Raw genomic sequence first — 56001 nt, 5'->3', positions numbered from 1 at the left:
CGTCTTCGATACGGCGGGCGATCTCGGCGGCGCGGGTGCGTGAACCGTCTGGGCCGATGGTCATACGTGGACGGGGTTTGGCGTCGGCTCGGCGAGACCGATCAGGCGGGCGAGGGTGCTTTTGTGAACGTCGGCATCGCCGAATACCACGGTGTCGGCGAACGCGCGCTTGAGGTATAGGTGGAGCGGATGATCCCAGGTGAAACCGATGCCACCGTGCATCTGAATCGTTTCTTCGACTACTCGCAAGGCCGTTGCACCGCAATAGGTCTGGGCGAGCGCTGCCGCGATCGTGTGGTCGGCGACCGCGTCTGCCAGGGTCGAGGCCGCATAGATCGCCGCCGCCCGAGCATGGTTGATGTCGATCCACAGGTGGGCGGCGCGGTGCCGCAGCGTCTGATAGGAGCCGATCGGGCGGCCGAACTGGTGACGAACCGTGAGGTATTCGGTGGCCTGGGCCATCGCCCATTCGCAGACTCCGACCTGCTCGGACGCGAGGAGCGCCGCTCCCGTCTCCAGCGCAGTCGTCACCGCGTCGCCGGCCTCCACGCCTGTCGCGATGACCGTGCCGCTGACCTCATCGAGGCCCAGATCCCGCGTGGGCCGGGTCATGTCGACATTGGATCGCCGGGTGGCCCTGACTTTCGGTGTGTCAGCGGTGACCAGCGCCAGGACAAGTTCGTCGCCGCGTCGCGCCGGCACCACAAGGGCAAGTGCATCTGCGGTACCGATGACCTGTTTGACGTTGCCGGACAACACAACCGTATCCAAGCCGGTGTTCGTTGCCCGTACGGTCGGCTCGGCACCGTCGCCGAACGACTGGGTGGCGGGGACGGCGAGGGCGGCGATCGCACCGTCGGCGAGTCGGGCAACCACGTCTGCGGCAGCAGACGACCCGTTGCGTGCGCAGCGCACCAGCGCGGTGGTCGCGACCACCGCACTCGACAAGTACGGCACCGGTGCCAGCGCGCGACCGAGTTCGATCACTACCGCGGCACTTTCACGCGTTGACGCACCGGCGCCACCGAGGACTTCGGGAATGAGTAGCCCGGTGAGGCCCAGATCATGCGAGAGGGCCGACCACAGCGCGTCGTCGAAATCTGCGCCGCCGGCGACGAATTCGAGCCGGAAAGCGGGTGTACAACGGGCGTCCAACAGCGAACGTACAGTGGCCCGGACTTCCTGGGCGGTCGAGTCTTCCACCATGGGAACCGGCGGGGGAGTGGTGATCGTCATTTCGGGATGTCCTGCCACGGGAGGTTCGGATCGAGCTTGAGTTCACGAGGGAGATCGAGGATTCGGTCGGCAATCTGACCGAGGAGGATCTCGGTGGTTCCCCCCTCGATGGTGTTGGCCCTTGCTCGTAGGTAATGGAAGGTCTCCGGCCGGATCGCCGCGTCGTACTCCACCGACCAATCGTCGTAGTCCAGTGCAGCGGACGGATCGAGTTGTGCGAGCAATCTGGTGATGATCTGGTTGTTGGTGGCGGCGGTGACCTTGGCTCCCGAGCCCTCCACCCCGGGCTCGCCGGAAACCATCAGTTGGCGGGTCCGCTCATTCGACAGTCGTGCAACCTCTGCGCGGATCCATGCATCGACCACCACGCCGAACCTGTCGCCGGTTCGCAACTCCGGCCGGTCTCTCCACATCTCGGTGAGTCGACCCATGTGGCCGCCTTCTCGGCATGGCTCGCTGCCCCCGATGATGGCCCGTTCGTTCACCAGTGTTGTGCGTGCGGTGGACCATCCTGCTCCCGGCTCGCTGATCCGGTAGGTATCGGAGATCCTGACGTCGTCCAGGAAGACCTCGTTGAAGTCCGCCTGGCCGGTGGCCTGGCGAAGTGGCCGAGCGTGCACCCCGGGAGTTGTCATGTCCAGCAGAAAATAGGTCATACCGGCGTGTTTGGGCGCGGACGGATCAGTTCGGGCGAGCAGCATCGCCCACTTCGAGATGTGCGCGTAGGTGGTCCATACCTTCTGGCCGTTGATGATCCAGTCGTCGCCGTCCGCAATGGCGCGCGTGGCCAGCCCTGCCAGGTCCGAGCCGGCCCCTGGTTCGGAGAACAGCTGACACCACATTTCTTCCCCCGTCCACAACGGACGAAGGAGCCGCGACTTCAGTTCGGGTGCGGCATGTGCCAGCACGGTCGGTGCCGCCATCCCGAGTCCGATCGGGTTGCGCATGATGTCGGCATGCTCGGCGCCGGCGGCCTCCATGGCCTGCTCTACGTCGGCCTGCAGGCCGCGCTCCCAGCCCAATCCGCCTGAACCCACCGGTGCGTGGACCCAGGCCAGCCCCGCGTCGAAGCGGCGCCCGAGGAACTCGATCGCTGACATCGCGGTGGGATCGTTCTTCGCGAGGAAATCGCGAAGTGTCTGTGCAATACCGTCGCGGTGCGCCGCCGGAGTCTGTTGTGTTGCTGTCATCGCGCCAACTCTCTGGAGTCAATTAGCTACCGAAATATACTGTATCTGCTGTTACATTCTCTGGGAAGAGGCAGAATCGGCCCAATTCCGCCAACGTTATTGCCCGATGAGGAGTGTCATGACAACAAAGACGGAAACCACGGCATCGCTCGACGTGGCGATCGACCCGGGGATGGGCAGTGTTGGCCAGATCGCGGCCGATGTGGAGCGAAGCGGCTTCGGCGGGATGTTCCTCGGGGAAACGTGCCACGACCCCCTGCTGTTGCTGGCGGCCGCATCTCAGACGACATCGACCTTACGTCTGGGTACCAGCATCTATGTGGCGTTCGCCCGAAGTCCCATGGTGACGGCGATCGCCGCGAACGACGTCCAGGCCCTGTCGGCAGGCCGATTGACGCTGGGTCTGGGAAGTCAGATCAAACCGCACATCACCCGGCGATTCTCGATGCCCTGGTCTCAGCCGGCCGCGCGGATGCGTGAATACGTGCTGGCCCTGCGGGCGATCTGGGCGAGCTGGGAGAACTCTGCCCCGCTGCGATTCGAGGGTGAGTTCTACACACACAGCTTGATGACCCCGATGTTTGATCCAGGGCCCAATCCATACGGGAATCCGCCGGTGATCGTCGCCGGGGTCGGTGAGCACATGACCCGGGTGGCCGGGGAGGTGGCCGATGGCCTGCTGGTGCATTCCTTTGTAACCAAACGCTATCTCCAGGAGGTTCTGTTGCCCAATGTAGAAGGTGCACTCGCGGCGGCCGGCCGCTCCCGGGCACAGTTCGAGGTGATCGTCTCTCCCATGTTCGCCACCGGTTCTACCGACGAGGAGGTTGCCGAGGCGCGGGAGTTCGTCCGCGGTCAGATCGCCTTCTACGGTTCGACGCCGGCATATCAGGGTGTCCTCGATCTGCACGGCTGGGCCGGTTTGCACGAGGATCTGTACCGCTCGTCCAAGCAGGGAGACTGGGCGCAGATGCCGTTGATGGTGTCCGACGAGGTGGTCGACGAATTCGCCGTGTCGGCTCCGGTTGAGCGTGCGGCAGCCGAGGTCGACCGGCGTTGGGGTCTGGTGGCCGACCGGATCTCGGTGACGGCAGCCACCGACGCTGCGCTGTCGGCTTGGCGGGATGCACCGAAGTTCTACGGTGGTCGGTCCAAATCAGATAAATGATTATGCGGTAATCTGTCTGCAACGTGCGCGGTGTGCGGCACCTCTTGCTGCCTGAAACGAGACCGTATCAGAGTCGAATTCTCTGATGGAGAGCGTGAGCGCATTCGGCAGAGAGGTTTTCGTATTGATGTTCAAGACCGATTTCACCGAGGCGTTCGGCATCGAACACCCCATCGTCTGTGGTGGTATGACGGGACTGGGCACCGCCGAGCTCATCTCGGCGGTCGCGGAGGCAGGGGCCCTGGGATTTCTCACCGCCCTGACCCAGCCGTCGCCCGAAGCGCTTGCGAAAGAGATCACTCGCACGCAGGCGATGACGGACAAGCCTTTTGGCGTCAATCTGACGATTCTGCCGACCATCGAACCGGTTCCGTACGACGAATACCGAGCAGCGATCATCGAGTCAGGTATCAAGATCGTCGAGACCGCCGGCAGTAGCCCGGCGCCACATCTGCCGGACTTCAAGGCAGCTGGTGTCAAAGTGATCCACAAGGCGGTCGCCGTTCGGCATGCGGTCAAAGCGCAATCCCTTGGGGTCGACGCGATCAGCGTCGATGGATTCGAATGCGCTGGACATCCGGGAGAGGACGACATCGGCGGTCTGGTGCTCATCCCGGCCGCCGCAGCGCAGTTGACCATCCCGATCATCGCCAGTGGTGGAATCGCCACCGGTGCAGGGCTCGTCGCGGCGCTGGCGCTCGGAGCCCATGCGGTCAACATGGGTACCCGGTTCATGGCCACTGCCGAGGCACCGATCCATGACAATGTGAAGAATCGGATCGTCGCGAACTCCGAACGCGACACCATCGTGGTGTTCCGGCAATTCCACAACTCAGCCCGTGTGGCGCGCAACGCGGTGTCCGAAGAGATCGCGGAGATCGCCACGAGGCCTGGCGCGACATTCAAGGACGTCGCCCACCTCGCCTCGGGTGTTCGCGGTCGCGAGCGCGTGCTCGGCGCCGGCGACACCGGAGACGGCATGTGGTGGGCCAGTCAGGCACAGGGCCTGATCACCGAGATCGGCACGTGCGCCAACGTCGTCGACACGATCATGACGTCGGCTCGCGACATTGTCGCTGACCGGCTACCAGGGATGCTGGCCTAGCACCGCCAGGACGCCGGGCCCGTCGAATGGTCCCCGGATCGACGAGAACGGCGATCCGCACACTGTGCGGATCGCCGTTCTCGATGCAGTGTCGTCAGACGCGCGGGAAGTTGAGCATCCGGCGAGCATTGGTCTCGGTGATCATCTCGACCTCGTTGTCAGGAACGTTGGCGAGTACCTCGGCCGCACGCTTGCGGCTGTTCGGCCAGTTGGAGTCCGAGTGCGGGTAGTCGATCTCCAGCATGATGCGGTCGATCCCCGCCTTGTGACGGTTCTCGACACCGAACTCATCGTCGATGAAGCAGCCCCAGAAGTGCTTGAAGTAGAGATCTGAGGGGCGGGCATCGAAGTCGATCGGCTGGTAGTAGCGGTGACGCTCCCAGACGAAATCGGCCCGTTCGAGGATGTACGGAATCCACCCGATGCCACCCTCGGCCAGCGAGAACTGCAGCTTCGGATGCCGTTGCAGCACACCGGAGAAGATCAGATCGACCAGTGACCACATCAAGTTCGTGGAGAACACGGTGATCGCCACCGCGAAGGGTGCGTCGGGCAGCACGACCTGACCGGGTATCGCTCTTGTTCCCGAGAACGAGAAGCCGGGAACATACGACCCGGAGCCGAAGTGCAGGGACAGCACTTGGCCGGTCTCCTCGCAGGCGTCCCACACCGGTTCCCAGTAGGTCTTGTCGTGGAACGACGGCAATCCCAGCGGAACCGGAGCATCCGGGAAGCTGATGGTACGGGAACCCATCGCGGCGGTCCGGCGGATCTCCGCGGCCGACAGTTCCGGATCCCACATCGGGATCAGCGACATCGGGATGAATCGGCTCGGGGCGGTGGCGCACCACTCGTCGATGTAGAAGTCGTTCCAGGCCTTGACGTTCAGCAGCGCAAGGTCTTTGTCCTTGGCACGTTGGAAGACGCCTCCGCCGAAGCCTGGAAGGGACGGGAAGCACAACGCCGCTTCCACACCGTCGACGTCCATGTCCTTCACCCGGGCCTTGGGGTCATAGCAACCGGGAATCATGTCTTCGTAACGGACCGGATCGATGCCCCACTCCTCCGGCGGCTTGCCGGCCACGGCGTTGAGACCGACCGTCGGAAAGATGTCACCGTCGTAGTGCCACACGTGCTTGTTGTTCTGCTCGATGATCCGCGGCCCCCGCTCTTTGAGCTTTTCTGGAAGGCGATCCTGCCACACCATGGGGTGCTCGATGAGGTGGTCGTCGACCGAGACGATCTGGTGATAGTCCTGCAGTGGCATTGTTGCGTCTCCTTTGACGAGGGTCGTTGGCTGCTCGTCCTGAGCGGAAGTATCTAACTGATTGGCCTATTTTGGCCGCCATTCCAGTGAACCAGATCACCTCACCAGATGCGAGGCATTGGCGCACCTTTTTTGGCAATCTTGATTGCCTTCGGGTCGTGCCGCCGGTCAGAGGTCCAGCTCAGTGCCGGGTCGGCGACGGCGATGGTCCTCGATAAGGGCATTTATTAACCTGATTATCGGCGGCCGAGTAGAGTGCTGTCCAGATGCCGTTCGAGACGATGGAGGTTGCGATGGCGGAGAACGTTGGTTACGCCCCAGAGCGTGACGACAAGGACGATCACGATCTGCTCACATACAGTGAGGCGGCCGTCCGGTTGCACGAGGAGATCGAGTCCCTCAAGCAGCAGGCGCGCGACCTCATTGCCGCCGGAGAGTCAGAAGCGCTGACGAAAGCCCAAGAGCGACTCGCTGCGCTGGAAGGTGCTCGCGACCGCAACAGCCGCCAGCCCATCAACGACGAGAACTTCGAGAAGTTCTTCGGATACAAGGGTGTTGCGAGACGGAACGTCTGAGTGCGGCCGCCCGCAGCGCCAGTCAAGGTCTACACCGCTCCCCTCACTCACCGTCCTGAGCGCGACGGCACCGTCTCCGGCAGCGCACACGTTCCCTTCTACCTCGCGATGGAGTACTCCGCAGCTGCGTGGCGTTCGCTGCTCGTCGAGACGTGCGGCGATCTGCTCACCGCCGGCGACCTCGGTGTTGTGGACGTGTCCGCGCAGTTCTCTCGCGAGATGTTCGTCGGCGAGGCGTGGGCCGAGGTGAGCCTGGTCCGACTCGGTTCCAGCAGTCTGGGGTTTCGGGTCGTCATCTTCCAGGACGGCGCGGCCTGTGCGGTGATCACCAACGTGCTCGTGCGACTTGCCCCCGGCCGCACCAGTTCATTACCTCTGACGCCCGCCCAACGTGCCACGCTGAACCGAGTTCTGATAGAGCAGTGAGGTAGGGCCACGCGTTGCGCGCGACGTGGCGGGAAAACGTCAACTACGAGACCAGGAGATCCGTTGGATATTGAAGCCATTGGAAACAAGCGAGTTGATCTACCCGGCGCCGGACTCACGATGGCTGCCGATCGCTGGTCCGACGCCACCGGTCCAGCCAAGGGAGTCGTCGTGCTGTTGCACGGCGGCGGACAGACCCGGCATTCGTGGCGTGCGACGGGCGAGCGGTTGGGCGGGCTCGGTTGGATCGCCTTCGCCGTCGACCTTCGTGGCCACGGCGACAGCGAGTGGTCCGAGCAGGGCGAATATGGTCTCACCGCTCACCTCGGTGATGTGCTGACCCTGGTCGGCGAGATCCGTCGCCGCGAACCCGGACTGCCGATTGCGCTTGTCGGTGCATCCCTCGGTGGGGTGGTGTCGCTGATCGCCACCGGAGAGAACCCGGGTTTTGCGCAGGCACTGGTGCTTGTCGATGTTGTGGTGAAAGTCGAGGAGACCGGGAGCGCCCGGGTGCGCGATTTCATGATGAGTGCGCCTGACGGATTCGGGAGTCTCGAAGACGCGTCGGCCGCCATCGCGTCGTACAACCCGCATCGGCGGCGGAGCGGCAGCCTCGAGGGATTGAAGAAGAACCTGCGTCTTCGCGGCGGCCGGTGGTACTGGCACTGGGATCCACGCAGCATGGAGATCGCCTACACGCAGACCAATCCCGAGCTCCCCAATAGCGCGGTGTCGTATGAGCGGTCCAAGAGTGCCGCGCGCGACATCACCTGCCCGGTGCTGCTCGTCCGGGGCAAGATGTCCGACGTCGTTTCGGACGAAGGTGTGGCCGAGATGCGCGAACTCGTTCCGCAGACGCGTGTGGTGGACATCCGAGACGCCGGCCACATGGTGGCGGGGGACGACAACGATGTATTCACCGACGGACTGGTCGAGTTCCTCGACAGCTCGATCTCCGTGTCTCGCTGACAATCGCGGGACGGGCACACCAAGTCGGTCGAAGGAGCGTCAGACCAGGGGGCGCCGGGCGAGCTCTTCGGCCTCGCCGAGACGGCGTCGCTGTACCTTGCCGACTCCCGGACCGCGGGGAAGTGCGTCCGTCTGGATCATCCACGCCGGTCGCATGAACCTCGGCAGGTCGTCGAGAAGCTGGGACACCGCGGAGGGATCGGGATCGCCGACGACGTAGACGGCAAGCTCTGCGGTGTCCTCGGTGGTCCACGCCGAAGCTTCCTGGACGCCCTCGAGATTCGCGAACATGCTGTCGAGATACGACAGGGGTACGTACTCGCCTCTCATCCGGACCGATTCGCCCATCCGCTCGATGAACACCAGTTCATCGCCTTCGGCCCGGCCAGGGTCACCGGTGCGGAACCATCCGTCGTCGGCGGGGGCCTGGTCCACCACCGCCCGGCAGCGCGGTCATGCCCTCCGGAATGCTCAGCCGTTCTCCGTGACGCCGCAACCTGGTGTGGGTCAATCCACCGAACTCGGTGGAACCATAGCCCGTGACCCCGAGTGGGATACGGAAACGAGTCAGGAGTTCCTCGTTGGCGAAGAATAAGGCCCGCACCGTGTGTGCCCGTGAGGGCCGGATTCTTGAGCAGGATCTGAACCGGGGTCCGTGCAAGATCAGGACGGTCGCATGGTGTTCGGCGACCGTCGCCCAGAACCGGGATGCCGAGAAGCGCGGTGAGGTGGCAAAGTCCGACAGCCCACACAGGGCGCCCATCAGTCCGTATCCGAGTGGGTTGATGTGGAACAGCGGCAACGGCGCGTACACGACGTCGGCGGGCGACAGGCAGAAGGTGTCCGCCACATACTGGCCGATCTCGAGCAGATAGCGGTGCGATTGTGCGCACAGTTTGGGCTTTCCCGACGTACCAGAGGTGTACATCAGCGTGGCGATGTCGAGAGGGTCGCGGTCGGTTCCCCAGTCGCCTCTCCGGTCACCGGTGCGCAGCACCCCGTCAACGGATACGGCGCCGGACAGCACGGCCGAATAGTCGATCTGGTGACCGTCGCCTGCCGCGATTGACCCGGACTCAGAGGCGACTGCAGCGGCACCCACCTCGCCGATGAGGCCGGTTATCAGATCGGCCGGATACTCGGGGTTCATCAGAATCGTCTGCAGTCCGGAGATCTGGGCCGCGAACCAGAACACCGTGTACTGGAGGGGATTGGTGCCGACGAGTAAGAGGGTGGATCCAGGGCTCAGGCCGACATCGGTCAGTGCTGCCGAGACCCGTTGTGCCGCATCGATCGCCACGATTGGGACCAGGTCAGGGGACCGGTACCGAGATCCGATGCCACTTCCGAAGGACTGGCCGTGTCGTTGTCGTGATAGGTCGCGATGGCGTCGATCTAGTCCACCGAGATACCGGCGTCGGCGATGGCGCCCAGGGCGGCCTCGGTGGCCAATTCCAGTACGGTTCGGCCTGATCGACGGGAGAATGCGGTACGACCCACACCGGCGATGACCGAGGTGCCACTCATTGCGGCCACATCGCGGCAGGTCTCGCCGGGATGTCGCGCACTACAGGCGTTCGAAGATGGTCGCGTTGGCGGTGCCACCACCCTCACACATCGACTGCAGCCCGTATCGGCCGCCGGTGCGTTGCAGGTATGCCAGCAGAGTCGTGGCCAGCCGGGTGCCGGACGCGCCGAGCGGGTGCCCGAGTGCGATCGCGCCTCCGGCCGGATTCAGCTTGGCATCGGATGCTCCGGTCTCGATCTGCCATGCCAGCGGTACGGGTGCAAATGCCTCGTTGATCTCGAAGGCGTCGATGTCGTCGATGGTGAGCCCGGATCGTTTGAGAGCCAACGTAGTTGCCGGAATGGGTCCGGTGAGCATCTTGACCGGATCGTCCCCGGTGACCACCGCGGTGTGCACCCGTGCGAGGGGGGTGAGCCCGAGTGACGCCGCCTTCTGCGAGGTCATGACCAGCACGGCCGACGCGCCGTCGGAGATCTGCGACGCGTTACCGGCGCTGATCACGCCACCGTCGAGGAACGGGGTCTTAAGCGTTCCGAGTTTCTCGACGGTTGATCCCGGCCGGATGCCCTCGTCACGGCTGATCACGTCCTCGCCCACGGTGATCGGGACGATCTCCGCGTCGAAGTCTCCGTTCTTTTGCGCTGCCGCCGCACGTTCGTGAGAACGAGCGGAGTACTCGTCAACCTGTTGACGGGACAGTTTCCACTCGCGGGCGATCCGCTCGGCGCCGGCGCCTTGGTTGAACGAACCGAAGAATCCGGGACCGGTGAGTTCCTCGGCGTACCGATCTACGGCCGGCCCACCGGACTTGCCGGCACCTTCGACCGCGGTGGTGGCGCCCATCGGAATCGCAGACATCATCTCCACTCCACCGGCCACGATGACATCGGCCTGACCGGAGATGACCGTTGCGGCCGCGGTCGAGATCGCTTGCTGCGACGACCCACATTGGCGATCGATCGTGAAGCCGGGAACGTGTTCGGGCCAGCCTGCCGCCAGAACGGCCATTCGTCCGACATTGCCGGACTGTTGCCCCACGCTGAGCACATTGCCCCAGTGCACGTCGTCCACCAGATCGGCCGATATCCCGGCCCGCTCGATGAGCGCGTTCAGTATCTGTGCCGACAACGCCACGGCGTGGACACTCGCCAGGCCACCATTGCGCTTGCCGATGGGAGTTCGCGCGGTCTCGACGATGACGGCATCACGCATGCTCGTTCCAATCTTCCGATGAGTATCTTGCTTTCGAGACTATACCGCTAATTAAATTAGCGGTATAACTTTGGGGAAGGCAACGGATGGTTCTTCCGTGTCGGTCAACCCCTCGTGTTCGGTGGTAGTGTTCCCGAGTCACCGAACACGCTCAGCGACAACGATTATTGGAGCCGACGAATGGCAGAGCGGGACCCAGGTGACGCCTCGGACTCGCCCGTGAGCACGGCTCGCGGAGCGGAGAACCTGGCGCTCTTGATCACACTGCTCGAGCTCGAGCCGCTCGACGTCGATCGTTTCCGCGCGGTCAACGACATGGCTCTGACCCCGAACCGACTGTTCGGAGGTCTGATCGCCGCACAGGCGCTGCAGGCCGCGCAGCGGACCGTCCCTGCGGGATTTGCCGTGCACTCGCTGCACACCGCCTTCCTGCGGACGGGCCCCGCCGATGTCCCGCTCACGCTGGTGGTGCATCGGTCCCGCGATGGCCGCTCCTTTGCCTCGCGGACGGTCACGGTCATCCAATCCGACCAGGTGATCTGCACGCTGACAGCGTCATTCCACGTCGAAGAACCGAGCGCGGTTCACGAGGCGCTGATGCCCATCGTCCCCGGGCCCGATGCTGACGGCTGGTCCGAGCCGCTCGACGCGGACTGGGGTCCTCAGCTGGCATTCGAGCACCGGGGACGGGTGGAGAAGGTCGACGGTGCCGTTGTCCGGCGGTACTGGACCCGTCCGGTCGGGGCGGTCCCCGATGATCCCGCGTTGCGCGCGTGCCTGTTCACCGTGTTGACGGACTTCTGGGCAATGCTGCCTGCCGTGGAATCGATCGGGCTCGACCCGACCGGCCCGACCCAGCACATCTCACTCGACCACTCGATCTGGTTTCACCGGTCCGTCCCGCTCGAAGAATGGCTCCTGGTCGAGCAGAGGTCGGTCGCCACGGTCAATTCGCGTGGGCTGGTCTTCGGTTCAGTGTTCACCGCCGACGGTGCGACGATCGCCAGTGTCGCGCAAGAAGCGCTGATTCGTGGACCCCGCGAAGCGTGACTCGGCTGGCTGCTCGCAACTGATCCAAGGCAGAACACCTGCAAATAGCGAAGATTCGCGTTGACCGGAGGGCTCCGCGAGGCGGAACTACTCCCGAATCGAGTAGGTGGCCCGCAACGCTTTCTTGTCGATCTTTCCGTTGCTCAAGGTGGGTAGGTCGGGAACAAAATACATCTTGCGCGGGCACTTGTAGCCGGCCAGCCGGGTCTTGACGAAAGTTCGGATCTCGGTCTCGTCGACGTGTGAGTCCGCAGCCGGCACGATCACCGCGGTCACTGCTTCTCCCCAACGCGGATCAGGCGTTCCGATCACGGCGCACTCCTCGATCCCCGGATGCGTGGCGAGTGCGTTCTCGACCTCCAGTGAATAGATGTTCTCCCCGCCGGAGATCACGACATCCTTCTTGCGGTCGACCAGGAACAGCAGCCCGTCGTCGACCACGCCGATGTCGCCGGTATGGCACCAACCGTCGCGCAGGACTTCGGCCGTTCGGACACTGTCGTTCCAGTAGCCGCGGAACATGGCCTCGCAACGGACCGTGATCTCGCCGGGATGCCCAGGGTCCGCATCGTCGCCGCTGTCGGTCACGATGCGCACCCGGGTACCCGGGAACGGATAGCCCACCGAGCGCAGCCGACGCGCGTCCGCGTCCGTATCGGCGGTCCGGTGCAGCTCCGGTGGAAGCCCTGAGGTGATGACCTCGGTCTGTCCGTACAGGTTCATGAAGTTGACGTTCGGCATGGTCTCGAGGGCGGCGGCAAGCGCGGTGCTGGTGATCGGTGCAGCCGAATAGACCACCGTGCGAACAGTCTTCAACGTCGCGGCATCGTGTCGCGCAGCGGCGACGACCTCGGCCAGCATGGTCGGCGCCAGGTGCAGGACGGTGATCTGTTCGTCGGCAGCGGTGGCCAGCACATGTGCCGGATCGAAAGCTTCATGAAGGACGGCACCGCCACCGCGTGCGTGGATGCCCAGCGCCATCGCCATGGCTCCGACGTGGAACATCGGCATACACAACAGGATCTTGTCCGCCGATCCCGATCGCATCTCACCGTTCATGGTGAGGGCGAGGCGGTGCATCTCGTGCTGCCCGAGTATGCAGCCCTTCGGCTTTCCCGTGGTGCCACTTGTGTAGATGAGGCACGCGATGTCGTCGGGACGCGCCTCGTAGGGTGGATCTTCGGCGAGTTCGGCCAAGAGTGCGTCGAGGTTCAGCACCCCAGGGGTCGCCGGACGATCCGGCGCACCCATCCGGACGAACAGCTCCACCTCAGGGAGTTCCTCTCGGACGTCGGCGATCATGTCCTCGTATTCGGCACCGTAGAACAGGACCCGAGGCGCGGCGTCCGCCATGATGTTCACGATCTCGGGAGCGGCGAGCCGGAAATTGATGGTGGCCACCACGATTCCGCTCAACTGCCCTGCGGCCTGCACTCGCGCGAAATCAAGGGTGTTGCGATCGAGAACCGCGATGCGATCCTGTCGCCGGATTCCGCGGGCACTGAGCGCAGTGGCGATGGTCGCCGCATCGATACGAAGCCGGCCATGAGTGAGCACCGAGCCTGCCGATACGTACGCAGGCTGGTCGGGGAAGCGAATCGCGTTGTCGGAGATGGTCTGTCCGAGTGTCGAATCGGGTGACATGGTGATCTTTCGTCAGTCCGCGACTTCAGACGCAGAAGCGATGCCGGTGTGAGACATCTGTGGAATGCCCGGACCGGCGCGGTTGGGGGAGGTTGACGGAACTGTCAAAAACCCATAGCTTAAGTTAGCGTCGGCGCCGTCTGCAGTCAATGACGCGTGGAGTCAATTGGCTCCGGCGAGTCGAACAGACGCCGGCACCGAGTGTGAGGACACAACCATGGGATCGCGTACCGAGTGGGATCTGGCCGGAACCGCGGTGGTCGCCATCGAGTGTCAGAACGGCACACTAGGGGACGACGTGGCCATACCCGCGTTGCGTGACGCCGCGGGAGATCTTGTCGATCGCATCGACGAGGTGCTGCAGGCCGCGCGGGCCCACGGCGTCCGAGTGGTGCATGCAATCTACGAAGGAGCGCTCGGCGCAGCCAATCTCGGCACAGAGCCCCTCTGGCGACATATCGGACCGGCGTCGGCGAACTGGACTCCGGGCAGCCTTCCGACCCAGGTGCTGCCCCGCCTGCTCGACCCGGCCGACGTCGTATCGCCGCGCCACCACGGCCTGTCGCCGGTCCAGGGCACCGAGCTGCTCCCTCTGCTCAAGAACTTCGGTATTCACACGGTGGTGCTCGTGGGTGTATCGGTGAACGTTGCGGTCCTGGTCACTGCGGCCGCCGCGGCTGGTGAGGGTTTCCATGTCGTGGTGGCGCGTGATGCGGTACGTGGCGTCCCGCCCGAGTATGGCGAGATGGTCCTGGAGAACTCGATCCGCCAGGTCGCCCGGCTGGCCCGGTCCACTGATCTGGCGTCCCAGTGGCAGGCTGCTGCAGCCAACGCACAGGTCGCGGCACGCTGAGAATGCCGTCGACCCTCACCCCCACAATCGGAACCGAGGACATCCATGACTCTTGACAAGTCCGTAGATCTGAGCGGCCGGACCGCCTTCATCACCGGCGGCAGTCGAGGTATCGGCGCGGCCATCGCGCGCGCTTTCTCCGACGCCGGCGCGGCAGTGGTGTTGTTCGCGAAATCAGGTTCGGCGCATGCCACCTTGCCGGGAACGGTGTACAGCGTCGCCGAGGAGATCGAGCGGGCCGGGGGCCGCGCATTGGCCATCCCGGGGGACCTCCGCATCGACGCGGATGTCGAATCGGCTATCGCCCGGACAGCGGAGGTCCTCGGGGGCCTCGACATCGTTGTCAACAACGCGGCCGCCTTCGACACGACCCCCACATCCAAGGTGTCGATGAAGCGCTACGACCTCCTGCAGGCCATCAATGCCCGAGGGAGCTTCGCGGTGTCCCGGGCGGCAATCCCGTACCTCACACAATCGCCGGCGGGGCACATTCTCTCTATTTCTCCGCCGCTCGACCTCGAACCGAAATGGCTTGGCGCGCACCTGGCTTACACGACATCGAAGTACGCCGTCAGCCTTGCGACGCTCGGGCTCGCGGCAGAACTCGCCAATTCGGGTGTCGCGGCCAACTCGCTGTGGCCGGCAACGGCTGTCGCCACCGAGGCCATCCGCTCGATCCTCGGCGAGGAAGTCGCCGAACAGAAGGCCCGTTCGGTCGACATCATGGCCGATGCGGCGCTGGCCGTCGTGCGCCGGGACCCGCGGACGTGTTCGGGCAATCTCTTCACCGACGAGCAGGTACTCGCGGCCGAGGGCAAAACGGATCTGTCCGAGTACAGCGTCGGTGAGGGCGAATTCTCCCGCAGCTTCTTTGTCGCCGACTCGGCTGAGGTGAGCGCGTGAACACGGTCGCGGTGGCCCGCACGGAATCACGGCGGGCCGAGTATGCCCATTCGGTGATGCACTGCAATCTCAACAGTGCCGACGTGATCCGTTCGCAGCAGTTTTATGCGGATCTGTTCGCGGTACGCGACCGGATGCGTTCGATCAGTGAAGACACCGACGGCCGGTTCATGGGACTGTCCGAACACACCGCGAGCGAGACGGTCTTCCTGTACGACGGACGCGGACCGAGATCCGCGCCGGCCCTCGAACTGGTGCAGTGGCATGATCCCCAGCTCATCCGACGCTCCGATCTGGGTGCCGACGCACCGGGTTTTCGGGTGATCGGATACCGTGTCAACTCGTTGGCATCCGTTCCTGGTGCCGGAGGAGGCGAATCCGTTGTCGTCCGGGGACGGGCGCGGAAGGCGATTCGAGTCACCGACCCCGATGGAGTGATCGTCGAGATCGTGGAAGTCGCAGCGGCGGAATCAGATCCGAAGACACCGATGCTGAGCCACACCCGAATGGTGGTGAGCGATCTGGAACGCTCGGTGGCCTGGTATTCGACCATCGGATTTGTTGTTCGGCCCGACGACACCGACGTGACGCGATCGGTACCCGGTGCATCGCTGTACCTGCCGGAGGATCCGACCTTCTCCTTCGAACTCGAGTGCCCGGTCGAGCAGGTGGAGATCGAGCCGAAGGTCGCCAACACGCAGGGCCTCTACCGCGTCGCAGCTGCGGTCGAGGATGTGAAGGCCGCCTATACGGCGCTCGCGAAAGCTGATCCGGCCACTCCGGAGCCCGGCTTTGTCCCGATGCCCGACGTGCCGACCGGAGGCTTCACGGTTCTGTTCCTGTCCGACCCCGACGGGCTCGTCGTCGAATTGGTCGACCGGCCGCGGAACACTGTTCGACGCCCGCTGCAGCCGCTGTGATGAACCACCGGGCGAAGCCATGATCGAGATGTCGGTCGCCGACCGCGTTGCCCTCGACGCCTTGCTCTCGCGGTACACGGGTCTCGGCGACAGCGGCCGCGTCGAAGAGTTCGCGGCGCTGTTCACCGAGGACGGTGTACTCACTGTTGCCGGTCGTCGGTTCGTCGGCCCGGACGAGATTGTCGCCTTCGCCGAGCAGTCCGGTGCGGCGATGGCCGCCATCACGAGTTTGCTTCCCGGCGCCCATCACGTGTCGTCGCGGATGACCGAGCTCGTTTCCGACGATTCTGCGACGTCGCAGAGTCTGTTCATGTTTGTCGGAACATCCGGTCCCGATCACTGGGGTACGTATCGAGATCACCTGATTCGTACCGGTGATGGGTGGCGATTCGTTTCTCGGAGTGTACGTTTCACCGGTTTTTCGCCGAGTTCCGGCGTGCGCGGCTATGTGGAATCATTGGCGCGGTCCTGAATGTATCGGCCCGGACGGCTGCTGATCTGCGTTGAGTAGGTGGTGCGGTGCGGTGCTCGCTCCGCCAGGGGCGTGCTGGGGAGCACACCCCTGGCGGAGCGTTGCACGTTATCGCGGACCGGGAGTCGCGTCGTCGAGCACCTCGGGATCGTCGTTGTCGTCCTCGGGTTGCGGATTCGTCGCGTCCGTCACCGTCTTCTTGTCACCGAGGCCCGCTTCTTCGAGACTTGTCTCGTCCGTGACTTGCTGACTGTTGTCCAACCCTGACATAGCCGCTCCTCTCGTGTTATGAATAGCTAACTATTTAGACTGTATCCTTTCGGGTGCGAGACTGGTGCACTTCGCGGCCACCCGATTCGGGAAGCGGAGTCGCCGATCGACTCGACGATTGCGTCAACTGACGGATAGCCGCGAGTGCGACCTGTTGACGTGGGAAAATGCGCAGAATATTTAACATGGCGGCGTGGCAGCCTGTGAATTGTCGACGATACTTGACGATTGCGTTGACAATCGCTTCACTGAACTCCTACCGTGTAGGTTCAGCGGGTTGACCGGCGTGACCGCGGTCACGTACGTCGCACGATCACCTTGCGATGGAAAGGGACAACATATGACCGAACAAGTGCCGCTGGCCGAGGGGTTGTTCACCTGGCCTGCCGACAAGCCGGCGCTACTCGCCGGAAAATCCTCGGACGGAAAGCTTGTGTTCCCCTATCGGAGTCACAAGATCGTGGGGAAAGTCCGCGAAGAGCTCGAGCAGGTCGAGCTACCTCGGCGCGGAACACTGTGGACCTTCACCACTCAGAGGTTCCGGCCGCCGCAGCCGCCGTACAACGGCAACGACGACGCCAAGACCTTCCAGCCGTTTGCTGTCGGGTACGTGGAACTCGAGGGCGCGCTGCGGGTGGAAGCCCGCCTCACCGAGGCGGACCCCGAGAAGCTCACCATCGGCCAGGAGATGGAACTCGAGATCGTGCCCTTCGGTGTCGATGCCGAAGGCCGCGAAACAATGATCTACGCGTTTGCGCCGGTCGAGAAAGGTCAGGACGATGTCGTCGAGTGACGTAGCGATCATCGGTGTCGGGTTGCACCCCTTCGGTCGGTATCCCGGAAAGTCCGCGCTCGAGATGGGTGAAGACGCTGTCTTCGACGCACTCACCGACGCGGGCATCGAGTGGTCCGACGTGCAGGAGCTGTATGCGGGCAGCATGGAGGTCAAGAATCCAGAGGCCATCGTGGGCCTTCTCGGTTTGACGGGTGTGCCGGGGCGGGCGGTCTTCACCGGTTGCGCCACCGGCGCGACGTCGCTGGCGATGGCCGCCAATTCGATCAAGCTCGGTGAGCACGACATCACCATCGCGGTCGGTCTGGACAAGCACGAACGTGGTGCCTTCGCTGCCCATCCCTCGGTCTCGGGACTGCCGGGCTGGTATGGCGAAGCCGGGCTGTTCCTCACGACCCACTTCTTCGGCATGAAGATCAACCGCTACATGCACGACTTCGGGATCACGCCCGAGACCCTTGCCAAAGTGTCCGCGAAAGCGATGCGCAACGGCGCGGCGAACCCGTCGGCCTGGCGGCGTAAGGCTCTGTCGGAGGAAGAGATCCTCAACTCTCAGATCCTCAACTACCCGTTGACCCAATACATGTACTGCGGGCCGGATGAGGGCGCAGCGGCCGTTGTCCTGTGCCGGGCCGACAAGGCGCACTTGTACACCGACACGCCCGTGTACCTACGGGCGAGCACACTGCGCAGCCGACGTGAAGGGGCGTTCGAACTCCTCAGTCCCTCATTGCCGTTGGAGTCCGTGCCGAGCCCTACCGTCGACGCGTCGAAGGAGGCGTACGAGATCGCCGGGATCGCGCCGTCGGACGTCGACGTGATCCAGCTGCAGGACACCGACGCCGGTTCGGAGATCATCCATATGGCGGAGAACGGATTCTGCGCTGACGGTGATCAGGAGAAGCTCATCGCCGCCGGGGAAACCGAGATCGCCGGGCGGCTGCCGATCAACACCGACGGCGGTTTGCTGGCCAACGGTGAACCGGTCGGCGCGTCCGGGTTGCGACAGATCTTCGAACTGGTCAATCAGTTGCGTGGGCGCGCCGGTGATCGTCAGGTCAACGACGCCAAAGTCGGTTACGCCCAGCTCTACGGCGCTCCCGGGACCGCAGCGGTCACGATCCTCTCAACCTGATCGCTCGCTCCGATCCGATCGGGAGTGAGGCGTAGGGTCCCCGTCCACGATTCGCTCGCCAACGGCGTCACCGGCCGTTGGCGAGCAAGTCGTGTATCTGCTCGGCGAGCGTGGAGATCATGTCCTCGTCGTCCACCGGCAACCGCCACACGCGGCTGTAGAAGTACGACTGGTCGAGCATGGCCATCATCGTCAGGCCGAGCGCCTCGGGTGCCTCGTAGCGCCGCTCCTGTCGAGAGACCAGGTTCGTTCCCAGCAGCCAGGCCACCCGCATCTGAGTGCGCTGAGACGTGCGCCGGAACTCGTCATCGGTCGGGGCGGACTGGGTCGAGGAGAAGATGAACGCGCCGTGCCGGTCCATGAAGTCGAAGTATTGACGCACCCACGAGGCCACATCGGACAGCGCGGCCGGTGAGGGGATGTCCGACCACAGCGACACCACCGCGAGGATCTCTTTGTACGTCTCCTCGCCGATCGTGTTGAACACCTCTCGCTTATCGCGGAAGTAAGTGTAAAAGCCTGCGCGGGATATGCCGCAGGCGTCGGTGATGTTGTTTATCCGGGTGCCGGCGTAGCCACGTTCGAGGAACAGTTTGCGGGAGGCTTCGAGAATCGCCTCGCGGGTCCGTACCGCGCGTTCACCGAGAGCAGCGCCGCCCTCGGGCGTCGCCACGGTGCCCGAGGTCGCGCCGACACTATCTGGTGACTCGTGTGATGTCATATGTGATGATCCCCGTGGGTTGTCCGGAGACGGTCTCCGGCGGTCGCTGCGCGAGATCTACAAACGGGCTCTGCCTCCTTGACGTGTGGGTCAACTATACGGCCATCACCTCCGAATGCGGCAACACAAACGCTGGAGGGGATGCTGTAAACGACCCGGAGCACACTTGACGCTGTCGTCAGAACAGGCATAGCGTGATGGTTGAATCACAATCGGTGTAATCGGTTAACCCGACGCCAGGCACCGACTTCAGATCTCCAGGAGCAGATGTGACCATCCCGTATGTACGACCGGAGTTCCGGATGCTTCCGGCTCCGACACCGCAATCTCAGGATTATTGGGCCGGGGGCCGCGATGGCGAGTTGCTCATCCACCGGTGTCACACCTGCCAGAACTTCTTCCTTCCGGGTGCGCCGGTGTGCTGGCGGTGCCGAAGCACCGACGTGGCGCCCGAACCCGTCTCAGGATGCGGATCGGTTGCTGCTTTCACCGTGAATCGGCAAACCTGGATTCCGGCATTTCCGCCGCCGTATACCGTCGCGCTGATCGAACTGGCCGAACAGCCGGATACCCGGGTTGTCAGCAACATCGTGGACATCGATCCTGCTGACGTGACGATCGGTCTCGAGGTCGAGGTCTTCTTTGAAGAGTGGGAAGACGTCTGGATTCCCCTATTCCGTCCAGTGGACGTGTCCCGTCCCGCAAAGGAGTCGAACTGATGGGTGGCCGCGGAGGTCCTTTCGAAGGCAAGGCCCTGGTGACCGGCGCCGGCAAGTCCCAGGTGGGACGTAGACTCGGTCGAACCGGTCTCGACCTCACCGTCGAGGCTTCACTCCGTGCGATCGCGGACGCCGGTCTCTCACCCGACGACATCGACGGAGTTGCCAGTTACCCCGGTCCGGGCATGCCTGATCCGGGTTTCTCCGGGGCGAGCGTGCACGAACTCCGCAACGCGCTGGGACTGCGGAGCAATTGGTACGTCAGCAGTTCGGAGACCGCCGGGCAGATCGGTCCGGTGATCGAGGCATGCATGGCCGTGGCGACCGGCCTGGCCGACCACGTGTTGTGCTTCCGGTCGGTGTGGGAGTCAACCGCGCAGGCATCCAAAGGTCGCGGTTCGGTACTGATGGGTACCGGTCGCGCGAATCCCCACCACGAGTTCTTCGGTCCGTACGGCGCCATCTCTGCCGCCAACTGGTTGGCGATGCCCGCGCAGCGGTACATGCACGAGTTCGGCCTCACTCGTGAACAGCTCGGCGCGATCGCGGTCAACGCGAGAAAGAATGCTGCGCTCAACCCTGATGCGATCTATCGCGACCCGATGTCGTTGCAGGACTATCTCGATGCGCGGATGATCTCGGATCCGTTCTGTCTCTACGACTGTGACGTGCCGTGTGATGGCGCGACCGCGGTGATCATCTCACGCAGAGATGCCGCGAAAGGCCTGCCGCGACAGCCACTGACAGTCGAATCGGTGGGTACGGGGATGTTCGAACGGGCCACCTGGGACCAGCGCAAGGATCTGACCACCATGGCGGCGCACGATGCGTCCGCAACGTTGTGGAACCGCACCGACATGACCGTTGGGGATGTGGACTTCGCGCAGCTCTACGATGGTTTCAGCTTCCTGACGGTGCAATGGCTCGAGGCACTTGGTTTCTGCGAGCGCGGCAAGGTCGGTCAGTACATCGAAGGCGGCGAGCGCATTTCGTTGCAGGGTGAACTACCGGTCAATTCCAGCGGTGGACAGCTCTCCGGCGGACGCCTGCACGGTATGGGGTTCCTGCACGAGGCGTGCGTGCAGCTGTGGGGCGAGGGAGGTCCGCGGCAGGTCGGTGGTGACGCAGAGGTTGCCGTCGTTGCCGTGGGTGGTGGTCCGGTGGCCGGGGCGATGCTGCTCAGCACCCGCTAGTCTTCGTCCGTCATCACCCCATGCTGTCGCGGGGTTCGAACAATCGATTCAAACACTGAGAGAAGGAAATTGCACATGGAGGTCTACCGAGGGATCGCCGATCTCGAAGCGGCAGTCGGTAAAGAACTGGGGCCGTCCGATTGGTTCCCGATCGAACAAGATCGGGTCGACGGGTTCGCCGACGTCACCGAGGACCATCAGTGGATTCACGTCGACACGGAAAAGGCCGTGAACGGACCGTTCGGGGCGACGATCGCGCACGGGTTCCTATCTTTGTCGCTCGTGCCCTATTTCGTGAGCCAGTTACGCCGCATCGAAGGCGCGAAGATGGGGGTCAACTACGGTCTCGACCGGGTGCGGTTCCCGTCGCCGGTCCGAGCGGGTAGTCGCATCCGTGCTCGTACGATTGTCAAGACCGTCGACCGGATCGACGAAGACTCTGTCCAGTTGGTCATGCGCACCACGATCGAGGTCGAGGGTAGTGAGAAGCCGGGCTGCGTGGCGGATCTGGTGAGTCGTTATTACTTCTGACCCGCCACCGGTTCGCGCGGCCGAGACGGCAAAAGGCCCGCAGGTCCCAAGGACCTGCGGGCCTTTGTCATGCCTCCTGGACGATCAGACCTCGATGACCATGGCCGCGCCCATGCCACCGCCGGCGCACATCGCGATGACACCGATGCCGCCACCGAGACGGCGAAGTTCGTAGACCATGGTGGTTGCCATCCGCGCTCCGGTGGCCGCGATGGGATGTCCGAGGCTGATTCCCGAGCCCGACACGTTGACCCGGTCCTCGTCCAGCTCGAGCACCTTGGTGCAGGCGATGACCTGCGCCGCGAATGCCTCGTTGATGTCGAACAGGCGAACGTCCCTGAGCGACAAGCCGGCCCGGGCCAACGCGCGTGGGATGGCGATCGTCGGTCCGATCGCCGTCCTGTTGGGTTCGACGCCCACCGCCGACCACGACCGGATCACACCGAGCGTCTCCAGACCCTCTGCCTTCGCGAGCCCGTCAGAGACGACGGTCAGCGCGGCGGCCGCGTCGTTGATACCCGACGAGTTGCCTGCCGTCACCGAGAACCCCTCGATCTCCGGATGGATGACTCGCAGACCGGACAGCACCTCGAGATTGGTGCCGCGCCTTGGGTGCTCGTCGACGGCGAAATCCACGGTCTCGCCGGCCTTGTTTGTCACCGTGATGGGGACGATCTCGGAGTCGAAACGGCCGTCGTCGATGGCCGCGATGGCGCGCTCATGTGACCGCGCCGCCCATTCGTCCTGCTGCTGTCGGGTGATGTCGTACTGAACTGCGGCATTCCAGCCAACGGTGATCGACATGTCCATCGCCGGTGCGTCCGGCGTTCCCGGATGCGACGGCGAAAACCACGGATCAGTCCAGTCGTCGGCGTTCTTTCCGGACGTACCCGGCGTCCGGCGGCGTCCGACGGGCGACATCGACGCGGCCTCGGTTCCTCCGGCGATCACCGCATCACCCATACCGGACATGATTGTTGCGGCGGCGGATGCGACCGCGGTGAGGCCGGTGGCGCACTGCCGGTTCACGGCCATCCCGGGTATCGAGGTCAATCCGTTCGCGGCCGCGACGTAGCGGGCGATGTCACCGCCACCCTGGTACACCTCGCCGAGTACCAGGTCGTCGAAGACCTCCGGTGACAGGCCTGACCGCTTCACGACATTGGTGACGACGTGGCCGGCGAGTTCTTCGGCAGTGGTCTCGGTCAGCGTTCCCTTGCGGGCGGTTCCGATCGGCGTTCGGCAGGCGGCCGTTATCACCGCCCGGGGCTGTTCAGTGCCCACGTGGTCCTCCTCGATGTGCGGCCGACGTCGGTCGCCGGCCGGAGTGAGATCGCCGCATGAGCCTGGACGGCAATCAGTTATAAGATAATCCCAATTTAGCATGGGAGCCGGGCGATCCTACGCGCTCGCCGAGTCTGCCTGAATTGTCGAAACGGTATTGCCTATTCTCCAAATCATTGTACTGTATGGCGTGTATATCGGTGCCTGTCGTCGGTTGTTCCGGCCGGTCGCGTGCCCTGACGAATCTGTCTCCCTCCCCGGAAAGGACACTGCTGTGGTCGCCGCGACATCGAGCAGAGCGCAATACGGATCCCTGACGGACTTCGCAGCCCGACTGCAGCCCGCAGAAACCTTTTGGGGGGTGGTCGCCGGCCGCGCCGACACAACTCCCGACGGTGTCCTGCTGATCGGCGACGACGGCACAAAGGTGACCTTTGCCGAGTACCGCGATCGGTCCGAACGGATCGCGGCGTCCCTGGCCGAACAGGGCATCACGCCCGGATCCCGCGTTGCCTGGCAGCTGCCGACGCGCATCGGCAGTGCCCTGTTGATTGCCGCGCTTGCGCGCATCGGCGCAGTTCAGGCCCCGGTGATACCGCTGTTCGGGGAACGTGAGACCGTTGCCGCGCTGAGGACTTCAAGGGTGGATTTTGTTCTGGTCCCGCAGGATTGGCCCGGCCTGGCCTACGACAGCCTCCAACAATTGCGCGAGGACCGCCAGGGGTCCCCCGAGATCATCGCCCTCCCGCGTGATCTACCCGAGTCCGGTGAGGTGCAATCGCTTGCCCCGCCCCCGGAAAGCCCGGAGGAGGTCCGATGGATTTATTTCACCTCGGGCACCAGTGGCACTCCCAAAGGAGTTCAGCACACCGACTCCTCCATCTTGGCTGCCGCGCGGGGTTTTGTCCTGAACGGCCGGCTCGGAGAGTTGCCCGACGAAGTCGGGTCGATCCCGTTCCCGATCACGCACGTCGGTGGCGTCGTCTATCTCTCGTCAATGTTGCTCTCCGGGTTCGCCTCGGTGCTGATCGAGGTCTTTCGGCCGGACACCGCCACGGAGATCTTCCGCCGTCACCGGGTCACGTTGTCCGGTGGCAGCACTGTTTTCTACACCATGCTGGTCGCTCAGCAACGAGAGGCCGAACCCGGTACCCGGGTTCTCCCCGACCTCCGGCTTCTCAAAGGCGGTGGTGCGCCATGTCCTCCGGCAGTGTTCGCCGCGGTACGCAGCGAGCTCGGTATCCCGGTTGCGCACGACTACGGGATGACGGAGTGTCCGATGATCGGCGTCGCCTCGCCCCTGGATTCGGACGACGTCCTCGCCGAATCCGACGGCCGTCCCGTCCCGGGCGTCGAAGTGCGGATCATGGAGAACGGCGTACCCGTCTCGCCGGGAGCCGAAGGCGACGTCGAAGTCCGTGGCGTCACCGTCTGCCGTGGATACACCGATCCGGCGTTGGATGCCGACGCGTTCACCGCGGACGGCTGGTACCGGACGGGCGACCGTGGCCGAATTCGGTCCAGCGGCTGCATCGAGGTCACCGGTCGGCTCAAAGACGTCATCATCCGCAAGGGCGAGAACATCTCGCCGCTCGAGATCGAATCGCTGCTGTCTCAACACCAGGCGATCGACGAGGTCGCCGTGATCGGCCTCCCCGACATCGATCGTGGAGAACGGGTGTGCGCGGTTCTCACCGTGGCATCGGGACAGCAGGCACCGTCACTGGCCGACATCGCGGACTTCCTCTCCAAGGCGGGAATCATGAAACAGAAGATTCCGGAGCAGGTGGAGGTCGTCTCCAGCATGCCCAGATCGGGTGTTGGCAAGCTTGCCAAACCGGCTCTCCGGCAACAACTCCTGACCAAAATGGAAACATCGACCAGCTAGGAGTCCCGCATGGGATTGCCCATCAGCACCGAACACATCGAACTCGCTGAATCGGTGCGCAAGGTCTTGTCCGACAGAGGTGCCATCGGCGCAGCCAGGACGACGACCGATACCGGATGCACCACAGTGCCGTTCTGGAAAGATCTGGTCTCCCTTGGCTGGTTGGGGTTGCACATCCCGGAGCAGTACGGCGGACAGGGTTTCGGAACCGCGGAACTCGCGGTTGTACTCGAAGAACTCGGCCGTGCCGTTGCGCCAGGCGACTTTCTCCCGACGGTGATCGCCTCCGAGCTGATCCGACTGGCGGGGTCCGAGGACCAGCGCACCGCGCTGCTCCCAGAGCTCTCTGCCGGTGAAGTCACTGCCGCCATCGGGCTCGGTGGCGACATCACGGTTGACGCCGACGGTGCGGTCGGTGGTGCCGGCGGTGCCCTGCTCGGTGGCGGGTCGGCCGAGGTCTTTGTCCTCCGGTCCGAAGCCGACGTGGTGTTGGTCCGGCGGGGACGTGGAGTCGAGGTCGAGGTCGTGGTCGGGATGGATGGGACGCGCCCGTCGGCGCGCGTGTCGTGTTCCGCTGCAACCCCACTGGCAGTCCTGCCGGGCGCGTGTGCCACTCTCCTCGCGGTGGCACAGGCGTTTTCCGCCGCCGAGGCCGCTGGCGGCGCCCGCGCTTGTACGGAGGCCGCGGTTGCCTATGCCATGACACGGTCGCAGTTCGGTCGCACCATCGGGAGCTTCCAGGCCGTCAAGCACTTGTGCGCGAACATGTTCGTGGACACCGAGATAGCAACGGCTGCTGCCTGGGATGCGTCGCGGGCAGATCTGGACTCGGCCGAAGGCAGGTTTGCCGCCGCGGTTGCCGCAGACCAGGCCATCGGCGCCTTCGCAGTATCGGCGCAGCGCAACATCCAGGTACACGGTGGGGTCGGTTTCACGTGGGAACACGACGCCCACCTGCTCCTTCGCCGGGCCTATGTGCTGCGAGCGGTCTTCGGTCACGATGCCGCTCGTCAGGTGGCACGGCTGGCGATCGATGGGGTACACCGCCCACCGAGTCTCGAGCTCCCGGAGGACGCCGACACATTTCGGCGCGGTGCGCGGGCGTTCCGAGATCAGTATCTGACCACACCTGCGGGTGAGCGGGTGTCACTGCTCGCGCGATCCGGGTTTGCGTTTTCCCATTGGCCCGCGCCATATGGTCGTTCGGCGGGACCAGTCGAGCAACTCGTCATCGAGGAGGAGCTGGCCGTGATCCCGAAGCTCGATCTCGGCATCGGCAACTGGATCGTTCCGACACTGCTCCAGCAGGGAACAGACGAGCAGATCGACCGCTGGATCTGGTCGTCACTCGACGGCGACATCAGGTGGTGTCAGTTGTTCAGCGAACCCGGCGCGGGATCGGATGCGGCGGCGATCAGTACCCGGGGAGTGCGCACAGAAGGTGGCTGGCTGGTTACCGGCCAGAAGGTCTGGACCAGCGACGCGCAGAACTGCAACCGCGGACTCGCGACCGTACGCACCAACAAGGACGCTCCGAAACATGCCGGCGTTTCGATGCTGGTCATCGACCTCGAATCCGACGGGGTCGAGATCCGGCCGCTGCGTGACATCACCGGCGATGCCACCTTCAACGAGGTCTTTCTCGACAACGTCTTCGTCCCGGATGCAGATGTCGTCGGCGCCGTCGACCAAGGGTGGAAGGTCGCCCGGGCCACGCTGGGCAACGAGCGTGTGACGATCGGTGGCGGTGTAGCAGAGTTCGTCGACCTCGATGTGGCGGTCCAGGCTGTCGCCGGCGCCGAAAAGGTAACTGACACAGAATTGTTAAGCAGGGTCGGCCACCTGGTTGCCGAACGGCAGGCCATGCGAATGCTGTCTTTGCGTCTGGCAGCACGTGCGGTGTCCGGCGCCGGTCCGGGACCCGAAGGTAACGTGACAAAGCTGTTGGCCGGCGAACACCAGCAGCGGGTCGCTGATCTGCTTCTGCAGGTGGGCGGTGCGGAATGGGCTCTTGGAGGCACCGCGGATGTGCATGAAGGTGTGTTGTTCGTGCGCGGACTCACCATCGCCGGGGGAACGTCTGAGGTCGTCCGGAATCAGATCGCCGAGCGAGTTCTCGGTCTGCCGCGCGAAAAGATGTGACGTCCCGGGGCGGTTTTCGCGCCGGAGAAAGAAGAGAAACCGATGATGGAGTACCGGCAGTGAGTGTTCTGATCGATCAGCGTGATGCCGTCCTGGTGATCACTATCAATCGTCCCGAAGTGCGCAACGCCCTTGATGCCGAGACGATGGCCGGGATCGGCGAAGCGCTTGTCGCGGCCGAGGCCGACGATTCGGTAGGGGCCGTGGTCCTCACCGGTGCCGGTGACCGATCCTTCTGTGCGGGAATGGATCTGCGTGCGTTTGCGGCCGGCGGTCAGATGGTCGACAAGTCGCGACCGGGCCTCGAGGTCTTCACCGATCGGGTGTATCCAAAGCCGATCATCTGCGCTGCAGGGGGCACTGCGGTCGCCGGTGGATTCGAGCTGTTGCTGGCCTGCGACCTCGCCGTGGTCGCCGATCACGCGAAGTTCGGTCTGCCCGAGGTCAAACGAGGGCTGGTGGCCGCCGGTGGCGGCACGCGCCTGCCGCGACGGATCCCGCTGGCTCTCGCCCTCGAACTCGGACTCACCGGCGAGATCGTCTCGGCGCAGCGGGTACTCGAACTCGGACTGGTCAACCGGGTGGTCCCGGGCACCGAGGTACTAGACGAGGCAATCGCCCTGGCGGCCACCATCGCCGAGAACGGACCGCTCGCACTTCGAATTACCAAGCAGCTCATGGTGACCGAGGCGGCGGGAATGTCCGCGGCACAGATCGCCGAGGCATCCGCGCCGGCCTTCATCAGTGCGGACGCCAAGGAAGGCGCAGTCGCTTTCGCCGAGAAGCGAAAGCCCCGCTGGACTGGGAAGTAAACCGTGATTCCGTCTTTCGACGGGTGAATGCCATTTCAGATCATCTGATTTTCAGACGTAATCGACATATCGCCGGAGGTTGACATGAAGCTTGCAGACAGCGTTGCCATTGTGACAGGAGGAGCCGGAGGCCTCGGTGAGGCCACCGTGCGGGAGCTGGCCGAAGCCGGCGCATCGGTGGTCATCGCCGACCTCGCCGACGATAAGGCGGAGAAGCTGGCCGAAGACCTTGGTCGGAAGGTCAAGTACGTACGTACCGACGTCACCTCCGAGGCGAGTGTGCTCGAGACCGTCGAAGCGGCGAAGGCGCTGGGCACCCTTCGCTACGCGGTGGTTGCACATGGCGGCTTCGGAGTGGCGGAAAAAGTTGTGCAGCGCGACGGCAGTCCCGCGCCTCTCGCGGGGTTCACCAAGACAGTCGATCTGTACCTGACCGGCACCTATAACGTCCTGCGTCTCGCGGCCGCAGCGATCGCGCAGAACGAGCCCGACGCCGACGGCCAGCGCGGCGCGATCGTCACAACAGCGAGCATTGCAGCCTTCGAAGGCCAGATCGGCCAATCAGCGTACGCCGCGTCGAAAGCCGGCGTGGTGGGTCTGACGCTGGTGGCTGCTCGCGATCTGAGCTCACTCGGAATACGGGTAGTGACCGTCGCCCCGGGCACCATGCGAACACCGATCATGGAATCGGTGGGTGACGAGGCGCTCGCCAAGTTCGCCGCGAACATACCCAATCCGAAACGTCTCGGACTTCCCGCAGAATATGCCTCGCTCGTGCACCACATCCTGGAGAATCCGTACCTCAACGGGGAGACCATTCGCCTGGACGGGGCTCAGCGGTTCGGACCGCGATAGAGGCCACGGTAGACCAGTATCGGCTAGGCTGTACACTGTACAATCAGAATAATCATTGCGCTATATCTGTAGCGCACCGAGAGCGACGAAGGGCACTTCATGGCGTTGAAGGCGGGAGCCCGGCTGCGGAGTCAGATCGACACCACCGAGGTCGTTGTCATCAAGCCACCTGCCGGAGACGAAGTTCTCACGTGTGGCGGCCAGCCGATGATCGAGGTGTCGCAAACCCCGGCCGAGGGTCTGACGTCGGAAACCGGCGCCGGAACGCAGATCGGGAAGCGCTACACCTGTTCGTCGGATGCCCAACTCGAGGTCCTCGTCACCAAAGCTGGCTCGGCAGATCTGAGTCTGGGGGCGACAACGCTGGCCAGGAAAGAGGCCAAACCCCTTCCTGCCAGCGACTGATTCACACACGCGACTCGATGAAGGGGTAGCCAAGTGCCATCGACGAGTGGACGCAGCGCCAGGGGTGCAGGTGGCGGCTCCGTCGTCACGGTGCGGGTGCCGAAGATGGCCGAATTGGTTGTCGCGCAGCTGCGGCGTCAGATCATCCGGGGCGAACTCCAGGAGGGTGACGCTCTGCCTTCCGAGTCGGAACTGATGACGCGTTACGGGGTTTCGCGTCCGACCCTCCGAGAAGCTTTTCGGGTGCTGGAGTCCGAATCGCTGATCAGCGTCCGTCGAGGAGCCCATGGCGGCGCGCGGGTGCACACACCGAGCCGTCGGGTCGCTGCCAAGTATGCGAGTTTCATGCTCGAATACCGTGGCGTCACGCTTCGGGATGTCTATGAAGCCCGCGTTGCACTCGAAGTGCCCGGAGTGGGCGAGCTGGCTCGTACCCGCACTCGGGCTGATCTCGCGGCCCTGCTCGACAGCCTCAACCGGCATGCTGCCGCCGAGGAGGAGGATTCGCGCCTGGCGATCATGCTGCACGGCGAATTCCACACGCTGGTCATCCAGCGCGCTGGGAACGGCACGTTGTTGCTCCTCAGTGAGATGTTGCAGGACATCATCGACCTGGGCAACGTGTCTCTACACGCCGACGCAGAAATCACTGGAGAACAGGCTCGTGCGGCCGCAGTGCGAACGCATCGCCGCTTGTACGACCACATTGTGGCGCGCGATATCAGCGGGGCCGAATCCCTCTGGAGGCGGCACCTCGACGAGTCGATGGGCTACTTGCTGGGGGAGAACGCAGCCATGACAGTGTCCGATCTCTTCGACTAGGACAACACGTCCAGTACGGCCTCGGTGGGATCGGTGATCATCAGTTCACTGATTCGGTTGACGTGCTTGCGCCAGTGCGCCGTCGCTTTCTCGCTCTGCTTGTCTCGAATCAAGGCGGCGACCTTTTGGTGCGACCGGAAGGTGGTGCGAATGCCTGCGTCTACATCCGCATCATCCCGGTGTTGCCTGATGTAGCTGGTGTTGTGACTCTCAACGATCGCGAATAGCATCTCTGACAGAACTGCCATGGTCTGGTTTCCGGCCAGTTCCATCAATAATTGGGGAAACGCCAGCAGATGTTGTTCGGCGAAGGCGACCGGGTCGCTGAGAAGGCTCTGGCCTTCGGCCAGGCAGGCATCGATGCGTCGCAGGTCCGCGGCGGTTCGCTTGTTGGCGAGGATTCCGACACCGGCCGACTCCAGACGCGCTCGTGCCTCATACACATCTGCAAGGGTGGTGCCACGGTACTGCAACAGTGTGCCGGCGTACCTGGCAGCGGCTGCGGGATCGGGCACCAGCACGTACGCGCCACCGTGGGCACCCCGCCGGATACGGATGATCTGCTCTGACTCCAAGATCCGGAACGCTTCGCGCAGTGTGGGCCGGGACACTCCGAACTGTTCCATCAATGCGGTTTCGGATGGGAGACTGGCGCCTTCGGTCAGTTCGCCCGTGACGACCTGCCGACGGAGCTGGGCGGCCACCATCTCACCGGCCTTCGGGACGCGGACAGTCTGAGGCGTACCTGTCGGCCTTGCTCTCTGCGTCGCAGCCATCAATCCTCTTCGTTAGACGTGATTCAAGTGAACTCATAGTACCTATTCACTGCATTGTGACCGAGTGCCCCGCCGATGTGCGATGAAAGACTCGATGGCACTGATTGCGCCGGCGGACTGAATCAGAGGTCCGATTACATCCCCGAGGGAGTGCCGGGACCGCAAATATTCGGGGCACTACTAGTGCAATCAATTATCTGATTGGTAGGGTGGAGTGCATGCCGGCAACGGGTCGGTGGTGCTTTGCGAACTCGCCACGGCAGAGATGGGGCTTCTCCCCGGCCGTGCCGTCCAGCGAATAGTCGATACAGAATAGAGGCCACATGTATTCGGACCTGGGACCAGAACTCCTGGTCGAGAGTGACGGCGGCGTACGTATGGTGACGCTCAACAGGCCTGAGGCTCTCAACTCTGCCAACAAAGCCCTGCACGGCGCGTTGATCGCGGTGTGGGGACGTATCGCCAAGGATCCCGATGCCCGTTCTGTCGTCTTGACCGGCGCTGGGCGCGCTTTCAGTGCCGGAGGCGACATGCACCATCTCCAGTCGTTGCAGACGGATCCGGTCAAACGGCGCGGGGAGATCGACGGTGCGCGCGAATTGATCACCGCCATGGTCGATTTCCCGCTTCCGGTGGTCGCTGCGGTCAACGGGCCCGCAGTCGGGCTGGGGTGCAACCTCGCGGTCTGCAGCGACATCGTGCTGATCGGCAGCAGCGCATTTCTGGCCGACCCGCACGTCGGTATCGGTCTGACCGCTGCCGACGGTGGAGCGCCGACCTGGCCACTGCTGATGGGCATGTTGCGGGCGAAGGAGTATCTCTACACCAGCGCTAGGATTCCCGCCGAAACGGCGGTATCGCTGGGGCTGGCCAATCGGCTGGTCGATGACGCGGACCTGCAGACCGAGGCACTGGCTCTGGCGAAGCAGCTGGCTGCGCAGCCGCCGCAGGCGATCCAGTCGACCAAGCGTGCGCTCAACCTGCACATCAAGCGCGCAATCGCCGGAGTTCTCGACTACGCCCTCACCGAGGAGTACGTCTCCTTCGATCAGCCCGAACACCAGGCGATCGTGAACAAGTTCGTCGAACGCAGCAACAACGCGGCACCGGCCGCAAGCCGCAGCTGACTGTCGGCAGCTTCGTCTGCACCACCAGATTCACAAATGATCGACCTTGCCGTCGCCCACCAGAAGGAGCCACATGCGCGGGGTATTGACCGAGGAGCAGGAACAACTCGGCGCGGCAGTGAACGCGCTGTTCGCTGACAAGTCGCCCGAAGCGGCTGTGCGAAAGAGCATGGAGAGCGCCGAGGGTTACGACCGGGAACTGTGGGACCAGATGGCCGAGCAGATGGGGTTGTTCGGGCTGGCGATCCCCGAGCAATTCGGCGGTGACGGTTACGGCAGCGAAGAGATCGGTGTCGTGATGACCGAGATGGGGCGGGCTCTCTACTGCGGCCCGTATCTCAGCAGCGTTGTCATGTTCGCCACCGCGCTCGGCGCAGCCGGCGACAACGATGCCGCCGCCCGGTATCTTCCAGCGATCGCCTCCGGTGCCACGATCGGCACGGTCGCGCTGACCGAGGACAAAGAGAGCTGGGAACCCGAGGGCGTCACGCTCTCAGCGCGTGCCGATGGTTCCGGATACACCTTGCACGGGACCAAGACTCACGTACTCGACGGTCACATCGCCGATGTGATCCTGGTGGTCGGACGTACCGATTCCGGCATCAGTCTGTTCCTGGTCGACGCGGCGGATCCGGCGGTCACCAGAACGCCACTGCCGACGCTCGATCGCACGCGCCGGCAGGCAACGCTGACGTTCGACGGTGCCCGCGGCCGGTTGGTGGGCATCGACGGCGAGGGCTGGGCGGCGGTCGCCCGGATGCTCGATGTCGCCGTGATCGCCCTGGCGAACGAGCAGGTGGGGGGTATCGAGCGAGTGCTGGATATGTCTGTGCAATATGCGAAAGAACGCACTCAGTTCGGGCGCCCGATCGGATCCTTTCAAGCGGTCAAACACAAGTGCGCCGACATGCTGGTCGCTCTCGAATCAGCGAAATCGACGGCGCGGCTGGCAGCTTCGGCCGACGCCGACGGTGATCCGGGGGTGTCCGCGTTGGCCGATTTGAGCAAGTCCGTGTGCTCGGAGGCCTACAGCAGATGCGCGAGTGAGACAATCCAGTTGCACGGCGGCATCGGTTTCACCTGGGAGCATCCGGCGCACCTGTATTTCAAGAGGGCTCGAAGCAGTGAAGTGCTTTTCGGGGGACCTTCACACCATCGGCGCTTGCTGGGTGAGCGGGTCGGGTTGTTACCTGCCCGCTGAGCACAACCGAACCACGAGTAGGGCCGGAAGAGTGAATGCTCTTCCGGCCCTGTCGTTTGCCTGTATCGACGCTATGCCGTGTCGATCTCGGTGACGTGCAAGATCGGCGCGCCTGCCAGCAGGGACGATCCCAGTTGCTCCACCATGATGAGATGCGGTGTGAGCAGCGCGTCGAGGACGGCCGCTCGTTCGACAAAACGGTGCATCGGGTGTTCGGCGGAGATCCCGACGGCCCCGCACACCTGGAGGACCGTCCGGGTGGCGATCGCCTGGGCCCGGCCCGCCAGCGCCTTGGCGACGGTGGCGGTGTCGGGATCCAGGTCGGCCCAGGCCGCGTCCAGCATGCCCTGCGCCGCAGCAATGGCGACGTGAGCCTCGGAGAGTCGGTGGCGAACGGCCTGGAAACGCGAGATCGGCTGACCGAACTGATTGCGTGAACTGGTGTGTTCGATTGCGAGTTGCAGCGCCGCGCCGCAGGCTCCGATGATCTCGGCGGCCAGTGCGCGTCGTCCCGAGGCGACCGCTCTATCCCAGTCCGCGCTCGCTTCGGCGGTGACGGTGGGGACACGGTTGCCGCGCACTCGCACCATGGTCGAGTCGGCTTCGATACTGCCGACGGGTTCGGACTCGACGTCGGCAACCGGTACCACGACGACGCCCGTGCCGTGCGTCGTGGATACGGGCACGATCAGCTCGTCGACGTCGTCCAAGCCCGTCAGCACAACTCCGTCGATCGAGTTCTCGTCACTGGTCAGGCCGGCTGAGGGTGACGGCAACGGATATACGACCGCGCGCATGCCCCGGGGCGCGGGCAGGACATCCGCCAGGCCGCGCACGATCACGGCGTCCAGTGATCGTGAATGTGCCAGCGCTCGTCCGTGTTCGGCGAACAGGAGTTCGGTGGCGGCAGGGTAGGCATCGATGACGTCGTCCCAGCCCAGTTCGGCCAGAGCCGCCTCGATGTCGACTCCCTCACCCTCGAACATCTCCTTGAGCGAGCCGGCAAGGAGCGTTCTGGTCTCGTTGTCCATCTGAGTTCCTTTCACGGCAGCTTCAGGACGCGGTCGGCGATGATTCCGCGCTGCACTTCTGCCGAACCGCCGAGGATCGTGGCGGCGCGGCTGTACCACCACTCGTCGCGCCAGGTGTCGAGATCGGGTCCGGTGCCGATGTCGATCAGTGGTCCGAGCAGATCGCGAGCTGCGTCGTAGAGCGACTGCTCCGCGGTACCCAACAGGATCTTGTCGGTGCTGGCTTCGGGGCCGATGGTTTCGCCTTCGGCGAGTCGCTGCACGGTCTGGGCACTGCGGGCCCGCAAGGCGACGATGTCGAGGTAGACGTTGCCGAGTCGAACGGCAGAGCCATCGCGGCGAATTCCGCGGTCGCGCAGTTGATTCCGCAGCGTGTTCAGACGTTGCAGGAGCACGGTGGAGGTGAGCCAGGCATACATCCCCCGCTCGAATTGCAACAAGTACATCGCCACCGCCCAGCCCTGGTCATGCTCGCCGATGAGCCGACTCGCCGGAACCCGGACGGAATCGAAGAAGACCTCCGCCAATTCTTCGCGACCACTCGCCAGCGCGATCGGTCGGGTCTGCAGGCCGGGGGTGTCCACGTCGATCAGCAACATACTCAGGCCGCGATGCCGGCTCTCGGTGGTGCCCGTGCGCACGAGGCACACGAGTCGGCGTGCGGTGGCGCCGTAACTGGTCCACAGCTTCTGGCCGTTGACGATGTAGTCGTCGCCCTCTCGGGTGGCCCGGCACCGCAGGGAGGCGAGGTCGCTTCCCGCCTCCGGTTCGGAGAATCCCTGTCCCCACCATTCGGTGCCGCCGAGAAAGCCCGGGAAGAGCGTACGTGCGACCTCGGGCGCGAACCGTACCGTCGGCGGTCCGAGGGTCTCCATCACCAAATGCTGACCCGGGACCGGCAAGCCGTGCGCACTGAGTTCGTCGTAGAGGACCGCTCGATGTCGTTCGTCACCGCCGAGGCCACCGGCGGACACGGGCCAGCCGTACCTGTTCCAGCCACCGGCATAAAGCAGTTTCATGAGCTGGGCATGGTGCTGGAGCTCGGCCGGAACCGTCGGATAGTGGCGTCCACGCCACTCGTCCAGGGCGGTGTCGGATTCGAGAAATTCTCTCAGCGCCGCGCGATAGGCCGAGAGACTCTTCCGGTCGTCACCACGGGGTGCCGTTGTGCTGGTCATCTGTCCTCACCTGTCGGTGTTGATGGGTCTCGGTGTAACAGGGTTAATAGTTGTATTATTGTAGTATATTCGCAACAGCCGATCTGGAGGACCCATCGATGCGCCGCCACCATCTCGAAGATGAGCATGAACAGTTTCGCGCAACTGCGAGAACATTTTTCGAAAAAGAGTGCGTTCCGTACACCGAACAGTGGGAACGTGAGGGACGCGTCAGTCGCGAAGCATGGCTTCGGGCAGGCGAACAAGGATTGATCGGGTGGGAGGCACCCGAAGAGTACGGCGGCCTGGGCATCAAAGACTACCGGTACAACCAGATCCTCAGCGAGGAGATGTTCGGAACGGGCGCGGTCGGGATCGGTCTGGGCGTGCAGAACGACATCATGGCCTCCTACCTCGTCGGTCTCACCAATGACGAACAGAAAAAGCGTTGGCTCCCGAAGTACGTGTCCGGCGAATACATCACCTCGATCGCCATGTCTGAGCCTGCCGCGGGATCCGATGTGGCGGGCATCAAGACCACGGCAAAGCGGGTCGGAGACAGCTATGTCATCAACGGTTCGAAGACGTTCATCAGCAACGGACTGTCGTCTGACCTCATCATGGTGGCCTGCAAAACCGATCCGTCAGCGGGCCGTAAAGGACTGAGCCTCATCGTTGTCGAGGCAACGAGGGAGGGCTTCTCGCGCGGGCGCAAACTCGACAAGATCGGGCAACACTCGGCGGACACCGCCGAACTGTTCTTCGACAACGTCGAGGTTCCGGTGGAGAACCTGCTGGGCGAAGAGAACCGTGGCTTCTATCACCTGATGGGTAACCTGCCCGCCGAGCGGGTGGGCATAGCAACCTATGCCGTGCCGATGGCACGGCGAGCCTTCGATCTGACGGTCGACTACGCGGCGAACCGCAAGGCCTTCGGTACCGAGATCGGTAAGTTTCAGGTCAACCGCCACTTCCTCGCCGAGATGAAGACCAAACTGAACGTGGCGCAGAGCTACCTCGACCAGTGTGTGATGGCGGCCAACGCCGGCGAGCTGTCCGCGGAAGAGGCCGCCGGGCTCAAGTGGTGGAGCACCGAGCTCCAGTGGGAAATCCTGGACCGCTGCCTTCAACTGCACGGTGGCTACGGGTACATCAACGAGTACGAGGTGGCGCGACTGTGGCGCGACTCGCGGGTACAGCGTCTCTACGGCGGTACCACCGAAATCATGAAAGACCTCATCGGTCGGTCGATGGGCTTCTAGGCACCGAGAGCTGAATGGACGAGGGGAAGTTATGAGTTCGAAGTCGCCGCTGGGTCAAGACGGTGGAGAAGGCGAAGACTTCCGGTACGAGGTGCAGTCGTGGTTAGCGACCGCTCCGCGTCCTGAAGGTCTGCGGGCATACGGCGGCACCCCGGACGCGGCAGACGTCGCGCCGGGACGGCAGTGGCATCAGACCCTTGCTCAAGCCGGTTACGCGTGCCTGCACTGGCCGACCGAGTTCGGTGGGCGCGAGGCCACTGCGATGGAGCAGGCGATCTTTGCCGAGGAAGCGGCGAAGGCGGGTGTACCGACTCAGCTCGGAATCGTCGGGCCCAACCTGGCCGGACCGGTCATCATGCAGTTCGGCACGGCGGAACAAAAGGCGAAGTACCTGCCTCCCATCGTCTCGGGTGAGCATCTGTGGTGTCAGCTGTTCTCCGAGCCGGGTGCAGGCTCGGACCTCGCGTCGGTGCGAACACGGGTGCGCCCGGGGGACGAGGGCTGGATCGTGGAGGGCCAGAAGGTCTGGACCAGTGCCGCCAAAGCGGCGCAGTTCGGATTACTGCTCGCACGTACCGGTGACGAGCGCTACAAGGGTCTGACCGCGTTCATCGTCCCGATGGTCCTGCCCGGCATCCTGGTCCGGCCCCTCGAGCAGATGGACGGCGAGAAGAAGTTCAATGAGGTCTTCTTGTCGGACGTGCGACTGGGTCCCGAACACCTCCTGGGTCAGGTCGGCGAAGGGTGGCGGGTGGCCACCGCGACGCTCGGCCAAGAGCGACTGAGTTTGGGATCGCAGGCCGTTGGTATGTTCGCCGCGCTCGATGAACTGATCGAAGCCGCAACCGACAAGGGCCGACTCGATGACCTACTGGCGGACAAGTTCGTCCAGCTGTGGAGCCGGGTGTGGATCCTGCGGGCCACCTGGCTGCGGGCGATTTCCACCGGAGACGGGGCGAACTCACCGACGATGTCGGTCCTCAAGCTGATGGCCTCGGAGGTCCATCGCGATCTCGGAGATGTGGCCACCGACGTACTGGGCATGGATGCGACCGTCGACCCGGAGCTGTCACCGATCGTGCACCGGATGTTGGTCGGCCGGGCACAGACCATCCTGGGTGGGACCAGCGAGATCCAGCGAAACATATTGTCGGAGCGGGTGCTCGGGCTGCCCCGAGAGCCCGCACGGTGACGCATTCGTCCGACGACCGTGTCCTCGGAACCCTCCTGCGCAGCGGGTGCACCGTCGCTGTGGGCGACGGATTCGGCACACCACAGGTGGTGTTCGAAGAACTGTCCGAGGCCGCCCGCGCAGTCGGTGGTGTTCGGCTGTTGCTGGGCTGGATGCCGGCAGAGCCCCGCGGACTCGATCTCACCGCGTTCGCCGACGTGCGCACGGTGATGCCGGGCTGGGGACTGCGCAAGGCCGTGGCCGACGGACTCGCCCACTTTGTGCCGATTCGGTTGTCGCAGGTTCCGGCGTTGATACACAACGTAATTCGGCCCGATGTGTTGGTCGCCACCGTGGTTGCGACCGGCGGTGGGCACACGTTCGCCAATGAGATCTCGTGGCAGAAGGCTGCGGTGGACGCAGGCGCGAGAGTCGCGGCGATCACGTCGTCGGCGGCGCCGATGTGTGCTGCAGGCGCGTTGTTGCCCGCCGACCAGGTCGTCATCGTCGGGAGCACCGACCAACCGCCGGGCGATATGCCCGGCGCCCGCACCGATCCGATCACCGAACGACTGGCCGCGAGATTACTGCCACTCATCCCGGAGGGCACTCGACTACAGGTCGGCCCGGGGTCGCTGGGGTCGCTTCTGCTCAGCACCCTGACGGTCCCGGTGCGCATCGATTCGGGCCTGCTGCCCGATGAGGTTGTCGACCTCGACAACCGTGGCCTGTTGCTCGGCGAACCCGTGACGACCTATCTCGCCGGAGGACCCCGACTGCGCGAGTGGGCAGAGGGCCGTCCGGTCCTGCATCCGGTCGAGTACACCCACGACGTCAGCAGACTGTCGGCCGATCCGTTTGTCGCGGTGAACACCGCCGTCGAAGTGGACGTGCACGGTCAGATTAACGTCGAAGGTACGGCGACCGCAGTGTTCGGCGGTATCGGCGGTCACGGTGACTACGCCGCAGCAGCGGCGACCACCGTTGGCGGTGTCAGCATCATCGCCGTCTCGACCACCCACAACGGCGCATCAACTCTCGTCTCGTCACTGTCGCGTCCGGTGAGCACTCCGGCACATGACGTCGGGATCGTGGTCACCGAGCGAGGTTCGGTCGACCTGCGAGGCCTGGACCGGACCGAACGAACCGCGGCCTTGGCGGATCTGTGGGGCGAGGCCGGCGTTCGCAAACAAGCAATCGAAAGGTAGAACTCATGGGAGAAGTACGGCTCGACGGCAAGGTCGCCATCGTCACCGGCGGCGGACGCGGAATCGGGCGGGCGCACTGCCTCGAATTGGCCCGGCACGGTGCAACGGTTGTCGTCAACGATCCGGGTGTGTCCCGCGACGGCACCGATTCAGGCGAGAGCCCGGCCGACCAGGTTGCTCGTGAGATCGTCGAGGCTGGCGGCAAAGCGGTTGCCAACAAAGGATCGGTCACCAGCTGGACCGACAGCGACGCTCTCATCGCCCAGGCGGTTGCCGAGTTCGGCCGCCTCGACATCGTTGTCAACAACGCCGGAATCGTTCGCGACAAGCTGATCACCCGAATGACCGAGGAAGACTGGGATGCGGTTGTCTCGGTACATCTCAAAGGTACCTTCGCAGTAACCAAACACGCCTGCGATTACTGGCGGAACGAATCGAAGGCCGGCGCAGACGTCCGAGGCAGAATCATCAACACGACCTCGGGCGCGGGGCTCAAAGGCAATGCGGGACAGGCGGCCTACAGCGCGGCCAAAGCCGCGATCGTCGGTCTCACGCTGACAACTGCACTGGAGATGGAGCGTTACAACGTCACCGCCAACGCGATTTCGCCGGTGGCCGCGACCCGGTTGTCCGCCGATGTCTTCACCGGTGAGAAGGCCAATGATCCAAGCCTGGATCCCGGACAGAGCTCGCCGGTGGTCGCGTGGCTCGCTTCCGACGAGGCCGCCTGGCTGACCGGACAGATCCTGCGGGTCGACGGAGACCTGTTGATCCGGATGATCGGCTGGAACCAGAAGCCGGAGAGGTATCGCGCCCGCGCCGGAGGCAAACTCGATAGCGGCGAATTGACCCAGGCCGCACGCTTGCTCTACGGCACGGCACCGGACGGGTTCGTCGCCCAATTGGTCACCAACTGACGCGAGCAATTCGCCAACCGGGCCGAAGTCCCCGCTGACCGGGCCGAAACGGTCAACGGGGGTTTCGGCCCGGTGGACGGCTGGGCTGCGCCGCTGGGTACGGAGCGTCGCCGCGTCGTCGGTTCCCTCCCGCGCCCGTACGCCGCGAGAACAACCTCCCGGATCGCCCGCCTGCGACCCGCAGCAGCCGTCCCAAAACACGCTTCCCAATATAGGCAGAGGATTAGACGCAATCGTATAGGAAACCACGCCCGTCGAACGGTAGGGCCAGGCACTTCGCCGGCTCATGAGGTGTTCCTCAGCAATCTCGCCAGCATTTGGTTGCGGGTTGCTAAACAGTTAGATGAAACAACTGTTCGTACTTTTTCAAAACGTGAACACCGGTGTGGTTGCTGTCCTATCGTCAAGCGATACTCGACCGATTTCGATGACAAGGATCGTCACCCTGATGACGCAACACCTCGTATTTCTCTTGCTCGGTCTCGGCAATGGGGCTGTGTTCGGCGCCCTCGCCCTCGCAGTTGTGATGACCTACCGGAGTTCAGGCGTCCTGAACTTCGCAACCGGTTCGATCGCCCTCTACACCGCGTATGCCTATGCGTACCTGCGGCAGGGTGAGCTGCTGATCCTTGTCCCGGGATTCCCCGTCACGGTCGACATCGGCGATCCGATGAGCCTGTGGCCGGCGATGGTGATCGCCCTCGCGATGGCCGCGATCCTCGGACTACTCCTGTATGTGATCGTGTTCCGGCCCCTGCGCACCGCACCGCCCGTCGCAAAGGCAGTTGCAGCGTTGGGTATTTCGCTCCTCATCAGCGGTCTGGTCGCACAGATGATCGGCACCACGCCCATCGCGGTCGACCCGATCTTCCCCACGGAGGTGTGGTCCGCAGGTGACTTCCGCGTGTCCTCTGACCGCATATACTTCGCCATCACCGTGATCGTGGTCGCAGTGTTACTCGCCGCTGTCTTCCGGTTCACCAAGTTCGGTCTGGCGACGCGGGCCGCTGCCGAGAGCGAGCGTGGTGCCTACCTCAGTGGTATCTCTCCGGACCGGGTGGCGATCTACAACTGGATGATCAGCTCGGCCGTTGCTGGTCTCGCCGGCATCCTCATCGCCCCCATCGTTCCGCTGGTGCCGGTGGCGTACACACTCTTCATCGTCCCCGCCTTGGCGGCGGCGATCGCGGCACGATTCCAGTTCATCGTGGTGGCAGCCGTTGCCGGACTCGTCATCGGCATGTTCCAGTCCGAAGCGCAGAACTTGGCTGCCAAGTTCGACTGGCTACCGTCGGCGGGTCTGCCGGAACTGGTACCACTGATCATCATCCTGGTGCTGCTCGTGGTCCGGGCTCAGCCTTTGCCCTCTCGTGGGGCGGTCATCGAGCGCAACCTCGGCAGGGCGCCGCGACCCGAGCACCTGGTCTGGACCACGATCGTGTTCGGAGTCATCGCGCTGCTGGGACTTGTTCTCCTGGAAGACCGGTTTCGCACCGGACTCATAGTCAGTTTGATCATGGCGATCGTTGCGCTCTCGACCGTGGTCGTCACCGGATATGCCGGCCAGGTGTCGTTGGCGCAATTGACGATCGCCGGCGTCGCGGGCTTCACGGTAGGGCCGCTCACCTCCGATCTCCACATACCTTTCCCGATCGCTCCTCTGCTCGCGGCGCTCATCGCTGCTGTGCTCGGTGTCATCATCGGGCTGCCGGCATTGCGAATACGAGGCCTCACCGTCGCGGTGGTCACACTCGCCATGGCCTACGCGGTGGAGGCCGTGTGGTTCCGTAACAGCGACTTCGTCGGGTCCGCGGGTCAGGCGGTGCCGGCCCCGAAGATCTTCGGGTGGGACCTGGGAATCGGTGCGGGGCTGGAGTATCCACGACTGCGGTTCGGGGTCTTGTGCCTCATCGTCCTGATTTCCGTCGGTATCGGGGTCGCCGTCCTTCGACGTAGCAAGCTCGGAGCACAGATGCTGGCGGTGAGGGCCAACGAACGTTCGGCCGCTGCCGCGGGCGTCAACGTGACGGTCATCAAGATCGCAGCGTTCGCGATCGCCGCGTTCATTGCCGGACTCGGTGGTTCGTTGCTGGCCTATCAGCAGCAATCGGTCACCTTCGACTCGTTCTCCGCGCTCAACGGCCTGATCCTCTTCGGCGCGGTGTATCTTGCGGGAGCCACATCGGTATCCGGAGGCAACCTCGCAGGTATCACCGCCGCAGGCGGATTGCTGATCATCGTGATCGACGAAGCGTTCACCGTCAGTGGCTGGTACCCGGTGGTGGCGAGTCTGCTGCTGGTACTCACCGTGATCTTCAACCCGGAGGGCGTGGTGGGGCCGGTGCACGCCCTGATAGCCAGGTGGCGCAGCCGGTCGACGGCTCCCGACGACACGGCGACGGGCGCCGCCGCCGCGATCGACGTGCAGGCGCGCGAGCGTCCGGCGGTCGATCCCGACGCTCCTCCGGTGCTCGAGCTGCGGAACGTGTCGGTGCGGTACGGCGGCGTCGTCGCGGTGGACAATGTGTCGTTCTCGGTCGGCAAGGGCACGGTTGTCGGTCTGATCGGACCCAACGGCGCGGGCAAGACCACTCTGATCGACGCGATCAGCGGATTCGCCCCACACAGCGGCGATGTGGTGCTCAACAGCAAGTCGATCGACAAGCTGGTGCCCCACAAACGGATTCGTGCCGGACTCGGCCGGACGTTCCAGGCGATCGAGCTGTACGACGACCTGAGCGTTCTCGAAAACATCAAGGTGGGACTGACGGCTGCGAGTTCCGCCGACGGCCGCGTCTCGGAGATGAACGACGAGGCGAGAGTCGACGCTGTGTTCGCTCTGCTCGGTCTGGATCCGGTGCGGGACCGGCCGGCATCCGAGTTGTCGCAAGGCCAGCGCCAACTGGTTTCGATCGCCCGTGCACTCGTCGGCTCTCCGACCGCGTTGTTGCTCGACGAACCCGCCGGTGGCCTGGATACATCTGAGAGCCGTTGGTTGGCAGAGCAATTGCGGGCAGTTCGGGACAGCGGCGTCAGTATCCTGCTCGTCGATCACGACATGGGATTTGTGCTCGGTCTCTGTGACCGCATCCACGTACTCAACTTCGGCAAGGTGATCGTGTCCGGGACTCCGGACGAGGTGCGAAACGACCGCTCCGTGGCCGAGGCCTACCTGGGCAATGCCCACGCAGAGGAGATCACGTCATGACAGACACCACGTCGACACCGGGGTACGCCCTCGAGTGCAAGGGCCTGACCGTAGGTCACGGGTCGGTGGCAGTCCTGCGTGATTTCGATCTCGCGCTCAGGCAGGGCGAGGTGCTGGCGTTGCTCGGCCCCAACGGTGCCGGTAAGACAACTCTGCTCGCGACATTGGCGGGCCTGTTGCCACGGCTCGCGGGTGGGGTGTCGGTCGGCGGACGAGCGCTGCCCAGCGGCAGACCCGCGTCGGCGAACAAGGCAGATCTGGTGTTGGTGCCGGATGATCGTGCGCTGTTCACTACCCTGACCGTCAAAGAGAACCTGACCATCGCCAACAAGTCCGGTGGTCTCGACGTCGATGGCGCGATGGACCTGTTCCCTTCGTTGACAAAGCGTCTCAAGGTCGCGGCGGGTTCGTTGTCGGGCGGCGAACAGCAGATGCTGGCCGTGGCACGCGCACTCGTGCAGAATCCCAGGGTCCTGCTCATCGACGAGATGAGCATGGGACTGGCGCCGGTCATCGTCGAGGACCTGTTGCCTTTGGTCCGGCGTATCGCCGACGAGACCAACGCGGTGGTGGTCCTGGTCGAACAACACGTCAGCCTCGCCCTGAGTGTTGCCGACCAGGCCATCGTCGTGGTGCACGGCGACGTTCACCTGCGGGGTCCCGCCGGTGAACTCGCGGCCGACCCGGCGCTGCTGGAAACGGCATATCTGGGGGAGACCACCTCGGTATGAGCGCGGTTGAGCCGCAGCCCCTGTGCATCGTCCAGGCAAGCGATCAGTTCGTTTTCGCCGACCCAGTCATCACCGTACATTCGCAGCCATCGACTGGGTCAAACCCAAAGGAGAAGAAATGAAGTTCCATGGACGCCGGCGGCAAATCGCCTCGGTCCTGTTTGCAGGAGTGTTGGTTGCGGGTCTCGCCGCGTGTGGTTCCGACGACGACGGCGGCGGCGGAGGGGGATCATCAACAGCCGCTGACCAATCGGCGCTGGGGACTGCGAACAAGGCCACCGGGACCCCAGTGACCTTCGGCTTCATCAGTGAGGGTGCCGGGCAGACGATCAACACGACCGACGAGATTATGGGCGCGCAGGCGGCAGCCGCCTATGCCAACGACTACCTGGGCGGCCTCGGCGGTCACCCCATCGAGGTGAAGGTCTGTGAGACCCTCGGCGTTCCGGCGACGGCAACCGATTGCGCGAACCAGATGGTCGCGGCGAAGGTCTCGGCTGTGTTGGGCGGTTCGATCGGTGTCCTCGATTCGGTGATCTCCGTTCTCGCCCCGGCGAAGATTCCGCTGATCATGCAGACCGCGCCGACGCAGGCCGGACTGACAACACCGGGTGTGTTCTCCCTCTTCAACAGTCTGTCGTTGTTCGGCGGTCCGGCCGAATGGGCGAAAGAGGAAGGACTCAAGAAGGTTGATCAGGTTGTCATCGCCGTCCCGGCTGCCCAGGGTGCGGCGAAGGTCGGCGAGATGTTGTTCAGGAACGCCGGGCTCGAGGTCAACACCACGGCCGTCCCGCCGGGTACCGCTGACATGAGTCCGCAGATCGCCTCAGCAGCCGAAGCCGACCCGGATCTTTACCATATCGCCGGCAGTACCGATTTCTGCACGAGTGCGATCAAGGCGATCAAAACCGTGTCTCCTCAGGCCAAGGTCGTGATCATCGAACGCTGCATCTCACCGCAGAGCAGCTCGGCCATCCCCGGAGGTTATGACGGGGTCAAGGTCTCGGCTTCCGCCGACCTCAACCCTGATCTCGAATCGGTCAAGCTGTTCACCGCGGTTCTTGACAAATACGGTGACGGAACGAAGGTCTCGTCCATGTCCAACTACGGATACTCGCCGATGCTGGGTGCGATCAACGCGCTCAACGCTGCGAAGATCGCCGACGTGACGCCTGCCGGTGTCATGGCTGCCATCAAGTCGGCACCTCCAACCGAACTGCCGAATTCCAACGGCATCATGTTCCAGTGCAACGGGAAACAGATCGCGTTTTCACCCAATACCTGCAGCGCTGACGGAATTCTGGCGACTGCGGACAAGGACGGCAACCTCAGTGGCTTCCAACGTATTCCGGCTGATCCCGCGCTCTATAAGCTCCCGGGTAGCTGAGCGGGGCGGTGAATAGCCACGCCATGCGCGCCGATACAACTTCGGTGCGCATGGCGTCGGCTGTCAACCAAACTGAGAGCCGACGTGTCTGCGCACTTCACGAGAGCCCTTTGTAAGGGACGTGCGACTGAAGCGAGCCTCGTCCAGGTCGGGTTGAGCAGCTTGAGCGTTCGGGTGGGCTATACCAAGAATGTACCGCTCGCGGTCACAACGCTCCGGGGGAATCGTCGTCTGCTGTATCGGGGGGCCGAGGTCCGGCGTCGCGACCCAGGGTTGCAGGTGGCGGGTCGTCGATGTTCGCGAGGCGGGCCATCCGGGCGCCGGTGACGACAGTGACGTCTTCACGGCCGGTTTGGGGGATCACTCGATCATCCGGTTACTGCGGCGAAATCGTGAGATCTGTTGGCGTCCTTGCGTAAGAATCCATATCGGCGCTACGATCGGAGTTAAGAGGAGCCAGTAACTCCGTTTAAGCCTGATGGAAGGCAAGCACATGAGCGTGCAGGATCTCAGCGGACGTCGAATCATCGTGACCGGCGGCGCGAGCGGTATGGGGGAAGGGCTTGTGCGCGCCTTCCCTGCTCTCGGAGCCCGGGTGGTGTCGTTGGACCTGGTCGAGGAATCGGGCCGGGCCATCGCGGAGGAAGCCGGCGCATCGTTCCACCAGGTCGATGTGTCGGACCAGGCGTCTGTCGATCACGCAATAGATACAGCGGTCACAACCCTTGGTGGCCTGGATGTCCTGATCCACGCAGCCGGCATCGCGCCTTTCGCGCCGTCGGAGTCGACTCCGTTGGACCTTTGGAACACCGTGATGGCGATCAACGCCACCGGAACGATGTTGACCAACCAGGCTGCCTTCCGGCATCTGAAAGCCGATGGCGGCGCGATCCTGAATTTCGCGTCAGCAGCCGGATTGGACGGATTGCCACGCAAAGCCGCTTACTCGGCGAGCAAGGGTGCAGTTCTCGCCTGGACGCGTACCGTCGCGGCCGAATGGGGCCAGCACGGCATCACCGTCAACGCGATCGCCCCGGCGATCTGGACACCCATGTACGACAAGACGCGCTCGGAGATGTCCGAGGAGCAGCTGGTCCAGCACGACGCCGTGATGGCCCAACGGATTCCAATCGGTGGCCAGCTCGGCGACATCGCCAAAGACTTCGTGCCCGTCATGGCGTTTTATTCGTCAGAAGGTGCCGGATTCGTCACCGGGCAGACGATTTCGATCGACGGCGGCACGCTGAAGGTGCGATGATCCGCGCTGACGCTTCAGCACGACGCCGGCCCCGCGTCGACGGACTCCGCAATCGTGAGAAATTGCTGGCGATCGGGCGAGAGCATCTGTGGAACAGGGGATACGAACTCTCGGCTGCGGCAGTCGCATCGGATGCCGGACTGGGAATCGGGACTCTGTATCGACACTTTTCGACCCGTGACGAGCTGATCGAGGCCGTTCTCGCCGATTTTCTGACCCAGGTGGAAGCCGAGCTCGATGTGGTTGAAGAGATGGCGTCGGCAATCGATGCGATGCAGGAGTATGCACGACGGTTGTCCGGGGTGGGTGGTCGCGGTCTTGCCGATATCGTTTTGGCCGATCCCGACAGCACTCCTGGTCTGACCCGACGTCGCGAGGACATCCGGAGGCGAGGCCGCGCCCTCATTTCGCAGGCGCAGGTGCAAGGAACGGTACGTGCAGACTTCACCCTGGACGACCTACACGTATTCCTCTGTGCGGTAGCTGGTCTACGGGCCGACGCACGGGTGGACGACGGCTTGGTCGACCGGTTTGTCCGCGACCACCTGGAGGGACTGGCATGATCGTCGACGATCTGGCCGAGATCCTCGATCCTGAATCCTTGGGAAAAAATGTCTTCCGCGCGCGATCGCGTCCTTCGCTGCCTGGTCGGGTATTCGGTGGCCAAATGCTCGGACAGGCGGTCATCAGCGCCGGACGAACCGTTCCGGCGCAGCAACTCCCGCATTCGTTGCACGCATACTTCGAGCGCGCCGGCGACTGGGCTCTCCCGATCGACTATTCGGTTCACTGTGAGCGCGACGGGCGCTCGAGCTCGCGCAGACGCGTGGTCGCTACGCAGGGAGAGCACCGATTACTGACTGCGGAGCTGTCATTCCATACCGCAACCAATGATGCGCCGGAACCGGTGCGGCAGCCGATCGACGTGGAACAGGCGTCGTGGGCCACCACCGAGTCCGACACCGCGATGGTGGAGACGATCAACACCTGGCTTGGCAAGCTCGGTCAGATGCTGCGGCTCGAGGTTCGCTTCTTTGAGGAGCCGATGCGCGCGCGCACCTTGCGGACGGGCTCGGCTCCGGCGCAGCAACGATTTCTGGTGAGGCCGCTCGACCGGCTCCCGGACGATCCGTTGGTCAACGCTGCCGCGCTCGCGTACCTGTCCGACATGTTCTTGCTGGCCACTTCTCTGGGGCCGCGGGGCATGATCATGGGTGACCCCCGGGTCCGTGCCGCCAGCCTCGACCACGCCCTGTGGTTCCAAGGGGGTCCGTTGACCGGGGGGTGGCTCCTTCACGAAACGGCGTCCGTGTGGTCGTCGTCGAATCGCGCTCTCTGCCAAGGACACATCCTTGATGTGACCGGTCGACACGTCGCCCGCACGACACAAGAAGGCCTGGTTCGAATCACCCATGACCGACCGTCGTAGTCCTGCGCTCCGGTTCGGCATCTTCATGCCGCAACTGGGAGTTTCCGCCACGGAGGTGATCGCCGCCGCCCGCAATGCAGAGGAGGCTGGTTTCGATTCTTTCTGGATCATGGACCACCTCTATGCTCCCGGTGCGCCACAGTTCGACACACTCGAGAGCTGGACGCTTCTCTCCGCGATCGCGACCTCGACTTCGACTATTCGTCTCGGGCACCTGGTGGGATGCAACCCGTTCCGCCATCCGTCGCTCCTGGCCAAGATGGCGGCCACCGTGGATCAGATCTCCGGCGGCCGTTTGGAGCTGGGTCTCGGGTGGGGTTCGGTGGACGACGAGTTCGGGATGTTCGGCTTCGACGTCGGCACCCGCCGAGAACGTGCTGAACAGCTCGGCGAGACGATCGACATCCTCCGGATGATGTTCTCGGGAGAACTGTTCGACTATTCAGGCAAACACTTTCAGTTGTCGGGCGCCTATGGTCTACCGACTCCGGTGCGAGGGACGATCCCCATCCATATCGGCGGTGCCGGTAAGCAATTGACGATGCCGCTCGTGGCGGAACACGCAGACTGGTGGAATTGCGTTGCCGCCGCACGCCCGAGATTCGACGAGCTCGCGCCGCTACGCGGAACCGCGAAGATTTCGGTGCAGTATCCGGTCGGTGTCGTGGTCGAGGAAGAATCCCGCGCGAAAGTAGCCGAACGAGCGGCTCGCAGAATGCCCGAATCAGGTTGGGGGCCGCCGCTGATCGAGACACCGGGGGAGTTGGCGGCGACGTTCACGTCAGAGGCCGAGCGGGGTGTCGAACTCGCGATCGTGCGGTTCCACGATCGCGCCGACCCGGACACCATCGCCGTGTTCGGCAGTGATGTCATTGCCGCTCTGCGTGGTTACTGACTGATCGTCGGCATCGCGCGCGCAGCCGTCACGCCCCCAGATCCAGATCACGGAGAAGCGAATCCATCCGTGCTTGCGCTCCCGCCGCGACACCCGCGCCGGCCACGATGTGCACGGCGTCCGCCGCGATACCGGCAACGGTCAGTTCGGCCAGCTCTGCGGGGTCGAGGACCGATCCAGCGAGATCTTGTGGATTTCCGGTCGCCGCAGCACCGACCGAGGGTTCGAGAGCCTGCGAGTTGGTGCCGAGTCCGGTCGCCACGCGGCCCGGGCACAAGACAGACGCGCCCACTCCGGGGGCCACCGCGCGCAGTTCGAGATTCAGCGTCTCGGTCAGCCCGACCACTGCGTGCATCGTTGCGTTGTAAGGGGTCATCGTCGGCAATGGCATCAAACCGCCGGCAGATGCGGTGTTGAGGAAGTGACCGGTGCCGTGCTGGAGTAGCAGTGGCGCGAAGGTTGTGACCCCATGCACCACGCCCATCAACTTGATGTTGATGAGCCACTGCCATGTTTGTGGTTGTTGCTCCCACATCGGTGCCTGGGCCCCGACAACCCCGGCGTTGTTGCAGACGATGTCCACACGACCGAAGTGACCCATCGTCGAATCCGCGAGATGCGCGACCGACTCGGGATCGCCGACGTCCGTCACAACCCCGAGGACTTCGACTCCCAGCGCCGTCAGCGCAGTTGTGGCCTCGATAAGGCCGGCCTGGCGGATGTCGGCGAGCACGATTTTGACCCCTCGTGATCCCAGCCCTGCCGCGAGTCCATAACCGATACCACTGGCGCCTCCGGTGACAACGGCAACTTGACCGGGTTCGATTCTCACGACCGTTTCCTCCGCACTCCGGTCGACTCGAATCGTCCACCGGCTGATGGTTCCACGTGTGAACGTACCTCACGGCCGTTCAAGTGGAGAGTGTTTTCCACTTCGGTGGTAGGTTGTTCTGATGACCACGAAGCCACGCGTTCGGCCGGTGCTGCGCGTTGACGCCGAGCGGAACCGGGCCGCACTGGTGTGCACGGCCAGACAGGTGTTCGCCGAGCGCGGACTGGACGTGTCGATGGCGGAGGTCGCGCGGCAGGCTGGAGTCGGCATGGCGACGCTCTATCGACGGTTCCCGACCCGGGAGTCCTTGGTGGTGGACGCCTTCGACGACAAGATGACCACCTACCTGGACGCGGTGGATGTGGCTCTGGCAGAGTCTGATCCCTGGCGCGGCTTCTGCGACTACATCGAACGGGTCTGCGTCATGCAGCACGGGGATCGCGGATTCGCAAATGTCCTGACAATGACGTTCCCCGACGAAGTTCTCTTCGAAGACAAGCGCGCCGTGGCCTACCGCGGCTTCGAGAAGCTCATCTCGAAGGCAAAAAAGGCGGGACGTCTGCGGCCGGAGTTCCGCTCTCAGGATCTCGTTGTGTTGCTGATGGCGAACGCAGGGGTGGTGGCAGGCAGCGGTGATGCCGCGGCGGTCGCCTCGCGTCGATTGGTCAGCTATTTTCTCACCGCGGCCGAAAGCGGCAGCGTGGGCGAACTGGCTCCGGCACCGTCGACGCGAGAGATGGAAGCCGCGATGCGTCGCGGCGGTGACCCTGAGCCCGGTTGAGACCGCGAACCCAAACGAAAGAACCTACGCAGCACCAGGTAATCGTCCGCTTCGCCACTCAAGGAGAGCCCATGTCAACACTGACGATCCCCGATAGCCACCGCGATCTCGTCACCTCGACGACCGTCGCACTGAGTACGATCAACGACGACGGATCCATCCAGACCACCGCCGTGTGGGTCTTGCTGGACGGCGACGGCGTGCTGCGAACGTCCTTGGCGAAGAATCGCAAGAAATATTCGAATCTGGTTGCGCGGCCGCAGGCCACGATTTTCGCGATCGCTTCCGACAACCCGTTTCACACTTTGGAAGTGCGTGCGAACGTCGAGGTCGAAGACGACGACGCGAATCGGACGTTCATGGCGAGGATCATCGGAACGTATGGACAGACGTTGGAGTCGATGGCCGATCAGGCCGCCGAAGATCGAGTTGTCGTCACCTTCAGCCCCACGCGGGTCCGCGTGCAGTAGGAGGGCACTATGGTCGAGCAAGGATTTGTCTTTGCCGGCGGATGGGTGGCCGGAATCGCTTGAGAACTCGGAGTTCTGGATAGGTATCCGGGAACCATCCGAATCCTTCTGGCAATCTCTCGTCAACCCGACATGATCATAGGCACCTCGGCGGGCTCGACGGTGGCGGCCCAGATCAGCAGCGGTGTAACACTCGAATCGTTCTATGAACGGCAACTTTGCTTCGCTGATGGCGAGACTTCGCCGCCAATCGACATGGAACAACCCGAGGCGCGTCCGCGAATGCGCTTGATTGAGAAGTTTTATCAGGCGATAGCCTGTGTGGCATAAGCGAGATGGCAAGTCGGGGCACACGATCAGCACCGAGACCCGGTCGCCGCCGCAGCAATGGTCGGAACGGGATCTGAAGATCACTGGCATCGACAGTCAGCAGCGGTGGACTCGTGATATTCGACGAGACTCGAGGTTGACCTCGTGCACGCGGTCGCGGGGTGCTGGCATCTGGCCGACGGTCGCCATCGGTGCGCGCCGGTTCATGGACAGAAGTCGAGAGCTCGACGAACATCTCGCTGGCTCGGACCGGTCACGTGTGATCGCTCTTGCGGCCAAGTCAACAGCCCGGAGCCAATTTCCTCGATGGCAGTCTGGTTGCGGCGAGTGAAGGTCTGGCGGAATCGATGGTGCACATGATCTTTGTCGATAACCATCCGTCGAAGCGTTCGGCGTCAACCCGCTCGACCCTGCTGAGCCAGAGGGGTTGCACTACCGAACGAACGGTCGTCATGCGTTTCGTACCTGCTTGAAATCCATGAGTATGCTCAGCGGACTCAAGATTTCTATTCTCTCGTCGATCGGTTGCTGGCCAAGTTCTTCGGTGCTGGTTCTGAGCCCCGCGATCATGGTGGCCAGGATCCGGCGGCCAACTGTTGTCGGTGATGCCGGGAGTTGTTTCCACCGTTCGCTCGCTTGGCCCACTGAGAGTCGATGTCAGTGAGGGTGACGTCTTCGCGGATTCGTCGGTGCGCACTTGCGTCCGCCAGCAACCGGTGAACCATTCGGCGATATTCGTCCTTCGGGAGCCTCGTCTTGTCGTCGTTCCACAGGCGCGAGATACATCCGCGGTGCGAGGCCTGCCTGGCACCCGTCGCGAACAGGACCTCGGCGAGTCCGTCGCCACCGGGAGCCGAGAGCCCGAAGTGGCCTGTTCCAAATAGCTCGCTCAGGATATGGGGGACGAGTTCACTGATGAGGGCATCTTCGGTGGGGAACCGGCGGTAGAGCTTGCGGGTGACGACGCCCGCTACGCGGGCCATTTCGTCGACCGCCGCATCGAGCCCGTGTTCGCTGAAGACCTGCTCGGCGGCGTCGATCAACCGTTGACGATTCTCGGCCGCGTCTCGGCGCAGCCCCTTTCGACGTCCTCGGCCGAGGATTCCGCGATGGATTCATTCGGGCTTGTCCCCAGACAGCGTGCCACCGGCGACCATTGCCAACTCGGCGTGAGCAAGGTCCGCGGACGGTTCCAGGTGTGTCTTCCTGTCCCGCTTCAATGCGGGGATGAAGAGAGCTGCAGCGGCACTGAGTCCCACCGCGACACCGAGCATGATGAATCCGTTGGTGTACCCCGATTCCCTTGGGAGCCCGGAGGGCGAGGCGCCGGCTGTGACGACGCTGGCCATGAATGCCGCACCCAGAGAACCGCCGATGGTCCGGATGTTGGCGTTCATGCCGCTTGCGACACCGGTCTGTTCCGCCGGGACCGCGGCGACCACCACATTCGACATCGCAGAAAAGGCCAGTCCGAAGCCGATCCCCACCACCGACATGGCGAGGTAGATGTCGACTTCCGCCGAGTGCAGGAAGGCAATCATGAAGTAGCCGACGGCACTGATCACTGAACCGACAACCAGCAGGTTCTTGGACCCGAAGCGTGCTGACAGACGCCCGGCGGCAAGTCCGAGCAGGAACATGCCGATCGTGTTGGGTAACAGCATCAATCCTGATTGGGTAACCGAGGCGCCGAAGCCGTATCCCGCTGACTCGGGTGTCTGGAGGAATTGCGGCAAGAAGCCGAACGCCGCGTACATGCCGATGCCCATGAGCAGTGCGGCAAGGTTGGCTGCCCAGACGGTGCGGATGCGCATCATCTTCATGTCGATGAGCGGGTTGGCGGAACGGGATTCGGCAACGACCCAGGTGATCGCGATGACTAGAGCCGCAATCAGGAGGCCGATGACCTTGAACGAACCCCAGCCCCACGTGGGAGCCTGGCTGACAGCGAGCAATAGTGCCACCAGCCAACCCGAGAGCAAGAACGCGGTAAGCCAGTTGATCTTTCCGGCCGATCGAACCTTTGACTCGGGAACCAGGAACTGGGCGGCGACGCCGGCCAAGGTGATCATGATCAGCGGTATCCAAAACAGCCAGTGGTAGCTGAGTGCGTTGACAATCGGGCCGGCCAGCACGATCCCGAGGCCGGCTCCGACCGAGATGAGCGCAGCGATCATGCCGACGGCGCCCGCAACACGGGCTGCCGGGAACTCGTCACGGATGATGCCGAACGCCAGCGGCAGGACGCCGCCGCCGATGCCCTGGATTACGCGCGCAATGACCATCACTGTCAGAGACGTGGCCAGTGCGGCGAGGAGTGAACCGATGGCCAGCGCGGCCATAGCGATCACGAAGAAGAGCTTCTTTCCGTGCATGTCGCCGAGGCGACCCATGATCGGCGTGAAGATGGAGGCTGACAGCAGGTAGGCGGTGAGCACCCAGGTGACATTGGTCTGGTTGGTGCCCAACGCTTGCTCAATGGTCGGAAGTACCGGCGTAACAAGCGATTGTAGTAGTGCGTAGGCACCGACACCGACCGTGAGGACGGCAAAGGTCACACGGTAGTGCGACCTGCGGGACGTGGTTTCCATGTATTGCTCCTGAAGCGATAAGTGGAGTAAGAGCTCCGGATAGCAAGAAGCTACAGGATAAGCGGAGCACTCGCTCCGGATAGCGACGGTAATCACACGACGCGTCAGAAGTGTAAATCAGGAAGACTGTTTGTGTTTGCGCTCATTGTCCGTTTTGTCGAGATTGCCGATGTAACGGAACGATTCGATGCGTTATGTGCGGGATGGGTGCCGGGACGTATTTGAACATAGGTGTGCAGTGAGGAGCGCAGGTCGTCGACCAACAACCCGTCTGGCTGCCAAGTCGGTCTGCGATCGCGTGTAGTGCCGGTGAAAGCTGATGGCTCGACACAGCGGATGGCGTAGCCTCGGACATCCCCATGATCGTGGCGGTTCACTAGGCATCGCCGCCGATGGCGACCCTCCGCCCGGGGCGGCCGTGGAAGTCGTCCAGCATCGGCAAACTGCGGCAATACAGTCGCGCAACAGATCCGGATATGTCTTCAAAACTGACCATTTGGCGGACGCAGTAGTCACGGAGGTTCGGGTGATAGATAGATAGGCCTCGAGAACTACGCCCCGGCGGCGTCGCGGACTCGGCGAGGTCGAAACCACCGTGAGTAGCCACTGTAGCTCATAGCCTGCCGCGATTTGGGCGCGATTAGGCACACAGATTCCGTTGCTCGCAGGAATCTCGGACACAATAGCGGTGTCTTTGATTGAGTGAAGAACGGATTTGGAACGGACTTGGGTTACTTGCCTGATGGCACTCGGGAAGACTGACGGTAACGGCAATTCTCGCGGAAGCCTGCGAATCCGAAAGGGGGTCGACGCCGATAATCGGTAATTATGTCGCTTCAACGTATGAGCGGTGCGTGGTCTACCCCAAAGTGCTGATGAAACAACCTCTTTCAACTATTGAGTGCGTCATTGATAACCAAGCCGCCCGCGGCATCGCGCTTGGGTCGTTTCAATTCTCAGCCACCATGCAGACGTCGCTCACGACCGGAGATGGGCGAGGACCGCAAGGACTCGCCGATGACCGGTGTCTGATGTGGCCAGTCCGAGTTTGGCAAAGATGTTGCCGATGTGCTTGCTCACGGCTGTGTCGCTGACCACCAGTTTGCGAGCGATATCGGTGTTGCCGAGTCCTTCGGCCATCAGCCGTAGCACTTCCGATTCGCGAGGGGTCAACGATCGGATGGGATCGTCGGCGCGGCGTCGACTCATCAACTGCGACACCACTTCCGGATCCATCACGGTACCGCCGGCCACCACTCTTTCGAGTGCATCGACGAACTCTTCGACCTTGCCCACCCTCTCTTTCAGTAGGTACCCGACACCGGCCGCACTGCCTGCCAGGAGTTCTCCGGCATATCGGTCCTCTACATAGGCCGACAGCACCAGAACCGGGAAGTTCGGGATGCGCCTGCGAGCCTCGATCGCCGCCTTGAGTCCTTCGTTGGTGAACGTCGGCGGCATGCGCACGTCGAGTACCGCACCGTCGGGCGGGTCGGCATCGAATGACGCCAGGAACTGCTCGGCATCGGCGACCGCGCCCGTCACCTCGATGCCGACACTGCGAAGCAACAGCGCCAGACCCTCACGCAGCAGGGCGTCGTCCTCGGCGATCAGAATCCGCATGGTAACTCCACTTCGAGTGTCGTCGGCCCGCCACGCGGGCTGTCCAGGGTCATCGTTCCCTCGAATGCTGCCACCCGCCGGCGGATACCCCTCAGGCCGCTGCCCGCCGACTCGTCGGCTCCTCCGCGGCCATCGTCGACGACTTCGATGATCATGGTGCTTCCCGCTTGCCCGCTGCGCGTGCTGATCGTCAGGTGCACGGTGTCTGCACCACTGTGTTTGACCACATTTGTCAAGGCCTCGGCCACCACGAAATACGCGGCGGCCTCGACTGCGGCGGGCGCACGATGCAGGTTGCGCACGTCGAGGATGCAGGTCACGGAGGAGCGTCCGGCCAGGGCGGCGACCGCGCCTTCGAGACCGAGTTCATCGAGGATCGGCGGATAGATGTCGTGCACCAGGGTGCGCAGCTCCGACAAGGCATCGGATGCGGCATCCTGGGCCCGAAGAAGCTGGGGCAGTGCCTGATCCGGATCCACGCGCAGTGATCTCTCGGCCAATCCCAACATCATCACCACGGCCACCAAT

At 63.6% G+C, this 56001-nt stretch carries 57 protein-coding genes (2 of these 57 running past the window's edge); 36 read left to right on the top strand and 21 right to left on the bottom strand.

Going from position 1 to position 56001, the window contains the following annotated elements; translation table 11 throughout:
• The 3 genes in view from DFR67_RS13575 to DFR67_RS13565 are tightly spaced (each overlapping or abutting the next) and all read right to left on the bottom strand, a layout consistent with a single transcriptional unit that may run on beyond the window.
• Positions 1-64: the 5' end (the start) of a FadR/GntR family transcriptional regulator gene (locus tag DFR67_RS13575; RefSeq protein ID WP_245937927.1), read on the bottom strand. 653 nt of this gene lie to the left of the window's left edge; 64 of the gene's 717 nt are visible here — the first part of the coding sequence; the start codon lies at positions 62-64; its stop codon lies beyond the left edge, outside the window.
• Positions 61-1236, bottom strand: a complete 1176-nt coding sequence (locus DFR67_RS13570) for an acyl-CoA dehydrogenase family protein (protein WP_245937926.1) — start codon at positions 1234-1236, stop codon at positions 61-63. Before DFR67_RS13570 ends, DFR67_RS13575 begins: the two co-directional genes overlap by 4 nt.
• Positions 1233-2426, bottom strand: coding sequence for an acyl-CoA dehydrogenase family protein (locus DFR67_RS13565; RefSeq protein WP_110470043.1), 1194 nt, complete (start codon positions 2424-2426; stop codon positions 1233-1235). The genes DFR67_RS13570 and DFR67_RS13565 overlap by 4 nt, the downstream gene beginning before the upstream one ends.
• A gap of 118 nt (positions 2427-2544) precedes the next feature.
• Here DFR67_RS13565 and DFR67_RS13560 point away from each other — a divergent pair, with 118 nt between their 5' ends.
• Together DFR67_RS13560 and DFR67_RS13555 are read left to right on the top strand one after the other, a co-directional pair.
• Complete coding sequence (locus DFR67_RS13560) at positions 2545-3594, top strand: TIGR03617 family F420-dependent LLM class oxidoreductase (protein WP_110470128.1); 1050 nt, start codon at positions 2545-2547, stop codon at positions 3592-3594.
• 127 nt (positions 3595-3721) lie between these two features.
• Complete coding sequence (locus tag DFR67_RS13555) at positions 3722-4699, top strand: NAD(P)H-dependent flavin oxidoreductase (RefSeq protein WP_084836608.1); 978 nt, start codon at positions 3722-3724, stop codon at positions 4697-4699.
• Between the two features lie 94 nt (positions 4700-4793).
• Here the strand turns inward: DFR67_RS13555 and DFR67_RS13550 are convergent, their stop codons facing one another.
• Positions 4794-5966, bottom strand: a complete 1173-nt coding sequence (locus DFR67_RS13550) for an amidohydrolase family protein (RefSeq protein WP_110470042.1) — start codon at positions 5964-5966, stop codon at positions 4794-4796.
• A gap of 293 nt (positions 5967-6259) precedes the next feature.
• Here DFR67_RS13550 and DFR67_RS13545 point away from each other — a divergent pair, with 293 nt between their 5' ends.
• The 3 genes from DFR67_RS13545 (at position 6260) to DFR67_RS13535 (ending at position 7936) form a co-directional block, all read left to right on the top strand.
• A complete protein-coding gene (locus DFR67_RS13545; protein WP_094647437.1) occupies positions 6260-6541 on the top strand; it encodes an acyl-CoA synthase in 282 nt (93 codons plus the stop codon).
• Positions 6542-6967, top strand: a complete 426-nt coding sequence (locus DFR67_RS13540) for an acyl-CoA thioesterase family protein (protein WP_084836520.1) — start codon at positions 6542-6544, stop codon at positions 6965-6967. It begins immediately after the preceding gene.
• Positions 6968-7087: 120 nt separating this feature from the next.
• Positions 7088-7936, top strand: coding sequence for an alpha/beta fold hydrolase (locus tag DFR67_RS13535; RefSeq protein WP_110470041.1), 849 nt, complete (start codon positions 7088-7090; stop codon positions 7934-7936).
• A 39-nt stretch (positions 7937-7975) separates the two neighbouring features.
• On the opposite strand, the gene DFR67_RS13530 is transcribed toward DFR67_RS13535, so the two are convergent.
• From DFR67_RS13530 to DFR67_RS13520, 4 genes are all read right to left on the bottom strand, one after another.
• Positions 7976-8371 (bottom strand): acyl-CoA synthetase family protein, encoded by a 396-nt coding sequence (locus DFR67_RS13530; protein WP_110470040.1) that lies wholly within the window; start codon positions 8369-8371, stop codon positions 7976-7978.
• Entirely contained in the window at positions 8328-9236 is a 909-nt protein-coding gene (locus DFR67_RS13525; protein ID WP_158539958.1) for an AMP-binding protein, read from the bottom strand. The genes DFR67_RS13530 and DFR67_RS13525 overlap by 44 nt, the downstream gene beginning before the upstream one ends.
• A 95-nt stretch (positions 9237-9331) precedes the next feature.
• Positions 9332-9463 (bottom strand): hypothetical protein, encoded by a 132-nt coding sequence (locus tag DFR67_RS31385; RefSeq protein ID WP_281268339.1) that lies wholly within the window; start codon positions 9461-9463, stop codon positions 9332-9334.
• A 40-nt stretch (positions 9464-9503) separates the two neighbouring features.
• A complete protein-coding gene (locus DFR67_RS13520; RefSeq protein ID WP_110470039.1) occupies positions 9504-10676 on the bottom strand; it encodes a thiolase family protein in 1173 nt (390 codons plus the stop codon).
• Positions 10677-10856: 180 nt separating this feature from the next.
• On the opposite strand from DFR67_RS13520, the gene DFR67_RS13515 reads away from it, so the two are divergent.
• Positions 10857-11726 (top strand): acyl-CoA thioesterase, encoded by an 870-nt coding sequence (locus DFR67_RS13515; RefSeq protein ID WP_146240441.1) that lies wholly within the window; start codon positions 10857-10859, stop codon positions 11724-11726.
• Between the two features lie 87 nt (positions 11727-11813).
• Here the strand turns inward: DFR67_RS13515 and DFR67_RS13510 are convergent, their stop codons facing one another.
• Positions 11814-13370: an AMP-binding protein gene (locus tag DFR67_RS13510; RefSeq protein ID WP_110470037.1), complete on the bottom strand. Its 1557-nt coding sequence runs from the start codon at positions 13368-13370 to the stop codon at positions 11814-11816.
• Between the two features lie 217 nt (positions 13371-13587).
• On the opposite strand from DFR67_RS13510, the gene DFR67_RS13505 reads away from it, so the two are divergent.
• From DFR67_RS13505 to DFR67_RS13490, 4 genes are read left to right on the top strand one after another with little or no spacing between them, the layout of a single operon-like run.
• Entirely contained in the window at positions 13588-14223 is a 636-nt protein-coding gene (locus DFR67_RS13505) for an isochorismatase family protein (protein WP_084836526.1), read from the top strand.
• 45 nt (positions 14224-14268) lie between these two features.
• Positions 14269-15126, top strand: a complete 858-nt coding sequence (locus DFR67_RS13500; RefSeq protein WP_110470036.1) for an SDR family oxidoreductase — start codon at positions 14269-14271, stop codon at positions 15124-15126.
• Entirely contained in the window at positions 15123-16046 is a 924-nt protein-coding gene (locus DFR67_RS13495) for a VOC family protein (RefSeq protein ID WP_110470035.1), read from the top strand. The genes DFR67_RS13500 and DFR67_RS13495 overlap by 4 nt, the downstream gene beginning before the upstream one ends.
• 19 nt (positions 16047-16065) lie before the next feature.
• Entirely contained in the window at positions 16066-16518 is a 453-nt protein-coding gene (locus tag DFR67_RS13490) for a nuclear transport factor 2 family protein (RefSeq protein WP_110470034.1), read from the top strand.
• Positions 16519-16626: 108 nt separating this feature from the next.
• On the opposite strand, the gene DFR67_RS30515 is transcribed toward DFR67_RS13490, so the two are convergent.
• Complete coding sequence (locus tag DFR67_RS30515) at positions 16627-16788, bottom strand: hypothetical protein (protein WP_157366779.1); 162 nt, start codon at positions 16786-16788, stop codon at positions 16627-16629.
• 340 nt (positions 16789-17128) lie between these two features.
• On the opposite strand from DFR67_RS30515, the gene DFR67_RS13485 reads away from it, so the two are divergent.
• Complete coding sequence (locus DFR67_RS13485) at positions 17129-17581, top strand: Zn-ribbon domain-containing OB-fold protein (protein ID WP_110470033.1); 453 nt, start codon at positions 17129-17131, stop codon at positions 17579-17581.
• Positions 17568-18716 carry a thiolase family protein gene (locus DFR67_RS13480; RefSeq protein WP_110470032.1) on the top strand — a complete coding sequence of 383 codons (1149 nt, stop codon included), beginning with the start codon at positions 17568-17570 and terminating at the stop codon, positions 18714-18716. The genes DFR67_RS13485 and DFR67_RS13480 overlap by 14 nt, the downstream gene beginning before the upstream one ends.
• A 67-nt stretch (positions 18717-18783) precedes the next feature.
• On the opposite strand, the gene DFR67_RS13475 is transcribed toward DFR67_RS13480, so the two are convergent.
• The gene (locus DFR67_RS13475) at positions 18784-19437 is read right to left on the bottom strand and encodes a TetR/AcrR family transcriptional regulator (RefSeq protein WP_084836532.1); all 654 of its coding nucleotides are present in this window, start codon (positions 19435-19437) and stop codon (positions 18784-18786) included.
• A gap of 269 nt (positions 19438-19706) precedes the next feature.
• On the opposite strand from DFR67_RS13475, the gene DFR67_RS30795 reads away from it, so the two are divergent.
• From DFR67_RS30795 to DFR67_RS13465, 3 genes are all read left to right on the top strand, one after another.
• Positions 19707-20156, top strand: a complete 450-nt coding sequence (locus tag DFR67_RS30795; protein WP_342766732.1) for a Zn-ribbon domain-containing OB-fold protein — start codon at positions 19707-19709, stop codon at positions 20154-20156.
• The gene (locus tag DFR67_RS13470; RefSeq protein ID WP_168187029.1) at positions 20156-21349 is read left to right on the top strand and encodes a thiolase family protein; all 1194 of its coding nucleotides are present in this window, start codon (positions 20156-20158) and stop codon (positions 21347-21349) included. Before DFR67_RS30795 ends, DFR67_RS13470 begins: the two co-directional genes overlap by 1 nt.
• A 75-nt stretch (positions 21350-21424) precedes the next feature.
• The gene (locus DFR67_RS13465) at positions 21425-21880 is read left to right on the top strand and encodes a MaoC family dehydratase (RefSeq protein ID WP_084836533.1); all 456 of its coding nucleotides are present in this window, start codon (positions 21425-21427) and stop codon (positions 21878-21880) included.
• 84 nt (positions 21881-21964) lie between these two features.
• Here DFR67_RS13465 and DFR67_RS13460 read toward each other — a convergent pair whose 3' ends face one another.
• Positions 21965-23164: a thiolase family protein gene (locus DFR67_RS13460; RefSeq protein ID WP_084836534.1), complete on the bottom strand. Its 1200-nt coding sequence runs from the start codon at positions 23162-23164 to the stop codon at positions 21965-21967.
• A 274-nt stretch (positions 23165-23438) separates the two neighbouring features.
• Between DFR67_RS13460 and DFR67_RS13455 the strand changes: the two genes are divergently transcribed.
• From DFR67_RS13455 to DFR67_RS13430, 6 genes are all read left to right on the top strand, one after another.
• Positions 23439-25052, top strand: a complete 1614-nt coding sequence (locus tag DFR67_RS13455) for a class I adenylate-forming enzyme family protein (protein WP_084836535.1) — start codon at positions 23439-23441, stop codon at positions 25050-25052.
• 9 nt (positions 25053-25061) lie between these two features.
• Positions 25062-27194, top strand: a complete 2133-nt coding sequence (locus DFR67_RS13450; protein WP_084836536.1) for an acyl-CoA dehydrogenase family protein — start codon at positions 25062-25064, stop codon at positions 27192-27194.
• A gap of 59 nt (positions 27195-27253) precedes the next feature.
• The gene (locus tag DFR67_RS13445; protein WP_110470030.1) at positions 27254-28006 is read left to right on the top strand and encodes an enoyl-CoA hydratase-related protein; all 753 of its coding nucleotides are present in this window, start codon (positions 27254-27256) and stop codon (positions 28004-28006) included.
• Between the two features lie 84 nt (positions 28007-28090).
• Positions 28091-28861, top strand: a complete 771-nt coding sequence (locus DFR67_RS13440) for an SDR family NAD(P)-dependent oxidoreductase (RefSeq protein ID WP_084836538.1) — start codon at positions 28091-28093, stop codon at positions 28859-28861.
• 99 nt (positions 28862-28960) lie between these two features.
• Positions 28961-29266: a hypothetical protein gene (locus tag DFR67_RS13435; RefSeq protein ID WP_084836539.1), complete on the top strand. Its 306-nt coding sequence runs from the start codon at positions 28961-28963 to the stop codon at positions 29264-29266.
• Positions 29267-29299: 33 nt separating this feature from the next.
• Positions 29300-30088 (top strand): FadR/GntR family transcriptional regulator, encoded by a 789-nt coding sequence (locus DFR67_RS13430; protein ID WP_245937925.1) that lies wholly within the window; start codon positions 29300-29302, stop codon positions 30086-30088.
• Here the strand turns inward: DFR67_RS13430 and DFR67_RS13425 are convergent.
• On the bottom strand, positions 30085-30864 hold the full coding sequence (locus DFR67_RS13425; protein WP_084836540.1) for a FadR/GntR family transcriptional regulator: 780 nt from the start codon (positions 30862-30864) through the stop codon (positions 30085-30087). The genes DFR67_RS13430 and DFR67_RS13425 overlap by 4 nt on opposite strands.
• Before the next feature lie 323 nt (positions 30865-31187).
• Between DFR67_RS13425 and DFR67_RS13420 the strand changes: the two genes are divergently transcribed.
• Both DFR67_RS13420 and DFR67_RS13415 read left to right on the top strand, forming a co-directional pair.
• Positions 31188-31991 carry an enoyl-CoA hydratase/isomerase family protein gene (locus tag DFR67_RS13420; protein ID WP_110470029.1) on the top strand — a complete coding sequence of 268 codons (804 nt, stop codon included), beginning with the start codon at positions 31188-31190 and terminating at the stop codon, positions 31989-31991.
• 73 nt (positions 31992-32064) lie between these two features.
• Positions 32065-33192, top strand: a complete 1128-nt coding sequence (locus DFR67_RS13415; RefSeq protein ID WP_110470028.1) for an acyl-CoA dehydrogenase family protein — start codon at positions 32065-32067, stop codon at positions 33190-33192.
• Positions 33193-33263: 71 nt separating this feature from the next.
• Here the strand turns inward: DFR67_RS13415 and DFR67_RS13410 are convergent, their stop codons facing one another.
• Together DFR67_RS13410 and DFR67_RS13405 are read right to left on the bottom strand one after the other, a co-directional pair.
• Positions 33264-34223: an acyl-CoA dehydrogenase family protein gene (locus DFR67_RS13410; protein WP_146240440.1), complete on the bottom strand. Its 960-nt coding sequence runs from the start codon at positions 34221-34223 to the stop codon at positions 33264-33266.
• Between the two features lie 11 nt (positions 34224-34234).
• Complete coding sequence (locus tag DFR67_RS13405; RefSeq protein ID WP_110470026.1) at positions 34235-35401, bottom strand: acyl-CoA dehydrogenase family protein; 1167 nt, start codon at positions 35399-35401, stop codon at positions 34235-34237.
• A gap of 98 nt (positions 35402-35499) precedes the next feature.
• Here DFR67_RS13405 and DFR67_RS13400 point away from each other — a divergent pair, with 98 nt between their 5' ends.
• The 7 genes from DFR67_RS13400 (at position 35500) to DFR67_RS13370 (ending at position 45264) form a co-directional block, all read left to right on the top strand.
• Positions 35500-36642, top strand: coding sequence for an acyl-CoA dehydrogenase family protein (locus DFR67_RS13400; RefSeq protein WP_084836545.1), 1143 nt, complete (start codon positions 35500-35502; stop codon positions 36640-36642).
• 31 nt (positions 36643-36673) lie between these two features.
• Positions 36674-37834: an acyl-CoA dehydrogenase family protein gene (locus DFR67_RS13395; RefSeq protein ID WP_110470025.1), complete on the top strand. Its 1161-nt coding sequence runs from the start codon at positions 36674-36676 to the stop codon at positions 37832-37834.
• A complete protein-coding gene (locus DFR67_RS13390) occupies positions 37831-39021 on the top strand; it encodes an acetyl-CoA hydrolase/transferase C-terminal domain-containing protein (RefSeq protein ID WP_110470024.1) in 1191 nt (396 codons plus the stop codon). Before DFR67_RS13395 ends, DFR67_RS13390 begins: the two co-directional genes overlap by 4 nt.
• Positions 39022-39026: 5 nt before the next feature.
• Positions 39027-39938 (top strand): SDR family NAD(P)-dependent oxidoreductase, encoded by a 912-nt coding sequence (locus DFR67_RS13385; RefSeq protein ID WP_084836548.1) that lies wholly within the window; start codon positions 39027-39029, stop codon positions 39936-39938.
• A 448-nt stretch (positions 39939-40386) separates the two neighbouring features.
• Positions 40387-43146 carry a branched-chain amino acid ABC transporter permease/ATP-binding protein gene (locus DFR67_RS13380; protein ID WP_110470126.1) on the top strand — a complete coding sequence of 920 codons (2760 nt, stop codon included), beginning with the start codon at positions 40387-40389 and terminating at the stop codon, positions 43144-43146.
• Positions 43143-43877 (top strand): ABC transporter ATP-binding protein, encoded by a 735-nt coding sequence (locus DFR67_RS13375; protein WP_110470023.1) that lies wholly within the window; start codon positions 43143-43145, stop codon positions 43875-43877. Before DFR67_RS13380 ends, DFR67_RS13375 begins: the two co-directional genes overlap by 4 nt.
• A 118-nt stretch (positions 43878-43995) precedes the next feature.
• On the top strand, positions 43996-45264 hold the full coding sequence (locus tag DFR67_RS13370; protein ID WP_110470022.1) for an ABC transporter substrate-binding protein: 1269 nt from the start codon (positions 43996-43998) through the stop codon (positions 45262-45264).
• Positions 45265-45469: 205 nt separating this feature from the next.
• Here DFR67_RS13370 and DFR67_RS30510 read toward each other — a convergent pair whose 3' ends face one another.
• The gene (locus tag DFR67_RS30510) at positions 45470-45628 is read right to left on the bottom strand and encodes a hypothetical protein (RefSeq protein ID WP_158539957.1); all 159 of its coding nucleotides are present in this window, start codon (positions 45626-45628) and stop codon (positions 45470-45472) included.
• Between the two features lie 129 nt (positions 45629-45757).
• Between DFR67_RS30510 and DFR67_RS13365 the strand changes: the two genes are divergently transcribed.
• From DFR67_RS13365 to DFR67_RS13350, 4 genes are read left to right on the top strand one after another with little or no spacing between them, the layout of a single operon-like run.
• Positions 45758-46522: an SDR family NAD(P)-dependent oxidoreductase gene (locus DFR67_RS13365; protein ID WP_110470125.1), complete on the top strand. Its 765-nt coding sequence runs from the start codon at positions 45758-45760 to the stop codon at positions 46520-46522.
• On the top strand, positions 46519-47085 hold the full coding sequence (locus tag DFR67_RS13360; protein WP_110470021.1) for a TetR/AcrR family transcriptional regulator: 567 nt from the start codon (positions 46519-46521) through the stop codon (positions 47083-47085). The genes DFR67_RS13365 and DFR67_RS13360 overlap by 4 nt, the downstream gene beginning before the upstream one ends.
• On the top strand, positions 47082-47951 hold the full coding sequence (locus DFR67_RS13355; RefSeq protein WP_110470020.1) for an acyl-CoA thioesterase: 870 nt from the start codon (positions 47082-47084) through the stop codon (positions 47949-47951). The genes DFR67_RS13360 and DFR67_RS13355 overlap by 4 nt, the downstream gene beginning before the upstream one ends.
• Positions 47935-48846 (top strand): LLM class flavin-dependent oxidoreductase, encoded by a 912-nt coding sequence (locus tag DFR67_RS13350; protein ID WP_110470019.1) that lies wholly within the window; start codon positions 47935-47937, stop codon positions 48844-48846. The genes DFR67_RS13355 and DFR67_RS13350 overlap by 17 nt, the downstream gene beginning before the upstream one ends.
• A 28-nt stretch (positions 48847-48874) precedes the next feature.
• Here DFR67_RS13350 and DFR67_RS13345 read toward each other — a convergent pair whose 3' ends face one another.
• Positions 48875-49678 (bottom strand): SDR family NAD(P)-dependent oxidoreductase, encoded by an 804-nt coding sequence (locus tag DFR67_RS13345; RefSeq protein WP_110470018.1) that lies wholly within the window; start codon positions 49676-49678, stop codon positions 48875-48877.
• Positions 49679-49799: 121 nt separating this feature from the next.
• Here DFR67_RS13345 and DFR67_RS13340 point away from each other — a divergent pair, with 121 nt between their 5' ends.
• Both DFR67_RS13340 and DFR67_RS13335 read left to right on the top strand, forming a co-directional pair.
• Positions 49800-50459: a TetR/AcrR family transcriptional regulator gene (locus DFR67_RS13340; protein ID WP_110470017.1), complete on the top strand. Its 660-nt coding sequence runs from the start codon at positions 49800-49802 to the stop codon at positions 50457-50459.
• A gap of 71 nt (positions 50460-50530) precedes the next feature.
• Positions 50531-50929 (top strand): TIGR03618 family F420-dependent PPOX class oxidoreductase, encoded by a 399-nt coding sequence (locus DFR67_RS13335; RefSeq protein ID WP_110470016.1) that lies wholly within the window; start codon positions 50531-50533, stop codon positions 50927-50929.
• 896 nt (positions 50930-51825) lie between these two features.
• Here DFR67_RS13335 and DFR67_RS13325 read toward each other — a convergent pair.
• The 4 genes from DFR67_RS13325 to DFR67_RS13310 form a co-directional block, all read right to left on the bottom strand.
• Positions 51826-52302, bottom strand: a complete 477-nt coding sequence (locus tag DFR67_RS13325; RefSeq protein WP_245937924.1) for a TetR/AcrR family transcriptional regulator — start codon at positions 52300-52302, stop codon at positions 51826-51828.
• Positions 52303-52374: 72 nt separating this feature from the next.
• On the bottom strand, positions 52375-53850 hold the full coding sequence (locus tag DFR67_RS13320) for an MFS transporter (protein WP_110470014.1): 1476 nt from the start codon (positions 53848-53850) through the stop codon (positions 52375-52377).
• Between the two features lie 978 nt (positions 53851-54828).
• Complete coding sequence (locus DFR67_RS13315) at positions 54829-55473, bottom strand: response regulator transcription factor (RefSeq protein ID WP_110470013.1); 645 nt, start codon at positions 55471-55473, stop codon at positions 54829-54831.
• On the bottom strand, positions 55461-56001 hold the end of the coding sequence (locus DFR67_RS13310; RefSeq protein ID WP_110470012.1) for a sensor histidine kinase. The gene runs 710 nt beyond the window's last position; the window shows 541 of its 1251 coding nt (coding positions 711-1251); its start codon lies off the right edge, out of view — the gene reads right to left on this strand; its stop codon occupies positions 55461-55463. Before DFR67_RS13310 ends, DFR67_RS13315 begins: the two co-directional genes overlap by 13 nt.

Source organism: Williamsia limnetica (assembly GCF_003217475.1).
Classification (GTDB): Bacteria; Actinomycetota; Actinomycetes; order Mycobacteriales; family Mycobacteriaceae; genus Williamsia; species Williamsia limnetica.
Note: the sequence above shows the minus strand (reverse complement) of the source record. Positions and strands in the feature narration are given on the sequence as shown.

Bases quoted from the DNA above. Each gene is read 5' to 3' on its own strand.
- DFR67_RS13570 (WP_245937926.1), bottom strand. From the start codon at position 1,236: ATGACGATCACCACTCCCCCGCCGGTTCCCATGGTGGAAGACTCGACC.
- DFR67_RS13565 (WP_110470043.1), bottom strand. From the start codon at position 2,426: ATGACAGCAACACAACAGACTCCGGCGGCGCACCGCGACGGTATTGCA.
- DFR67_RS13560 (WP_110470128.1), top strand. From the start codon at position 2,545: ATGACAACAAAGACGGAAACCACGGCATCGCTCGACGTGGCGATCGAC.
- DFR67_RS13555 (WP_084836608.1), top strand. From the start codon at position 3,722: ATGTTCAAGACCGATTTCACCGAGGCGTTCGGCATCGAACACCCCATC.
- DFR67_RS13550 (WP_110470042.1), bottom strand. From the start codon at position 5,966: ATGCCACTGCAGGACTATCACCAGATCGTCTCGGTCGACGACCACCTC.
- DFR67_RS13545 (WP_094647437.1), top strand. From the start codon at position 6,260: ATGGCGGAGAACGTTGGTTACGCCCCAGAGCGTGACGACAAGGACGAT.
- DFR67_RS13535 (WP_110470041.1), top strand. From the start codon at position 7,088: ATGGCTGCCGATCGCTGGTCCGACGCCACCGGTCCAGCCAAGGGAGTC.
- DFR67_RS31385 (WP_281268339.1), bottom strand. From the start codon at position 9,463: ATGAGTGGCACCTCGGTCATCGCCGGTGTGGGTCGTACCGCATTCTCC.
- DFR67_RS13520 (WP_110470039.1), bottom strand. From the start codon at position 10,676: ATGCGTGATGCCGTCATCGTCGAGACCGCGCGAACTCCCATCGGCAAG.
- DFR67_RS13515 (WP_146240441.1), top strand. From the start codon at position 10,857: ATGGCAGAGCGGGACCCAGGTGACGCCTCGGACTCGCCCGTGAGCACG.
- DFR67_RS13510 (WP_110470037.1), bottom strand. From the start codon at position 13,370: ATGTCACCCGATTCGACACTCGGACAGACCATCTCCGACAACGCGATT.
- DFR67_RS13505 (WP_084836526.1), top strand. From the start codon at position 13,588: ATGGGATCGCGTACCGAGTGGGATCTGGCCGGAACCGCGGTGGTCGCC.
- DFR67_RS13500 (WP_110470036.1), top strand. From the start codon at position 14,269: ATGACTCTTGACAAGTCCGTAGATCTGAGCGGCCGGACCGCCTTCATC.
- DFR67_RS13490 (WP_110470034.1), top strand. From the start codon at position 16,066: ATGATCGAGATGTCGGTCGCCGACCGCGTTGCCCTCGACGCCTTGCTC.
- DFR67_RS30515 (WP_157366779.1), bottom strand. From the start codon at position 16,788: ATGTCAGGGTTGGACAACAGTCAGCAAGTCACGGACGAGACAAGTCTC.
- DFR67_RS13485 (WP_110470033.1), top strand. From the start codon at position 17,129: ATGACCGAACAAGTGCCGCTGGCCGAGGGGTTGTTCACCTGGCCTGCC.
- DFR67_RS13480 (WP_110470032.1), top strand. From the start codon at position 17,568: ATGTCGTCGAGTGACGTAGCGATCATCGGTGTCGGGTTGCACCCCTTC.
- DFR67_RS13475 (WP_084836532.1), bottom strand. From the start codon at position 19,437: ATGACATCACACGAGTCACCAGATAGTGTCGGCGCGACCTCGGGCACC.
- DFR67_RS13470 (WP_168187029.1), top strand. From the start codon at position 20,156: ATGGGTGGCCGCGGAGGTCCTTTCGAAGGCAAGGCCCTGGTGACCGGC.
- DFR67_RS13465 (WP_084836533.1), top strand. From the start codon at position 21,425: ATGGAGGTCTACCGAGGGATCGCCGATCTCGAAGCGGCAGTCGGTAAA.
- DFR67_RS13450 (WP_084836536.1), top strand. From the start codon at position 25,062: ATGGGATTGCCCATCAGCACCGAACACATCGAACTCGCTGAATCGGTG.
- DFR67_RS13440 (WP_084836538.1), top strand. From the start codon at position 28,091: ATGAAGCTTGCAGACAGCGTTGCCATTGTGACAGGAGGAGCCGGAGGC.
- DFR67_RS13435 (WP_084836539.1), top strand. From the start codon at position 28,961: ATGGCGTTGAAGGCGGGAGCCCGGCTGCGGAGTCAGATCGACACCACC.
- DFR67_RS13425 (WP_084836540.1), bottom strand. From the start codon at position 30,864: ATGGCTGCGACGCAGAGAGCAAGGCCGACAGGTACGCCTCAGACTGTC.
- DFR67_RS13420 (WP_110470029.1), top strand. From the start codon at position 31,188: ATGTATTCGGACCTGGGACCAGAACTCCTGGTCGAGAGTGACGGCGGC.
- DFR67_RS13415 (WP_110470028.1), top strand. From the start codon at position 32,065: ATGCGCGGGGTATTGACCGAGGAGCAGGAACAACTCGGCGCGGCAGTG.
- DFR67_RS13410 (WP_146240440.1), bottom strand. From the start codon at position 34,223: ATGGACAACGAGACCAGAACGCTCCTTGCCGGCTCGCTCAAGGAGATG.
- DFR67_RS13405 (WP_110470026.1), bottom strand. From the start codon at position 35,401: ATGACCAGCACAACGGCACCCCGTGGTGACGACCGGAAGAGTCTCTCG.
- DFR67_RS13400 (WP_084836545.1), top strand. From the start codon at position 35,500: ATGCGCCGCCACCATCTCGAAGATGAGCATGAACAGTTTCGCGCAACT.
- DFR67_RS13395 (WP_110470025.1), top strand. From the start codon at position 36,674: ATGAGTTCGAAGTCGCCGCTGGGTCAAGACGGTGGAGAAGGCGAAGAC.
- DFR67_RS13385 (WP_084836548.1), top strand. From the start codon at position 39,027: ATGGGAGAAGTACGGCTCGACGGCAAGGTCGCCATCGTCACCGGCGGC.
- DFR67_RS13380 (WP_110470126.1), top strand. From the start codon at position 40,387: ATGACGCAACACCTCGTATTTCTCTTGCTCGGTCTCGGCAATGGGGCT.
- DFR67_RS13375 (WP_110470023.1), top strand. From the start codon at position 43,143: ATGACAGACACCACGTCGACACCGGGGTACGCCCTCGAGTGCAAGGGC.
- DFR67_RS13370 (WP_110470022.1), top strand. From the start codon at position 43,996: ATGAAGTTCCATGGACGCCGGCGGCAAATCGCCTCGGTCCTGTTTGCA.
- DFR67_RS13365 (WP_110470125.1), top strand. From the start codon at position 45,758: ATGAGCGTGCAGGATCTCAGCGGACGTCGAATCATCGTGACCGGCGGC.
- DFR67_RS13360 (WP_110470021.1), top strand. From the start codon at position 46,519: ATGATCCGCGCTGACGCTTCAGCACGACGCCGGCCCCGCGTCGACGGA.
- DFR67_RS13355 (WP_110470020.1), top strand. From the start codon at position 47,082: ATGATCGTCGACGATCTGGCCGAGATCCTCGATCCTGAATCCTTGGGA.
- DFR67_RS13350 (WP_110470019.1), top strand. From the start codon at position 47,935: ATGACCGACCGTCGTAGTCCTGCGCTCCGGTTCGGCATCTTCATGCCG.
- DFR67_RS13340 (WP_110470017.1), top strand. From the start codon at position 49,800: ATGACCACGAAGCCACGCGTTCGGCCGGTGCTGCGCGTTGACGCCGAG.
- DFR67_RS13335 (WP_110470016.1), top strand. From the start codon at position 50,531: ATGTCAACACTGACGATCCCCGATAGCCACCGCGATCTCGTCACCTCG.
- DFR67_RS13320 (WP_110470014.1), bottom strand. From the start codon at position 53,850: ATGGAAACCACGTCCCGCAGGTCGCACTACCGTGTGACCTTTGCCGTC.
- DFR67_RS13315 (WP_110470013.1), bottom strand. From the start codon at position 55,473: ATGCGGATTCTGATCGCCGAGGACGACGCCCTGCTGCGTGAGGGTCTG.